A 57,671-nucleotide genomic window follows, 5' to 3' on the forward strand; every position below is an offset into this window, starting at 1 on the left:
TCCGCACCGCCACCGTATTTAGAGAACCCCCTGAGAGAAATCTCAGGGGGTTTTTGTTATTTACAATAAATTTCTTTGATTGTTAATTGTTCTCAATTTCCTTTTCTGATAAACCTCGTGGGTAGATGCCGCCCCATTCTGGCCCTCCAGCCAATTCACGCCCAGCTTTGTTGCCGGAGAGAGTGTGAGGTACTGCACCAGCTAGGGAGATTTCGATACCGAAAGAAGCGAGAGAAATTTCTTCAATTACTTCTAACTTTTTGTTTTCAATTTGTTCAATGCGATTCATTTTATTTCCCCTGGGATTAATCGGTTTATAAAAACTTCTCACTAATATTGGATAGGATAGTCTTGATTTTCTCTTCCACTCTAGTTCTGACATAACTACTTTTGTCATCTTTTACTAAATCGATGAGATCACTAATATCGTCCTTGTTATAGGAGCGTTCAGCAGCGTCTAACGCAGCCTCAAAGGCAATAGCGCGTATTTCATCTTTACTGTGATTACAGGCTACTTGTAAAACGAGCTGGTGACTTTTTTCGTTGCCTAATTTCAGTAATCCGTGGAATAGTGATTCTTGGGCATGGTAGCGTTCGTTCCTCCCTTTTTTTATATGTGCAATAATTTGTTGGTTTTCTGCCTGTTCTTCTTCATTATCTAAAATTAGTTTATGCTGGCGCACTTCTGTTTCTGGTTGTACTATCAAATTTAACGATACGCAAAAATCTTTTGGCGGGTGTTGGATATGTACGTCTTTATTTCGTCTATAAAACATGACCTTGCCCGGAGATAACATTTGATCACCGGAAAAATTCAATGTTACTGTCTCACCCGCTGTGCCATTTATATCATCGTAGTTGTAGTCATATAGGCGAGTTTTATAACCGCTACCAAAGAAATTAACAGTCCAGAAATCAAAATCGTGATCATGTGCTTCTCCATAAGGGAGCGGTACAAGATCGAATTGATTTCTCAACGGCAGCCAAGCGACCATCCTGATAGAAATTCGTTTACCTTTGTAAATAAAGAAAGTAGGTGCTTGTATATCATTTTCTTTCTGAAACTGTGTTGGATCACTAAGATCTGAACAAATAAAAGAGATGATTTCCTCTTTGTTGGCGGCATAAGAATATAACCATTCAGATACTTGATTAATTTCTTCTTCTATATAAAGCCCTTTATCTATGTGAGAGATGACATCTGAACTTTTTAACAATGTAAGAAATTCTTTGAGATCCAACACACTTTTGACTGTTGGGGTACTATCTATCGTCATGTTCAGTTTCTCCTGAAATAGATGTGATCCCAGCAATGATATTTTGCACGTAGGTGCTTGTCTCATCGCATATTATTTCGTATTTGGTGGAACTGGGGCTATTTCCCTTCAGCAAGAAGAGCAAACCAGAGCGCGAATTTGATCTGTCTTATTCTCATTGATTCATGTGAGATTTTCGGCGACTGTTTTTGATTTTGATCTCCGTTAAACCTACCTAACAATTTTTTGCTATTGTCATTTCTAAACTATGTATAGCAGCTTGTCGGAGCATTGGATCTTGGTCATTCTCCGCCAGTATTTTAAGAATTTTTAGACAATTGGAGGGGGCTATTTTAGAAAGGCTCTGCACAGCTTCCCAGCGTACAAAATTTGCATAATCAGATATTGCTAAATTTTCAATGCATTGAATAGCTTGAGATGCCTTCATTTCTCCCAATAACCTGACATACAATTGAAGTCTGGATACTTGTAAATCTATACAGATACTTTCTATTGGCTCTAATGTCTTTTTGTCATAAACCCATGTAATCCATTCTTTCGTCTCAGAATGTATAATTAATACAAAATTATTGGGAGAAGACTCAAAATCAAAATCTAAGATATATTTATAATATTCAAAGTAATAAACTTCATTTGGTTTAAAAATATAGTCATTAACTCTTTTTATTGGTTTTGGTTTTTGGAATATATTCTGTTGTAAATCAAATTGGTAGCAAGGGATTATTATTTCAGTATTTGTCGGATTAATGACAAAAATATCAGATTCATTTGTACAAAGTGTATTGCACCTCCCATTACCAATAAGTCTAATTAATAAATTAAAGTTAGTTTGTCGATGAAGATACATATGATCTTCAGATACTCCTTTATAATTTGAAGTAATTTCTCTTTTTTCCAGAATATCATTTAATATTTCTATAATATCTTCCTGTTTTAGTGATGATAGTATAGGTGCTATATTTAAAAAATCTGGATTATTTCCACTCATCACCTTATCGACAGCTTCTTGTAATTCCACGAATCCTTTAATTAAAGGCAACATTGATGTAGATTGGGAGTTATATGTACCAATATTATTTAGTTCGCTTTTATTGAAAATATTTTTTGGCATATTCAGCCTCTCATTTTATTTTCATTCTTGAGTTTCGATAAGTACCGAAATTTTTAAGGTAATGGAGCGAAAAATTCAGAAAACTGTTTTATAATAAATAAAATTAATTGATGCAGCAATTAAGGAAATATCTGATGGAGATAACGATATATTAGTTAGTTTTTATTATTTTACAGGTGTCAATGAAATTGTATTTTTATGTTATTATTTAGTCAAGCGAAATTATATTATTGAATGCATAATTGCATATTTATTAGATCTTAATATTGAATCTTTTATAAATTATAATAATAACGCATATCATTAATATATTATCTTACCGCTGCGTGGGTTTTTGTGCACAGGAGATTGAAATCAATAATGGGTATGTCATATTAGGTAGCATCGAATGGAGGGGGCGTATGGCGGAGGTAAGCTTGGCAATAAAAAGCTATGCGAGAAGGCTGTATGAACGAAAACTTGTAAATCCGAGGCGCGCGAAAAAAAACTATGCCATGCGATATGTCGCTGGGCAGCCTGTAGAACGAGTTTTTCCAACTTCGAAGCAATTACTTGAGGAAGCATCATTGCCAGATGGAGAACCACTTCTTGCCAGCAATAGTGAGCTTTCTGTCGCCATCTGGAATATTTACAAACAGCAGCGCCCATCATGGCAAAACGTTTTAGCCTCTTTAATTGAGGAGAGCGATCTTATCTTATTGCAAGAAGCGCAAACAACCCCTGATTTATTGAAATTCATTACAACCAGTGGCTTGGTCGCGGATCAGGTTCCTGCATTTTCCATACCTCAGCATCCATCAGGTGTGATGACATTGGCATCGTCTTCACCTATTTACTGTTGCCCACTTCGTGAGAAAGAACCGATACTCAGGCTATCTAAATCGTCATTAATCACGATTTATCCATTGCCAGATGAACGTCAGTTGATGGTGATAAATGTGCACGCCATTAACTTCAGCCTTGGTGTTGATGTTTATAGCCGACAATTAAATAACATTGGTATCCATATAGGCTTGCATCATGGTCCTGTGATTTTTGCCGGGGATTTTAATGCATGGAGTCGCCAGAGATTAAAAGTATTAGAACGTTTTGCGCATCGTATGCAACTAAAAGAAGTGTATTTTAATGACGATCATAGAACGATTGTTTTTGGCAAACCGCTGGATTTTGTTTTTTACCGTGAACTAAGCGTTTTAAGTGCAACTGTTTTAACGACAGGGGCCTCTGACCACAACCCGTTGATTGTGAACTTCTCTTTATAACGGATGGGGGAGGATGAATTGTTGACTTTTAGAGACGGAAACAAAAAGGCGCCGGTATTCTCTGACCCGACGCCTTTTTGTGCATTATTGATTAGAGGGGCGTGTTGTCGATAATTTCTTCTTCACACCGAAAAAATAGGCCAAAGTGAGAGCGATCACCCAGCCTATTCCAACATATAGAGCATCTCTTGTTTGCTCAAAACAGCCTAGTAACACAATGACACTGGCCATGAAGACGATCGTAATGGCTGGAGCGATTGGCCACATTGGAATTGGAAATTTCAGTGTCTTAATTTCTTCCGGACTCATTTGGCGGCGCATGGCAACATGGGAAATCAAGATCATCAGCCATACCCAGACGGTTGCAAATGTGGCGACAGAGGCGATCAGAATAAAAATTTCTGTAGGAATCAGGTAATTCAGAACTACACCAAGTAAAAGAACTGCTGTCATGACGAGGACAGTCATCCACGGTACACCATTGCGGGTCAGTTTTTTGAATGACTCGGGAGCTTGCCTTTCCTGAGCCAGACCATACATCATTCTTCCAGCACCAAAAATATCGCTGTTGATCGCGGAAATGGCGGCGGTAATGACTACGACATTCAGAATATTTGCGGCTGAATTAATTCCCAGATTGGAAAAAATCTGTACAAATGGGCTTCCATCCTGACCAATCTGATTCCATGGATAGATACTCATTAGGATACACAGGGTCAGGACATAGAAAATCAAGATACGAAATGGGACGGCATTAATTGCTTTAGGGATAGTTTTTTCTGGATCTTTCGCTTCGCTGGCGGTGATACCAATCACTTCTATACCACCAAAAGCGAACATAACAATAGCGAGTGAGGCTATCACTCCACTGATGCCATTTGGCATAAAACCGCCATGTTCCCATAAATTGGACAGGCCGGTAGCATGCTCAGTTGCTTGCCCGAAACCGTAAAACATAATGGCAAGCCCGCCGACAATCATGGCAATGATAGCGGTGACTTTGATGATTGAAAGCCAGAACTCCATTTCACCGAATATCTTTACATGGCAAAGGTTTAGGGAACCAATAAAGCATACAATACCCAGAACCCAAATCCACTGATCGACATGTGGGAACCAAAGTTTCATATACATGCCGAATGCCGTAATATCAGCCAAGCAAACAAACAGCATTTCAAGAACATAGATCCAACCGGTCAGGAAACCGGCCAAAGGCCCCAGATAGTGGCTGGCATATTGTGAAAAAGAACCGGAAACGGGATGGTGAACGGCCATTTCGCCAAGTGCTCTCATCACGATAAATACGGCAGCACCGCCGATTAAATAGGCCAGCAATACAGCGGGGCCAGCTTGCTGAATCGCTGCTGCTGATCCATAAAACAGCCCCGTGCCTATTGCAGAGCCTAAAGCCATAAAGCGGATGTGCCGCACGCTTAGGCCCTGTTTAAGCTGATTTTCATTATTTTGCATTCGTTATTCCCATCTATCCTTTCATGCCAGAGAGTATTTTAGGCATACGATGCTCTGTCTGACGTGAGATGCCAGCAAAAGCAACCTCGTACCATATCATAAAGAAGGATGTTCGCGGGATAGATATCTGTAATAATAACGGTAGTTTCGTAAAACCAGAGTTTTTTTATGATTTACCCAATAAATGAAATCTTCCAAACTTTACAGGGAGAGGGAGTGTTTACCGGAGTTCCTTCGGTTTTCATTCGCTTGCAGGGATGTCCGGTAGGGTGTAGTTGGTGTGATACCAAACATACGTGGGACAAAGAGGCTGATAAACAGCAGCCGATGGAAAACATCTTACTGAAATCGCAAGACAGCGATATATGGGGAGTCGCCACAGCGAGGCAACTGCTTAACATATTTATCCGTCAAGGCTACAGCGCGCGTCATATTGTGATTACAGGCGGCGAACCGTGCTTATATGATTTGCGTCCTTTGACCGAAACACTGGAAAGTGAAGGTTATCAATGTCAGATAGAGACGAGTGGCACACATGCAATTCAGTGCTCTGACAAAACATGGGTGACGGTTTCGCCGAAGGTGAAAATGCGTGGTGGATATCAGGTTTTACCTGAGGCCATGAAACGGGCAGATGAAATCAAACATCCTGTTGGACGGGAGCGCGATATTGAAGCATTGGATGAATTGCTGACGATGCTTGATGGAAGTCCTGTCCCGGTTATTGCCTTACAGCCTATCAGTCAGAAAGAAGAAGCTACCCGCCTGTGCATCGAAACTTGCATTGCCCGTAACTGGCGTTTTTCGATGCAGACTCATAAATACTTAAATATCGCCTAAAGTTCATTCAGCACCAGAGCCTGGTGCTGAATCCTTATTCGCCACGATAGATGCAACCTGCGCTACAGGTCTCTTTGACTATAACGGCACTGAGTTGGGACAATGTTGGTTTTAACTGTTCCCAGATCCACTTGGCCAAGACTTCGCTGGTTGGATTTTCAAGCCCAGGAATTTCATTGAGATAGTAGTGATCGAGCCGCTCCCAGATTGGTTTAAAGGCAGCTTTTACATCGGCAAAGTCCATGATCCAGCCGCTGAGGGGATCGACTTCTCCGGTGATTTCCAGACGTACCATAAATGAATGCCCATGCAGACGCCCACATTTATGTCCTTCAGGAACATGTGGCAGGTGATGCGCTGCTTCAAATTGAAAATCTTTAAAGATAGTTGTACTCATGATGCTTTTCCCTGATTTCAAAAGGCCGGCTATTCTACCTGAACTTTGCAAGCTTAACGTGATTTTTCTGGAGGTATAAAGCGCAACGCTTAACGACTTTATCGATATATTAAATCTGTAAATAAAGTTAGGCGTTTTGGTTATGAGATATTTCGATCCTTTCTTTAAATACTCATCCTATTCTGGGATAACCTGACAATTCATCCATGCTTACTGATTACTGCATCATTAATTTTTACAGTATGGATACTGGCTATGGCAAAGGGCACTGGACAATGACCGCAAAACCACCTTCAACCGCATTACTACCTGTTTCTTTAGAACAATTATCACGCCTGCAATCAGCAATCAGTGATTTTTCTCCACATCAATTAGCTTGGTTATCTGGCTATTTTTGGGGAATGGTGAATCACCAGCCACAAACCGAAATAAAAACATCTGCCGTTCCCGCACAGGAAACAGTGACCTTGCTTTCTGCATCGCAAACAGGCAATGCTCGTCGTTTAGCTGAACAGCTTAGAGATTCATTACTAGCTGCAAATCTCAATGTGAACTTGATTAACACGGGTGATTATAAGTTTAAGCAAATTTCCCAGGAACGGGTATTGATTATTATTGCTTCAACACAAGGTGAAGGTGAACCCGCCGAAGAAGCGGTAGCACTCTATAAATACCTCTATTCCAAAAAAGCGCCATCAATGAAAGAGACAGTTTATGCTGTATTTGGTCTGGGGGACACTTCGTATGAAAATTTCTGTCAGGTAGGAAAAGATTTTGACAGCCGCCTGAATGAACTTGGCGCCCAGTGCTTACTGGATCGTGTTGATGCTGATGTGGAATATCAGGAACAAGCCGATGAATGGCGCCAGAAAATTACGGATATTTTGAAACAACGTCTGTCAGTACAGACAAAATCCTCTGTTTCCGCTCATTCCGTTTCAACACATTTCATTCCAACCACGCCAGTGGATTCAGTGAATGAGATATATACCAAGGAAACGCCTCTGACTGCATCTCTGTTGACCAATCAGAAAATTACGGGATGTGGCTCTGACAAAGATGTTCGCCATATTGAAATTGATCTAGGGGATTCTGGGCTGCGTTATCAGCCGGGGGATGCCCTTGGCGTTTGGTTTGAAAACGATCCTGCTTTAGTGGATGAATTAATTGCACTGCTTTGGTTGGAAGGTTCAGAACAGGTCAATGTGCATGGTAAATCGCGTCCACTGCGTGAGGCACTGATCAGTCATGTAGAGCTGACCCAAAATACTGGGGTGATTGTTGAGAAATATGCAGCATTGGCGAAAGATGAAAAACTGTGGGTGTTAGTAGCGGATAAACAGGCATTGCAGCAATACGCTCAGGCAACGCCCATTGTGGACATGATTCGAGAAGTTGCTTCCCATCCAGAAGCCCAACAATTTATTGATTTGTTGCGTCCATTGGCTCCTAGGCTCTATTCCATCTCCTCCTCACAGTCTGAAGTTGAAAGCGAGGTTCACATTACCGTGGGGGTGGTTCGTTACGACATTGAAGGGCGAGCCCGTACTGGCGGAGCATCAGGTTATTTGGCTGATCGATTGAAGGAAGACGACAACATCCGAGTTTTCATCGAACAGAATAACAATTTTCGCTTACCCGCTAATCCCAGTACTCCAGTCATTATGATTGGGCCGGGGACTGGCATTGCCCCGTTCAGGGCGTTTCTACAACAGCGTGATAGTCAGGGAGCTGAAGGTAAAAACTGGCTGTTTTTTGGTAATCCACATTTTGTCGAAGACTTTCTTTATCAGGTTGAATTCCAGCGTTATGTGAAAGATGGTTTGTTGACCCACATTGATCTGGCATGGTCAAGGGATCAGCAACATAAAGTGTATGTACAAGACAAACTGCATGAGAAGGGAGAGAAAATCTGGCGCTGGATTCAGGATGGCGCGCATCTGTATGTTTGTGGCGATGCAAATCGTATGGCAAAAGACGTAGAGCAAGCCCTGTTGGACATCATTTCACAATATGGTGGCATGGATGCTGAACAGGCTGATGAATTCTTGAGTGAATTGCGCCTTGAGCGCCGTTATCAGAGAGATGTTTACTAACATGAGCAATGTGAGCAATGAAAAACAAGATCCTTTGATCGTTGAAGGTAAACTTGCAGATAGTGAACGCATGAAGTTAGACAGCAATTATCTGCGAGGAACGATCAGTGAAGATTTAAAAAATGGGCTGACAGGTGGATTTGAGGGGGATAATTTTCTCCTCATCCGCTTTCACGGTATGTATCAGCAAGATGATCGTGATATTCGGGCTGAACGAGCAGAACAAAAACTCGAACCGCGCCATGCCATGATGCTGCGTTGTCGCTTGCCGGGTGGCATAATTACCCCGAGCCAGTGGTTGGGTATTGATCGGTTTGCAACAGAAGATACATTGTACGGCAGTATTCGGCTGACCAACCGGCAGACGTTCCAATTTCATGGCATTTTAAAAAATAACCTCAAACCTGCGCATCAACTGCTGGCAAAAATGGGGCTAGATTCACTGGCTACAGCCAATGACGTCAATCGTAATGTACTGTGTACATCCAATCCGGTGCAATCTGCCTTACACCAACAGGCTTATGAATGGGCGAAAAAGATATCGGAACATCTGCTGCCTCGCACCAACGCATATGCTGAAATCTGGTTGGATAAAGAAAAAATCGCCACAACCGATGAAGAGCCTATTCTTGGCACAACTTATCTGCCGCGTAAATTCAAAACATCGGTAGTGATCCCACCGCAAAATGACGTGGATTTGCATGCCAATGACCTGAATTTTATCGCTATAGCAGAAAATGACCAATTAATCGGCTTTAACGTGTTGGTCGGTGGTGGATTAGCCATGACCCACGGCGACAAAAAAACCTTTCCACGACTGGCGAGTGAATTTGGCTTTATTGCCTTGGAACACACGCTGACAATTGCGGAGGCGGTGGTAACAACCCAACGTGATTGGGGTAACCGGACCGATCGCAAAAACGCGAAAACCAAATATACCCTCGAACGAGTGGGCGTCGAAACCTTCAAACAGGAAGTTGAAAAGCGCGCAGGTGTGAAATTTGAAGCAGTCCGTCCGTATGAATTTACTGGTCGTGGCGATCAAATTGGCTGGTTAAAAGGCATTGATGATCAATGGCATCTAACTCTATTTATTGAAAATGGTCGTTTGCTGGATTATCCCGATAAACCGTTAAAAACGGGGATTGCTGAAATCGCGAAAATCCACAAAGGCGATTTTCGCCTGACTGCTAATCAAAACCTGATTGTGGCGGGGATATCTGAAAGCAAAAAAGCGCGGATTGAGGAAATAGCCCGTGTTCATGGCTTAATTGATGATAATGTGACGACCTTGCGCCATCATTCTATGGCCTGCGTTTCGTTTCCTACCTGTCCATTGGCAATGGCTGAAGCAGAGCGTTTCCTGCCGACCTTTGTCGACTATGTTGATGCATTAATGGAAAAGCATGGTGTGGGTGATAAAGAGATTATATTGCGTGTCACTGGCTGCCCCAATGGGTGTGGCAGGGCTATGCTGGCAGAAATTGGGCTAGTGGGTAAAGCGAATGATCGTTATAACCTGCACCTTGGTGGAAACCGCATTGGCAGCCGTATTCCCCGCATGTACAGGGAAAACATCACATCAGCAGAGATCCTTGAGATACTGGATAAATTAATTGGCCGTTGGTCATTAGAGCGCTATGCCGATGAATGTTTTGGCGACTTCTTGATCCGCATCGAAATCATCAAGCCTGTATTGAATTCAGCCATCGATTTTTACGACTGGCAGGAGGCCGTATGAGCCGACTGAATTTATTGGAGCTAGCGGTATTGGCACCAGAGCAGCAAACCACAGCACTAGCTGAAATCAATCAACAACTGGAGTTGTTGGATGCCCGAGAGCGCGTTAATTGGGCATTGGAACACTTATCTGGCGAATTTGTACTTTCCTCTAGCTTTGGCATTCAGGCGGCGGTTTGCTTGCATCTTGTGACACGGGAGTATCCTGATATTCCCGTGCTCCTTACCGATACGGGATACTTATTTCCTGAAACTTATCAATTTATCGATAAACTGACCGAAAAATTCAATCTGAACTTGAAGATTTTTCGTGCAGAGCACTCCTCAGTTTGGCAAGAAGCGCGTTATGGCAAATTATGGGAGCAGGGAATAGAGGGAATTGAGCGTTATAATCAGATCAATAAAGTTGAGCCGATGGGCCGTGCATTGAAAGTGCTTCAAGCACAAAGTTGGTTTGCGGGATTGCGCCGGCAACAATCAGAAAGCCGCTCTAACTTGCCTGTTCTGGCAATTCAACGGGGTGTTTTCAAAATCTTGCCAATTATTGATTGGGATAATCGGCGCGTACATCAATATCTGACACAGCATGGCCTTGAATATCATCCGCTGTGGGAACAAGGCTACCTTTCTGTAGGGGATACCCATACCACTCAAAAATGGGAACTGGGCATGAGTGAAGAACAAACTCGCTTTTTTGGCTTGAAACGTGAGTGTGGTTTGCACGAAAGTTAAATTAATATTGTGTCTTATAATGAGGTTATTAAACGGCGGCTCTTGCAAAAGAGGAAGAGGTGCTGCCTCTGTTCATATTGAATATTTTGCTTGGTCTATTTTGTAACTTACTAAAAAGTTAGCTTATGCGATTCAGGAACAAATAATTACTTTTTGTCATTTCATAACCTGATCACAGCCTCATATATTTATTGTCTAGTAATCATAATAATTAAGAGCAATTGGCTCTAACACTGGATGATCTGTCATCGTGGACTATTTACCCTTATTTGTTGAGCTAAAATCCCGATCTGTACTGCTGGTGGGAGGCGGAGAAATCGCCTCCCGCAAGGCGACCTTATTGCTGCGTACTGGTGCAGCGTTAACGATTGTTTCGCCTGAATTGCATGTTGAACTGCAACAACGTCATCAAAAAGGGGAGTTTGAGTGGTTACAGGGAACGTTTAAAACAGAATATCTTGATGGCGTATTTTTGGTGATCGCAGCAACTGACGATCACAACCTAAATCAGCATATTTTTGCGGAAGCCAATAACCGCGCTATTTTAGTCAATGTGGTCGATAATCAACCACTTTGTTCTGCGGTTTTTCCATCAATCATTGATCGCTCTCCGATTATGGTAGCGATCTCCTCTGCCGGAAAATCTCCAGTATTGGCAAAATTATTGCGAGAAAAGCTGGAATCCCTGTTGCCATTTCATCTCGGTTCAATGGCAGAAATTGCGGGCCGCTGGCGTGAACGTGTGAAACAGCGCTTTGCCTCCATGCGCCAACGTCGCCACTTTTGGGAAAAGGCATTTAATGGGCGTTTTGCCACACTGATTGCCAATGGGCAATTACAGCAAGCAGAAGAGCAACTCGAACAGCAATTGACTCAGACCGATTCTCATCCCCAAGGGGAATTGGTACTGGTAGGCGCAGGGCCAGGTGATCCGGGGTTACTAACGTTGAAAGGTTTGCAGGTGATCCAGCAGGCTGATGTTGTGCTCTATGACCATCTGGTCAGTGCAGAGCTCCTGGAATTAGTCCGCCGTGATGCAGACAAAATCTGCGTAGGTAAAAGAGCGGGAAATCACTCCGTTGCACAAGAAGAAACCAATGCGCTCATCATCAAACTGGCTAAGCAGGGGAAGAAAGTGGTTCGCCTGAAAGGTGGTGACCCGTTCATTTTTGGTCGTGGTGGTGAAGAATTACAAATTGCGGCAGCAGCAGGTATTCCCTTTCAAGTTGTGCCCGGTATTACGGCTGCGGTGGGAGCTTCGGCTTATGCGGGTATCCCATTGACTCACAGAGAACATTCACAAAGCGTCACCTTTATTACAGGACATTGCCGTGAAAATGGTAATGAATTGGATTGGCCTGCGCTAGCGCGGGGCAACCAAACACTGGCAATTTACATGGGTATCATGAAAGCTGCCTTGATCAGCCAGAAACTGATTTCACATGGGAGGGATGCCAATACTCCCGTTGCCGTGATTGGTTGTGGCACTCGTCCAGAACAGCAAGTGCTGACCGGAACCCTGTCCGAATTGGAACGGTTGGCACAGGAAGCTCCAGCGCCTGCCTTGCTCGTAGTGGGAGAGGTGGCTCAACTCCACCACCAGATAGCATGGTTTGGGCAGCAGTCAGTCGATCAAGAACAAGCGATTGATCAAAAACAGACTGTTGCTCAAGTAAATCACCCTGCTGTTATTGATTTCGTATAAGGAGCGGTCAATGGACGAAAAAATACTGACACACTTACAGCAACTTGAAGCTGAAAGCATCCATATCATTCGGGAAGTGGCGGCTGAATTTGCCAATCCTGTGATGCTATATTCGATTGGTAAAGATTCCTCGGTGATGCTGCACCTCGCCCGCAAGGCATTTTATCCGGGAAAATTACCTTTTCCTTTATTGCACGTGGATACAGGCTGGAAGTTTCGGGATATGTATGACTTCCGTGATCGTACTGCGGAAAAATATGGTTTTGAATTACTGGTTTATCGCAATCCACAAGGAGAAGAGCTGGAAATTAACCCCTTTATTCATGGCAGTGCAAAACATACTGACATCATGAAAACGGAAGGGTTGAAACAGGCTCTGGATAAATATGGCTTTGATGCGGCATTTGGTGGCGCGCGGCGTGATGAAGAAAAATCGCGGGCTAAAGAACGCATCTACTCATTCCGTGATCGCTCCCACCGTTGGGATCCTAAAAACCAGCGCCCAGAGCTTTGGCACAACTATAACGGCCAGATTAACAAAGGGGAAAGCATTCGAGTCTTTCCGTTATCCAACTGGACTGAACTGGATATCTGGCAATACATCTATCTGGAACAGATAGACATCGTTCCCCTTTATTTCGCTAAACCTCGACCTGTTGTTCAGCGTGAGGGGGCGTTGATTATGGTTGATGATAATCGCATCGGCCTGAAAGCCGGAGAAGTGATTAGCCAGCGAAAAGTTCGCTTTAGAACACTGGGTTGCTGGCCACTGACAGGCGCTGTGGAATCGGAGGCAGAAACGCTGCCGGAAATCATAGAAGAAATGTTGATATCGACCACCAGTGAACGGCAAGGACGGTTGATCGACAGTGATCAGTCCGGTTCTATGGAGCTGAAAAAGCGTCAGGGTTATTTTTAAGGAGTCCAGATATGCCAGCACTTGCACACAATGAAACCATCGCCAGCCAGATCAAACAGCAAGGCGGCGTTGAGGCCTATCTGCGGGCACAGCAGGAAAAGGGACTACTACGTTTTCTAACTTGCGGCAGCGTAGATGATGGCAAAAGCACACTAATTGGCCGTTTACTGCATGACACCCGCCAGATTTATGAGGATCAACTTGCGATATTACAAAGCGACAGCAAGCGGATAGGGACTCAAGGCGAAAAACTGGATCTGGCGTTATTGGTCGATGGATTAGCCGCTGAACGGGAACAAGGCATCACCATTGACGTGGCATACCGTTATTTTTCTACGGAAAAGCGCAAATTTATCATTGCAGATACACCGGGACATGAACAATATACCCGCAATATGGCTACAGGTGCTTCAACCTGCGATCTCTCCATTTTGTTGATTGATGCGCGAAAAGGTGTTCAAGAACAAACGCGTCGGCACAGTTTTATCAGTACATTACTGGGTATTCGCCATCTGGTGGTGGCTGTGAATAAAATGGATTTGCTCGAATATCGACAAGATATATTTGAACAGATCAAACAGGATTACTTGGATTTCGCAGCGCAATTACCTGCTGACTTGAGCATCTATTTCGTTCCAATCTCGGCATTGGAGGGGGATAACATCGTCACCCGTAGCGAAAAAATGGCATGGTATACGGGGGAAACCTTACTGGATCTCCTTGAAACCGTGGACGTACAAACAAAATCGACGGAACAGCCCTTACGTTTTCCGGTGCAGTATGTGAATCGTCCTGATCTTGATTTTCGCGGATACAGCGGCACATTGTCGTCGGGGATTTTACGGCAAGGCCAGCAAATTAAAGTCATGCCATCAGGTGCTGTTTCTACAGTGGAAAAAATAGTCACTTTTAACGGTGATCTGCTATTTGCTGTGCCAGGAGAAGCCATCACTATTGTATTAAAAGATGAAATTGATATTAGTCGTGGCGATTTACTGATTGCTTTTGAAGATCAAATGGTTGTAGCTCGCCATGCTCTGGTAGATGTCGTATGGATGTCAGAACAGCCGCTGATTCAGGGGCAAAGTTTGGATATCAAAGTGGCGGGCAAAAAAAGCCGTGGCAAAGTTGATAATGTCCAATATCAGGTGGATATTACCCACTTGACGCAAAAAGTTGCGGTTGAACTGCCGCTGAATGCGATTGGGCTGGTGGAGTTCTCATTTGATGAACCGTTACTGCTCGACAGCTACGCGCAAAATGCGGATACCGGTGGCATTATCCTGATTGATCGTCTGACCAACGTCACTGTAGGAGTGGGGTTAGTCCGTGAAATTCAAACTGATGCTTACGAGGAGCCCAAGGAATACAGTGAGTTTGAACTGGAATTCAACCGATTAGTCCGCCGCCATTTCCCTCATTGGGGAGCACGTGACCTACTGGGGGGAAAATAAGTGTCTCAAGATAAGGTATCTGCTTCTCCGAATATCGTCTGGCATTCACATGCATTGGATAGGAAACAGCGGGAAATTATGAATGGACATCCTGCATTAGTGATTTGGTTCACGGGATTATCGGGTTCAGGAAAATCCACTCTTGCGGGAGCTCTGGAACAGGCGTTGTTTTCGCAAGGCATCAAAACTTACTTACTGGATGGCGATAATTTGCGTCACGGTCTGTGCAATGATTTGGGATTTTCTGAAACCGATCGGCGGGAGAATATCCGGCGAGTAGGAGAAGTCTCAAAATTGATGGTTGATGCAGGGCTAGTGGTACTGACGGCATTTATTTCCCCCAATAAAACAGAACGGCAAAAAATACGAGAGTTAATGGAAGAGGGGCAATTCATTGAAGTGCATGTCGATACGCCACTGAAGGTATGTGAAGCCCGCGATCCCAAAGGATTATATAAAAAAGCGAGAGCGGGAGAATTACTTAATTTCACAGGAATTGATGCTGCCTATGAAGCACCAGAACAGCCCGATGTTTATTTGGATGGATTACAACCCGTGGAATCTTCGATTGAAAAATTGCTTTTTATACTGAAAAACTACGGTATCCTGCCTGCTTATACCCAATAGATTTCAAGTTACAGGGTTTCATTACCATTTCAAATAAACCGCCATAAACACATTATTATTGAGAGTAGAATAATGTGTTTCTACACTCATTTAATTCAGTGTGTTTCCATTACTTCTTATAGTTATGTTTTGCGGGCAGTTTTGTGAGTAGTTTTGTGATAGTGAGTGGCGTCATACTTTCAGTTGTGGGATGATTAGCGGGTTTTCAGGGGGGGAGATGGGCAAACTAACGCTACTATTACTGGTTCTACTTGGCTGGTTACAGTATTCGCTGTGGCTCGGCAAAAATGGCATTCACGATTATGTGCGGGTTAAGGCTGAGGTCGATAAGCAAGGGATCGATAACCTCAAACTTAAAGCACGTAATGACCAGCTATTTGCTGAAATCAAAGATCTGAAAGGAGGTCAGGAGGCGATTGAAGAACGTGCTCGTGATGAATTGGGCATGATTAGGCCGGGGGAATCCTTTTACCGTATGGTGCCAGATACCTCGAAAAAAAATGCGCAACAATCTTTAAATCAGAACGATCCTTAAATCAGAATAAACCTTGAACCAAAACAATCCTTGAATTAGAACCGTAACTATAATAATCGAAATGAATAATTCAATGCTTCACTCTCCTGCTGATAGTTCTCTTTTTGATAATGCTCTTACCGAAATAGTCGCATTAATCCCTGCTGCGGGTATCGGTAGTCGGATGAAATCTGAGTGCCCAAAACAGTATCTCAACGTTGCCGGAAAAACCATCCTTGAACATACCTTGGCATCATTGCTTGAACATCCCTGTATACAGCGCGTCATTGTTGCTTTGAATCCTGCTGATACACAATTTGAGCAACTGGCTATCGCGTTAGATCCAAGAGTAACCACAGTTATTGGTGGCGAGGAAAGAGCTGATTCTGTGCTGGCTGGGCTGGATTATTTGGCTAGCTTGCCGACAGACAGGGCCATCTGGGTCTTGGTGCATGACGCAGCCCGCCCTTTCCTTCATAGGGATGACCTTGATAGCCTGCTACGGCTTATTGATCAAAGTGCAGCGTTTCCTGACGTGTGCGGTGGGCTTCTAGCATCTCCCGTCAGGGATACTATGAAACGTATGGTATCGCTGTCAGTGGAAGAGTCATCCACGATTAACCATACCGTCATTGCCCATACCGTTGATCGCAACGGACTTTGGCATGCCCTGACCCCACAGTTATTCCCTTTGCAGCTACTGCGTGATTGCCTGATCAAATCACTTGCAGAACGAGCTTGCATCACCGACGAATCTTCGGCACTGGAATATTGTGGCTATCGCCCCGTTCTGGTCAATGGGCGGGCGGACAATATTAAAGTCACCCAACCTGAAGATCTGGCATTGGCTGAGTTTTACCTATCCCGAAAATCTAAGGAATCTATCGTATGAGAATTGGACACGGTTTTGATGTGCATAAATTTGGCGGAGAAGGGCCATTGGTCATTGGAGGTGTCCGCATTCCTTATGAGCAAGGATTAATAGCCCATTCAGATGGTGATGTTGCTTTGCATGCCGCCACTGATGCTCTGTTGGGCGCGGCGGCACTGGGTGATATTGGTAAATTGTTTCCTGATACCGATCCTGCTTTTAAAGGTGCGGACAGTCGTGAACTGCTGAAAGAAGCCTATCGTCGTATCCGTGCAAAGGGCTATCGGATTGGTAATCTGGATATCACCATCATTGCACAGGCACCGAAAATGCTGCCCCATATCCCCCAGATGCGGGTCAATCTTGCCGAAGATCTTAAATGCCATATGGATGATATTAACGTTAAAGCGACAACCACAGAAAAACTGGGATTTGTTGGCCGTAAAGAAGGTATTGCCTGCGAAGCTGTGGCTTTACTGATAAAGGAATAAGCATGATATTGAGTGAATTACACTGGCTTTATGGCCGACCGGAAGCGACTGGCGTTGTTAAAACCTCACCAGAAGACTTTATTGTTCGTGAAGATTTGGGGTTTTCTCCTGATGGAGAAGGTGAGCACTTAATGGTGCATATTCGCAAGACGGGATGTAACACCCAATTTGTGGCGGATCATCTTGCTCGTTTTGCCAAAATACCGGCTCGTTCCGTCAGTTATGCGGGATTAAAAGATCGCAACGCGGTCACGGAGCAATGGTTCTGCCTGCACCTGCCGGGGAAACAAGATCCGGATTTAACGGCATTTCAGCTTGAAGGCTGTGAAGTGCTGGCGACGGCCCGCCAGAAACGAAAACTACGGATTGGGGCATTGAAAGGTAATGATTTCACTCTGGTATTAAGAAAAATCTCTGACCGACAATCCGTGGAAAAACGCTTGCAGCAGATATCACAGACTGGCGTTCCGAATTACTTTGGTGAACAGCGTTTTGGGCGTGATGGACAAAATCTGGTGCAGGCACAGCGTTGGGCGGCGAATGAAATCCAAGTCAAAGAGCGCAACCGCCGCAGTTTTTACCTCTCTGCCTGCCGTAGCGCCATGTTTAATGCCATAGCTAGCATACGTATCGCACGGAGTGAGCATCAGCAAGTACAAAATGGTGATGCGTTACAGTTAACGGGGCGTGGTAGCTGGTTTGTTGCTGATGAGACTGAACTGGCGGTGTTGCAACAGCGGGTGATGGATGGGGAATTACAGATAACCGCTTCCTTGCCGGGTGATAAGGCATTGGGAACATTGCATCAAGCCTTGGATTTTGAACAGCAATGTTTGCTGGAATATGAATCACTTTGGGCATTAGTCAAACGCGAGCGCGTAGAGAGCGCCCGTCGGGCCATGTTGGTGAAACCGCTTAACCTGCGTTGGGAATGGCTGGATGAACAAACCGTCACCCTCTATTTCTCTCTGCCATCGGGTAGCTTTGCAACCAGCGTCGCCAGAGAACTTATCAATCAGGATCAAAATAACGCTGCGGATATAGCGGAATAGTTGCTTTAGTTAATCCTATAGCACTACCATAATGGTCGTAATGCCAAGGTACAAAAGAGATAGGCGAATCATGATGTCTGAAAGCATGACTTCATATCAATATATCTCTTTGTAAGATGGTCTTTTTCTGGGGGGGCTAGCGGGGTAAAACATGAACTGTATGGATTCATCAGAAAGTACTATTGAAAGAAGTACTGCTGAAAAAGAAACGTCCGTTCTTCATATTTTGTGTGGAAAAATTGCTTCGGGAAAGTCGACTCTTTCTGCAAAACTTGCTCTACAGCCAATGACGATTGTCATTAGTGAGGATCAGTGGCTATCACGTCTTTATGCCAGTGAAATAAAAACAGTGTCAGATTATGTTCACTGTGCATCGAAACTCAGAAATGCTGTGGAGCCACATTTGATAGCGTTGTTGAAAGCGGGAATTTCCGTAGTTCTCGATTTTCCTGCTAACACAATTTCCAATCGAAAATGGATGAAAGGAATCATTGATGCTACGAAAGCAGATAATCGTCTCCATTTTCTTGAGGTGCCTGATGAGGTCTGTTTAGCACGCTTACGTTTGCGTAATCAGTCTGGAACACACGATTTTTCTACAACAGAAGAACAATTTGAATTAATCACCCGCTATTTTGTCACTCCTCAGGAAGAAGAGGGGTTTAATATTGTGTTACACAATTTATAGAGAAACTGAAAGTACAGAGAAACTGAAAGCTAAAATAGATCTTATTGATAAAAACTCATGGCGAGCCGCTTCTGCGGGAAAATGGCTTCTACGCGATATCTTGATGGTCGTTTTTTTCATTTATCCAGCCTGAACGCAAAGCACTCTACAAAACTGGTAGCGTCATGCTAAGATCAAACAATTTTCTAACAGCTTTAATATTGTCCAATCGTAGACACACCAGACAAGTGGGCAACATACAGGGTAAGCTACAGTATTAATTTATGCTTTTTTTAATAAAATCAACGAGATACTTCAATGCTGCGGATATTGCTGAGTAACGATGATGGTGTTACCGCACCGGGTATTCAAACCTTAGCGGCTACATTGCGGAAACACTATCATGTTCAGGTGGTTGCACCTGATCGTAACCGTAGCGGCGCGTCGAATTCTTTAACGTTGGATCGCCCTTTGCGTATTAATACACTGGACAATGGTGATATTGCCGTTCAGGAAGGCACACCGACGGATTGTGTCTATTTAGGCGTGAATAACTTGGTTCACCCCCGTCCTGACATTGTGGTTTCAGGGATCAACTGTGGCCCCAATCTTGGTGATGATGTGATTTATTCCGGCACGGTTGCGGCGGCGATGGAAGGGCGCCATCTGGGATTACCCGCATTGGCGGTATCGCTCAATGGTGATAAACATTATGAAACAGCCGCAGAAGTGACAGCACGCCTATTAACCTTACTGCAAAAATTCCCATTGAGAGCGGGTAATATTCTGAATATTAATGTGCCTGATATTCCTATTGAGCAAATCAAAGGGTTTCGGGTGACACGATGCGGTAGTCGCTGTGCTGCTGAAGAAGTTTATGCTCTGGAAGATCCCAAAGGTAATATGCTCTATTGGATAGGCCCTCCGGGTGCGAAAAGTGATGCCGGGCCTGAAACGGATTTTGCTGCGGTAGAGGAAGGGTTTGTTTCCATAACTCCCTTGCAGGTGGATTTGACGGCTTACAAAGCACAGGAACTGATAAACGATTGGTTGGCAAAAGTCGGGGATATTGGGGAATGTTAAGCCGGTCAATGAAAAACTTGCTGGTTCAATTGCGTCAGCAAGGCATACACAATGAGCACCTGTTGGAAATTATCGCTAGAGTACCTCGGGAATGTTTTGTTGATGAAGCCCTTGCACATAAAGCATATGAAAACACGGCACTGCCCATTGGACATGGGCAAACCATATCCCAACCTTATATTGTTGCTCGCATGACAGAGTTGCTGAATTTAACCCCGGAAGCCAATGTATTGGAAATTGGAACGGGATCTGGTTATCAGACCGCGATACTTGCCCATTTGGCCAGACACGTTTTTTCCGTGGAGCGTATTAAGGGGTTACAGTGGCAGGCTAAACGCAGATTGAAGCAGCTCGACTTACACAATATCTCAACTCGTCACGGCGATGGTTGGGGAGGATGGCCGTCAAAAGGGCCATTTGATGCCATAATTGTCACAGCAGCACCGCCAGAAATTCCACAGGCTTTACTCCATCAGCTTGCCGATGGTGGCGTTATGGTTTTGCCTGTTGGTGAGCATTCTCAGTCTCTGAAGGTAGTACATCGTTATGGGAATGACTTTCATGGCGACGTTATCGAATCTGTCCGTTTTGTACCCCTAATTCAAGGTGAGTTAGCATAATCAGCTGATTTATTTGGGTCGTAATTTTTAAATTAGCTGTCATTTTTTCTGAAATTAAGCAAAATATTTTGCTTTAAATCTTTTGTAATTCTAAATTTCTTTATAAATCATCATTCTTTGCACTTATATTTGCCTTTATGGGGGAATAAGGTATGAATTTAGGAAACCCAATGAAAAAAATAAAGTGGATAGTCACCAGTACTGTTATGGGAATTGTGCTGGTAGGTTGTAGCAATACGCCGGATCGTCCTGCACCAATAGTGAATATTGATAATAAGGAGAAAAACGGAGGAATATTCTCCAGACCGTCATCAATTTCGACTTCAATGCCATCTTCTCCTTCAACAATTTCAACGAATCGCACATCAGATAATCATGCTGTGGAAAATCGTCAGCTAGTGAATCATGCTGCTAATAGTGGCTCGCAACAAGGACGAATTGTCTATAACCGCAACTACGAAAGCATCGCCAAAGGAAGCTACAACGGAAGCACCTACACAGTTAAACGAGGTGATACTTTGTTCTACATCGCTTGGATTACAGGTAATGATTTTCGTGAGCTAACTCTCAAAAACAATATTTCAGAACCTTATAGCTTAAATATTGGCCAAGTGCTGGAAATAGGTAATGTAAACTCCAAGAATGGTGTATTACTAGCATCAAATAGCACCCAATCTAAAATTAAGCAGGTTGATTTTCAAAAAATTAATGCGTATCCTGCAAATATTGATAGACCAAGCTCAGGAAAAATGTTGCCAAGGGCAACTATTTCTGTTAGCGACGATGCCGCTTCAAAAGTATCTACAGCAACTGATACAGGTGTAAATAACACTATTAATAGTGTTGGTAACAGTATTAGTACTATTAATAGTTGGAGATGGCCTGCAGAAGGTAAAATTCTTGAAGGCTTCTCTGATTCTCAGGGGGGAAATAAAGGCATTGATATTGCGGGTAGTCGTGGCCAGCCCGTATTTGCAACAACCAGTGGGAAAGTGGTTTATGCCGGAAATGCGTTACGCGGATATGGAAATCTAATAATTATAAAGCATAACGATGACTACCTGAGCGCCTATGCTCACAACGACACTATGTTGGTGCATGAGCAGCAGGATGTCCAAGTGGGGCAAAAAATTGCCACCATAGGTAGTACCGGAACAAGTTCCGTAAGATTGCATTTTGAAATTCGCTATAAGGGAAAATCCGTAAACCCGCTGCGTTATCTTCCGCAGCGATAAACCGGGGCAGGATCTGAAATTCCTGCCTGCATTATCATGGGTAGGAGCAGCTGATGAGCCAAAGTACGCTTAAAGTTAACAAGTTGTATGATGATGCGGATTTAGACGAAAAAAGCATGGAAGCTGATGACTTTGATGAAGCGTTGCTGAAAGACGAGGATGATGTAACCAGTGTTGATGAAGATTTGGATTTGTTGCAAGGGGTAAACCAACGGGTTCTTGATGCAACACAGCTTTATCTCGGAGAGATTGGTTTCTCACCCCTGCTGACAGCAGAGGAAGAGGTCTTTTTCGCCAGACGGGCACTTCGGGGAGATATTGCCGCGCGCCAACGCATGATTGAAAGTAACTTGCGATTGGTTGTCAAAATATCCCGCCGATATAGCAATCGAGGATTAGCACTGCTGGATCTGATTGAAGAAGGTAACCTTGGGCTTATTCGTGCGGTGGAAAAATTTGACCCTGAAAGAGGTTTTCGTTTTTCTACTTATGCGACATGGTGGATCCGTCAAACAATTGAACGCGCCATTATGAACCAAACTCGCACAATTCGTCTGCCTATTCACATAGTCAAGGAACTGAATGTCTATTTACGTACTGCGAGAGAGCTGGCACACAAATTGGATCATGAACCCAGTATCGAAGAAATTGCGGAGAAACTGGATAAACCCGTTGAAGACGTGAGCCGTATGATGCGGCTTAACGAACGCATTACTTCTGTCGATACGCCAATTAGTGGTGATTCAGATAAAGCGCTATTAGATATTTTATCTGATGAAAACGACTCAGGGCCAGAAACAACCATTCAAGATGATGATATGAAACAGAGTATCGTGAAATGGCTGTTTGAACTGAACGCAAAACAGCGTGAGGTTTTGGCCCGTCGTTTCGGTTTACTTGGATACGAAGCAGAAACATTAGAGGATGTTGGGCGAGAAATAGGATTAACCAGGGAGAGAGTTCGTCAAATTCAAGTTGAGGGATTGCGTCGTCTCAGAGATATATTGCATACCCAAGGCCTGAATATCGAATCATTATTCCGTACTTAATTATTGATACCCGATAGATTTCAAATTGCAGCATGATGGAAAATAAACGAATTTTCAGAAGCAGAGATAACTGTGTGACTGGGAAGAGTGGAAGTAACACCAAAAGCAGCAATCGAAAGATAAACGGTATATTAGGTGGTAATTCAAAGGTGGGCTAAATAGGCCCACCTTTTATTTTTCTTTCTCTTATTCATTTATTCATTTATTCACTTATTTATATTTCTATTATCACTTGATCTTCCATTTATCTATTTTCGATAATCGGAATACCTCTGTGAAATTTAAAATCATGATCAGAAATTTGAATAAGTTTCGCTTCAATATAGGCACCAATAATCAGATTATCGACCAACGTATAAGGTTCATGGCTGGTAATATGTTGAAACAGGGATTTAGCATAGCGGCTAGCGCTGATACTGTCATGGCTTATCCCCCTTGCATCCATGATTTCCAATACCTGATAAAAGTGGTGTAACAACAGATGATCGCGCAGTAAAACCGGCAGCTTTTCAAGCTGCCGGGCTTTTTCTACTCACTGATCGGGAATTTCGTACTGTAAAAATTGATAAATGGGTGCTAACAGGCTGGTATCAAACTTCATTGTTAGCTCGTTTATTGCTGCACCATTCATTGTTCGACCATATCCTTCAGACGATAAATCCATTCCAGTGCTTGACGCGGTGTTAACGTATCTGGATTCAGATTTTCCAGCGCTTCAACTGCTGGAGAAGTGTCTTCTGTTAGCAGGGGCAATTGCGGTGTATCGACGTGACTTGCTGTCGCATTATTGGAGAGCGATTCCAGCTCTTTTAGTTTCTGCCGCGCGCGTTTAATCACATCACGGGGAACACCAGCCAAAGAGGCGACTGCCAGCCCATAACTTTTGCTTGCCGCCCCTTCCTGTACACTGTGCATGAAAGCAATAGTGTCGCCATGCTCAACGGCATCCAGATGAATATTGACGACACCTTCCAGTTTTTCAGGTAGCGTTGTCAGCTCGAAATAGTGAGTCGCAAACAACGTCATCGCCTTGATGCGGTTAGCCAGACTTTCGGCGCAGGCCCAAGCCAGGGACAAGCCATCATAAGTCGATGTACCGCGGCCTATTTCATCCATCAAGACTAAGCTGTATTCGGTGGCGTTATGCAGAATATTGGCTGTTTCGGTCATTTCCACCATAAACGTGGAACGCCCTGATGCCAGATCATCGGAAGCCCCTACACGGGTGAAGATGCGATCTACAGGGCCAATGATCGCTTTTTCGGCAGGAACAAAGCTCCCAATATAGGCCAGCAGTGTAATCAAGGCAGCCTGACGCATATAGGTACTTTTACCTCCCATATTCGGCCCCGTGATGATCAGCAAACGGCGTTGTGATGAGAGCGTTAATGGGTTAGAAATAAACGGCTCACTCAATACTTGCTCCACCACCGGATGGCGACCGCCAGTGATTTGAATGCCGACTTTATCTGTCAGTATCGGACAGGTGTAATTCAGCGTTTCAGCACGTTCAGCAAGATTCGCCAGAACATCTAGCTCTGCCAGCGCTTCGGCACTGATTTGCAATTCAGCCAGATGGGGCAGCAATGCATCGAACAATTCTTCATACAAAGCCTTCTCGATGGCGAGCGCTTTGCCTTTGGAAGTCAGAACCTTATCTTCATATTCCTTTAATTCAGGAATGATATAGCGTTCCGCGTTTTTCAGCGTCTGACGGCGAACATAATGGATCGGCACTAAATGGCTTTGCCCACGGCTGACCTGAATATAGTAACCATGCACTGCATTGAAACCCACTTTCAGGGTATCAAGGCCGAGCTTCTCACGTTCACGGATCTCCAGCCGATCCAGATAATCACTGGCACCATCAGCCAATGCCCGCCACTCATCCAGTTCAGCATTATAGCCAGTGGCAATCACGCCACCGTCACGTACCAAAACAGGAGGCGTTTCGACAATCGCATGTTCCAACAGTGCCTGCAATTCATCAAAATGACCGACGCGCTGCTGTAGCGCCTGAATATAAGGAAAGTCGGAAGATGCCATGATCTGATGAATATCTGGCAATTGCTGGAAAGCGTGGCGCATTTTGGCCAGATCACGGGGACGGGCAGAACGAAGAGCAAGACGGGCAAGCACACGCTCTAAATCACCGACCTGACGTAAAAACGGCTGTAATTCATAGCCGATCTCCTGTAATGCGGAAATGGCTTGCTGACGATTTTCCAGCACGTCCTTATTGCGGATGGGTGTATGCAGCCAGCGTTTTAGCATACGGCTACCCATCGGTGTCACACACTGATCGAGTACCGAAGCTAATGTATTTTCAGTGCCGCCGGACAGATTTTGCGTCAATTCGAGATTGCGGCGGGTTGCGGCATCCATAATGACCGTTTCCTGCTGACGCTCCATCGTAATGTTGCGGATATGAGGCAGGGCGGTGCGTTGGGTGTCTTTGACATATTGCAGCAAACAGCCTGCTGCACGCAGGGCGAGTGTCGCTTTTTCCACGCCGAAGCCAATCAGATCGCGGGTGCTAAATTGCAAATTCAGTTGCTGTCTTGCTGTATCCAGCTCAAATTCCCACATCGGGCGACGACGCAGGCCATGACAGCGCTCAATCAGTGCCATATGCCCAAACGTTTCAGGATAGAGCAATTCCGCGGGGCGGGTACGTTGCAATTCTGCGGCAATGGTATCTTCATCGGCCATTTCGGAAACACGGAAGCGACCGGAAGTAATATCCAGCGTAGCGTAACCAAAACCTTGATTATCATGCCAGATAGCCGCCAGAAGATTATCCTGCCGCTCTTGTAGCAAGGCTTCATCAGTCACCGTGCCGGGTGTCACAATACGCACAACTTTGCGTTCAACAGGGCCTTTACTGCTTGCCGGATCACCAATTTGTTCACAGAGCGCTGCGGATTCACCGAGCTGTACCAGTTTTGCCAAATAGTTTTCAATCGCGTGATAAGGAACGCCCGCCATAGGAATGGGCTGACCTGCCGATTGTCCGCGTTTGGTTAGAGAAATATCCAGTAACTTCGCAGCCTTTTTGGCATCGTCATAGAACAACTCATAAAAATCCCCCATCCGATAAAGCAGCAGAATATCCGGGTGCTGTGCTTTCAGGCGCAGATACTGCTGCATCATGGGAGTATGGCTATCTAGATCCTTTGCTGGCGATTCTTTCATATTGACTTGATTCAATTTTATTATTCCTGTTGACTCAGTTGGGCCATCGACGCTCAGTCAACCCATCTAAATGACAAAACCTAAATATAATCAGCTAAGGATGGAACGTTAATGAACCTCATCCCGGGCGAAAACGCTATCTTATCACTGATAATCTGTGTGATTCATCTGTGGATTCGATTAGGAAGATTTGGGGGTTAGGTTAGCAGGATTACTCGCAGGAATGTATCAGATTTTTTCACTCTTCAGCAGGATTGCGAATCGGCTCGATTTAACCCATTCATATGAAGTTATGCTTTTAAACTCAATTTATTGGTATTTGATATTGGCTATCATCAGCGCTCACCTAAAAATAACTAAATTTCAGCAAAATACAACGAATGAATACATCTTTATTTTCCAATATAATCGCTTGCGTTTGGGTCTATCCCTATTATCAGTAAGTATATCGAGCCTTTGGCGATGGGTTTAATGCTCGGCGCAGGGCGTACATTTAGAACGAATCTGCTCGTGAAGTTTTAAATCAAACTAGTTTGAGATGTTGATTGCCAGACCTTCCCGAAGGCGTGAGGAAGAGATAGTCCAGCGAACTGCCGCACTGGCTGCACATCGGCTGTTAATGACAGGGCTAGTTGGTCTGCCGGGGCAATTACGTCAGGGAGATGTAGGAATTTATCGAGAAAACCAGCTAATCCATATGGCTCCACCAGCTAATCAAGTTTCTCGATTAGTGGATGACTTGCTGACATGGTTGAAACAAACGGATATTCATCCATTGATTGCCAGCTCAATCTTCCATTATGAATTTGTATTTATTCATCCATTTGCTGACGGCAATGGTCGCATGGGGCGTTTGTGGCAAATATTGATTTTGAGTAAATGGCGCCCTGAACTGGCGTGGTTGCCAGTAGAAACAGTAATTCACCATCAACAACAGGCGTATTATCAAGTCTTCAGAGAATGTGATCGTACTGGCGACTGCACGCTATTTATCGACTTTATGCTGGAAAAACTATCCGAAGCGCTTAGAGAATGTCTTGATACTCAAAAACAGAACTCTGTCGCGATGTCGGTACAAATGTCGGTAGAAAATTTACGTCGACTCAGTGCCACTTCGCAAAAAATCTTATCTGTTATTGTTGCTCGTCCTGTAATCACCATAACTCAATTGGCTGATGAATTGAGCGTAAGCCGTCGCACAATAGAGCGTAATATCAAAATGTTACATGATGCAGAGCGTTTGATACGCATTGGTGCCAAGAAAGGGGGGCTATTGGCGGATTGGATAGCCTCTCATTAGAATAGCGATAAATAACGATCTCTTGACCAACGATAATATGAAGCCAGCAAATTATTCACTTCTTCCACATTGAATTTTTCAGGGGAAAAAGTGTTGTCGGGGGAAATTTCAGATTCGCCATTAACCCATTTAAACATTTGCTGATAATCTTCATGTGTTGGATCCTTTAGGATCTGAAGCAGATCCATATAGCCATATATGCCACCGCAATCTTCTGGTGGACAGGCTCGTTGACCTTCAAGACAGAAAATAGGCATAGGGAGTTCTTCGGGAGAATAGTTACTGTTTTCAAGTATGACTTCATGTTCCCAACTGTCACCAAAATCATAAAGGTAATTGAATTTACCGCCTTTTCTTTTGATTAACGAATCGAGCTTAACTTTGCCTTCTTCTTGACCGTCTTCGGGCTCTTCTGGCATTTCAGTGAATCGTTTGGCACTAAAGGCAAATACATGTAAGTGGCTGTCATCCCAACCCATTACGACTTGTATCACATCGTGCAGTCGATCCAATGAAATATTGGATGGAACCACAAAACGACGCCATATGCTTGGATTAGTCTCTATAAGTGTAATTTTCAACAGATAGAACTTTTCCATTTATCACCCTTCTGAGTTGATGAATTGACCGGATAATCAGAATAATATTTATGTATTTCGTTTACGTATTTTCAATCACAGTATGGTGTGATCCTGGTTATAATACGAACTATTTTTATGTGCATAAAACTATTCCGTTACCATCCACTTGATTTTACATATATTTTTTCTTTCCATTTAGATATTTGTGACAAACTTTTAGGCGCGACATAAACGATTTCTTTACCATCTTTATGTGTTTGCAATAAACCTAATTTTTCTAGTCGCTTGAGATCATTACGCGCTGTATTGTCTGAAACGCCCATTCTGCTGCGAATTTCTGCAACAGTGAAAATATTTCCCGGTCTGGCAAAAGCAATATTCAGCAATGCGCGCTGTCTGGCATTCAATTCCGAAATAATGTTTGATTCGTAAAGGAATGATTCCATTTCAGCCTGAGTTTTTATAATAATTTTTATGTAACTAAGGTATTCTTCAACAGCTCGCCCAACAATCTGGCACTGATAATCAACAAAATAAGTGAGATCAAATTGATCAGTTTCTGTATAGCAATATGCTTTTGCATAAGCCGTTGAGGAGTTTTTCAGTAGTTTACTGATGGAGATATATTTAAATGCAGTATAACCACAGCGTAGCATGTACCAGTAAAATAGCGCCCTTGCTGTCCTGCCATTTCCATCATTAAAAGGGTGAATAAAACCCATCATAAAATGCAGCACAATGGCCTTTATTAATGGGTGCAAATAATCAACGCCAGACTGACGTTCATGAAGTGTATTTGCCCAAAGACAGAGTTCGTCGATTCTCTGTTCTATTTCTTTGTAGGAAGGTGGTGTATGTATAATTTCACCATCGACTCCTGAGACAACAACGTCATTGGATGTGCGAAACTGTGCAGGTTTATATTTATCGTCGTTAATTCCCTCAACGGCAACAGCATGAAGTTCTTTGATAAAAGCGGGGGTGAGTTCATTGTTGCAGTGCTCTGTAACATAAGCCATCATCCGATGATTACCCATAATCATCCGCTCACTTTCGTCTCTGGGAGGACGTTGGATCTTGAGCATTTCTAAAGCAACTTGGCTGGTTGTAGCGGCACCTTCCAATTGGCTTGATGAAATTGATTCCTCAGCAATTAATTCATCGAATAAATACTGCGAGGCATTGAGTGGCTCCAACAGTTCAGCTTGTCCGGCTGATGAAGTCAATCGGTCTATCGTAGAACAAGTTTGTTTAATTATTGATGTGGTGAAAAGTTTGGCCGGTTGATCTGTGTTATCACCTGTCAGCGACAGTTGTTGGATATTTTTATTGCGCAAAAAACGGACTATTGACCAGTAAGCAATGGGTTCTGTTCCGGCAGGTAATCGATGACGTAACTTATCCCAAGGAAGATAGCGACCTTCATCGTCAATGGCTTTTGTGATGGAGATATTGGCAAAAAAGGTAGATGGTGCCATTTCTGCGATATTTATGAGAGTGGGGGGACGCTTAATTTTCATCTTTCACCGCAAAATTAGAGAAATTTGAGGTAAATGTTGGCTTGAGTTGTTCACTAATGCAAGTGCATTATTAAAAAGGAACCTACATAGCTTGAATTAAGAGAAAAACACATGACAAGAAGCAACGGAATACTGATAAAAGATGCAGACGAAATAAAGAAAATGGAAATAGCGGGGCGCTTGACGGGGCAGGTACTTGAAGCGGTTCGTTCGATTATTGTGCCGGGTATAACGACCCTTGAAATTGATGCATTTTGCCATGATTACATTATCAATACCCTTGATGCAATACCGGGTAGTCTGGGGCAATATGGCTTTCCCTATACGGTCAATACTTCAGTGAATCACGTTGTTTGTCATGGCTGGCCTTCTGAAAAGAAACTGAAAAATGGGGATATTGTTAACGTCGATGTGACCGTCAAAAAAGAGGAATATTATGGCGATAGCAGTATTACATTTTGTGTCGGTGACGTGCCATCCCATGCCAAACGTTTGGTTGATGTGACTCAGGAATGCTTATATAAGGCGATTAAGCTTGTTAAGCCGGGGATTACGTTGGGAGATATCGGTTATACGATACAGCAGCATGCTGAAGCGAATAATTACACCGTGGTGCGCGAATATTGTGGGCATGGCATTGGTCGCACTATGCACGAGGAGCCACAAGTCCTGCATTATGGTAAGGCGGGTGAAGGTATAACATTGGAAGAGGGCATGACTTTCACGATTGAGCCTATGATTAACCAAGGTAAAAAGGACGTTAAGCTACATAAAGATGGCTGGACAGTAACGACCAAAGATCGTCGTCTATCGGCTCAGTTTGAGCATACGATCTTGGTTACCCGTGATGGTTTTAAAGTGTTGACTCTGCGGAATGAAGAACGCGAGGCTTTTGAACGTTATCTGTCAATGACTCAATAACCCGTATTCTATTGCATGATAGTTAACCCAATGCTGTGTTACACAGTGTTGGGGTAAATAGTATTGGGTTAACTAGTATTGGGTTACCTTTTGTCGTTAAGATAAAATTGCCTTTGTGAAATCAGTTGGGTTATTGATTAGTGACTTCGGAGAAACTTACGATCATCCTCACATTCGGTTAAAATCTATCTATGCTGGAAATTGGGTCAATATTCATTGTTTGGATTTTATTCAAAATACGGTTCTATAACATTATAGGGTGACTATGTCTTTTATTTATAAAAATAAGAATTTCCCTTGTTTTATCGCTCTTTTTTTTCTTATTTTTCTGACGCATAAATGCTTAGGTTATCAATTAAAGCTGATATATGTCTTCAGTGCCTTTGCATTATTTTTATTTGTAGCTGCTGTCAGTAAACGAATATATATCTTGTTGATTGCCTTCTTTTCCCTTGTGGGAATGGCTTACACCCCAATCGGCCTCAATTATGGTTATCCAGATGTCAACGCAGTGGGATCATTAATCTATACAAATCAAAATGAAACACTGGAATATATCAGTGGGCTTCCGGTTTTAACTTACTTAACCGCCATAGCCATTTTTGTTCTGATGATGTTTGCATTTAAATTAAATGTCACCGTATCAAGTAAAGGCAAAAAATGGTTATTCGCCTTATTCTTCATTTCTACTTTCTGGTCGCCAGCCAAAGGGTATATTAAATCGGGTTTTGAAGATAGCTCAGAACTTTTGAATACCAGTTTGCCTGAAGTCCGCTTCTTCAATGATGCTTATCAGAGCTACATGAAAGTGATGTCCGAAAATAGCCGGTTCGCCAAGATTATCAAATATCAGGATGACTGGCAGCCAGTTATCAAAGAAGAACAATACGACACATACATTATGGTAATTGGTGAAAGTGTCCGAAAAGATTTTCTGAATGCTTATGGTTTCCCGGATAAAAATACCCCTTGGTTGGACAAAGCAAATGCAACAGTATTAACCAACTATATTTCTGCGGCACCATCAACACAGCTATCGCTGACGAACTCTCTGGCTATCCATGAGGCAAATGAAATTCAATTGAATAACAGCATCGTTTCATTAGCGAAAAAGGCAGGATTTGAAACTTATTGGCTTTCTAATCAAGGTATGAAAGGAGGGTTTGATTCTCCAGTGGCACTGATCGGACAGCAAGCCAAGCATCATACTTTTTTGAAGGAAGGTGGCTCAGATGATCGCAGTTATATGCCAGATGAAAATTTATTGCCTTATATTCGCAAGGCGTTGGTGAAGGAGAAACAGAAGAAATTGGTTGTTATTCACTTAATGGGATCGCATCCACAGCCTTGTGCCAGAACCAATGAGCAGTACAGCGCCTATTTTCATTCCAAAAATATCTCATGTTATGCCCAGAGTATCCATAATACGGATAGCCTGCTGGCTGAAATTGCAAATATGGCCAATCAAAACCAATTGCATTGGACGATGCTCTATTTTGCGGATCATGGATTGTCATTTGTGAATAAAAACATGGATAACGAAAATCTGACCCATAACGACAGTCATAAACAGAACTATCAAGTTCCCTTTATCATCACCGGTTACGATTATTCTACCAAAAACATTTCCATCGGAAGCACTTCCATCGAAAGCACTTCTACCCAAAATGCGGCTCAAAATCAGGCTGGCAAAAATAAAATCAATGCTCAACGCAGCGGTTTGCACCTTTTATCCATGTTATCTACATGGTTGGGAGTTGAGGAGCCCCGCTTGGTATCTGAATGTGATTGGTTTTCCAACCAAGAATGCCAGAACCAACATACTGTGATTTCATTTAGTGGCGAATATAAGGATTTTAATCACTTGGGGGAAGATGCCATTAATTTCGGTTTGTGAACAGTGAATTATCTCACAAAATTTAACTCATGCTCGCTATGTGAGAACCACTGATTGGGGGATTCTGACCGCTTAATGTGGTATTCAACCGCTGGCTCAGATCCTTCCAATATTACAAGGGGAAGTTTTATATCATAGTGCAGTGTGGCGAGGAGTATATACCGTTCATGGGTATTGCTTCCTTCCGGCTATCAGAGAGTCGGTTTATGGAAAAGGAAGCCAAAAATTAAATAGTGACTTGCTGTTCGTCTTACCTTGAAAGGAAGTTTTATGAACAATAATAAATTGTTAAAACATATCCCCTGGATGATATTGGGGATAATTGGCGCCTTTTGCCTTGGGGTTGTTGCGCTGCGTCGGGGAGAACACGTTAGTGCCTTATGGATCATTGTCGCTTCCGTAGCGGTTTATCTGGTTGCTTATCGGTATTACAGCCTTTATATCGCGGCCAAGGTGATGAAGCTGGATGCCACGCGGGCAACGCCTGCGGTCGTCAATAATGATGGATTGAACTATGTTCCTACCAACAAAAATGTTTTGTTTGGTCATCACTTTGCGGCTATTGCCGGAGCGGGGCCATTGGTAGGGCCAGTATTGGCAGCACAAGTGGGGTATTTGCCGGGAACATTGTGGTTATTGGCTGGGGTAGTACTCGCCGGGGCGGTACAGGACTTTATGGTGCTGTTTATCTCCTCCCGCCGCAATGGGGCATCACTGGGTGAGATCGTCAAAGAAGAAATGGGACGAGTGCCGGGTACAATAGCTCTGTTTGGCTGTTTCTTAATCATGATTATCATCCTGGCAGTACTGGCCTTGATTGTCGTGAAAGCACTGGCAGAAAGTCCGTGGGGCGTATTTACGGTTTGCTCGACTGTGCCAATTGCGCTTTTCATGGGGATTTACATGCGATATATCCGTCCGGGGCGTGTTGGTGAAGTCTCTGTGATGGGTGTTCTCATGCTGATTGCTGCCATTTGGTTTGGTGGTATTGTTGCGGCAGACCCTTACTGGGGGCCGGCGCTGACTTTCAAAGATACCACCATCACTTATGCGCTGATTGGTTATGCGTTTGTTTCTGCACTGTTGCCAGTTTGGCTGATTTTGGCGCCGCGTGACTATCTGGCGACTTTCCTGAAAATTGGGGTGATTGTTGGTCTTGCGATTGGGATCGTTATCCTGAATCCTGAGCTGAAAATGCCAGCCGTAACACAATACATTGATGGTACAGGGCCAGTTTGGAAAGGAACACTGTTCCCATTCCTGTTCATTACTATCGCCTGTGGTGCGGTATCTGGTTTCCATGCGCTGATCGCTTCGGGGACTACGCCTAAATTGCTGGCAAATGAAAAAGATGCACGCTTCATTGGTTATGGTGCGATGTTGATGGAATCATTTGTGGCGATCATGGCCTTGGTTGCTGCATCCATCATTGAGCCGGGCCTGTACTTTGCCATGAATACACCTCCCGCAGCGTTGGGCATTACCATGCCTGATTTGCATAACTTGGGCACGGCAGATGCACCAATAATCATGGACTCCTTGAAGGAAGTGACAACTCACGCGGCAGCGACCGTAAGCTCTTGGGGCTTTGTCATTTCGCCAGATCAAATTTTGCAAACGGCAAAAGACATTGGTGAGCCATCCATCCTGAACCGTGCAGGAGGAGCGCCAACCTTGGCGGTTGGTATTGCACACGTATTCCACCAGATCATGCCTGCGGCGAATATGGGTTTCTGGTATCACTTCGGTATTCTGTTTGAAGCACTGTTTATTCTGACGGCGCTGGATGCAGGTACACGTTCTGGCCGTTTCATGTTACAAGATCTCTTGGGCAACTTTGTTCCATTCCTGAAAAAGACTGATTCCCTGATTGCCGGTATTGTCGGTACAGCGGGTTGTGTGGGGTTATGGGGTTATCTGTTGTATCAAGGCGTGGTGGATCCATTGGGCGGTGTTAAGAGCTTGTGGCCGTTGTTTGGTATCTCTAACCAGATGCTGGCAGCCGTTGCGCTGGTACTGGGTACTGTCGTGCTGATCAAGATGAAACGTACCAAATATATTTGGGTAACGGTTATTCCTGCGGTTTGGTTGCTGATTTGTACGACATGGGCGCTGGGGCTGAAATTATTCAGCGATGACCCACGTCTTGAAGGTTTCTTCTTCCTCGCGAAAGAGTATAAGCAGCGGATTGCTGAAGGTGGTGCAGAATTGACTGCCCAGCAAATCAGTAACATGAATCACATTGTTGTGAACAACTATACCAATGCGGGTTTAAGTATTTTGTTCCTCGTGGTGGTGTATAGCATCATTATCTATGGCATCAAAACTGCGACAAAAGCGAGCAAAAATCCAGAGCGTACCGATAACGAAACGCCTTATGTACCGGTTCCAGAAGGTGGGGTAAAAGTTTCCTCTACGCACTGATGAGAGACTTAGGTTGATACAAGTCATTCTGCATCAGTAATAGCTATCCCCACATAATCGGTTTTGTATTATGTGGGGTATTTTTTTGGAGAATAATTATGTTTGGCAATCTTGGCCGGGCGGGCAAATATTTGGGGCAGGCTGCCCGCATGTTGGTGGGCGTTCCTGACTATGACACATATGTACAGCACATGAAGGAAAATCATCCGGATAAACCTTACATGACCTATGAGGAGTTTTTCCGTGAACGCCAGAATGCCCGCTATGGTGGCGATGGCAAAGGCGGCATGCGCTGTTGTTAGTAAAAAGCATAATGTTGTGAATGGAAAGAAAAAACGACGAGTCAGTGGACATTATTTAGCAGTAATTAGCCAGCGGGAAACGAAAATGCAACCAATATCAGTCACGATCCTGACAGGTTTTTTGGGATCAGGCAAAACGACGCTGCTGCGTCATATCCTCAATGCCAATCATGGTTATAAAATCGCCGTTATCGAAAACGAATTGGGTGAAGTCCCGATTGATAATGAGTTGATTGGCGATCGTGCCACTCAGATTAAGACATTAAGCAACGGATGTATCTGTTGTAGCCGTTCGAGTGAACTGGAAGCAACTCTGCTGGATTTATTGGACAGCATGGATAAAGGACAGATCTATTTTGACCGCTTGATTATTGAGTGTACTGGCATGGCTGATCCCGGCCCGATTACGCAGACTTTTTTTTCCCATGACGTCCTGTGCCAGCGTTTTTTGCTGGATGGTATTATTACGCTGGTGGATGCAGCCCATGCAGATCAACAGTTGGATCGCTTCTCCATTGCACAGGCGCAGGTGGGGTATGCGGATAGGATTCTCCTGACGAAAACCGATATTGCTCCAACTTATGATGCCTTAATTGAACGTTTGCAGCGAATCAATGCCAGGGCCCCTGTCCATAAAGTCATTCAAGGCGAAGCAGATTTAAGCGCGCTGTTCGATATTGAAGGTTTTATGTTGAATGACAAACTGGCGGTTTCGGCACCCGTGTTCCGGTTTGCGCCAAAGCAACAAAACGCCATCCAGTCGATTGTCGTTAACTTTTCGCATTCGGTTGAACTTTCGGGAATTTCTAACTTAATGGAAGAGTTGTTACTGAGTTTCGCGGACAATCTGCTGCGTTACAAAGGCATTCTTGCCATTAAAGATGAGCCGCGCCGATTACTGTTTCAGGGAGTACAGCGTCTATATAGTGCAGATTGGGACAGAGAATGGCGTGATGATGAGGCACGTGAAAGTGTACTGGTTTTTATTGGTATGGATCTGCCAGAACAGAAAATCCGCGAAAAATTTGCAGAATTGTTTATCGAATAATTGTCTATCAAATAAAGGATTATGGTATTTAAATCGGTTGTTTTTTATTCCTTATTGAGCAGTGAAATAGTCTGGATAAATTCGCTGCTCGTGTTTAAATGGAAACTTATTTTATATATTTTACCTTTTAGGCCTAATTTTATATAAAAATTGAATCAATATATTAACAAATAAAAAACAATAAAAATATAACCTATTCATAAACTGAATTTATCATATGTATATAATAATAACTTATTTAGGTTATGGCAGAATTGTTTTTTATCCATCGGCAATCTCCACAAATCAGTCAGTGGAGATTGTTGCAATAAAGGATCATGTTAGTGAAAACAGCAAAGAAAAATAAAACGTTTATTTAGATGGAGTTTCCCAAATGCTGGAAAAACGTTTCACATTACTGGCGGTGTAAATCACGGTGTGTGAAATGTTACGATGCCCAAGGTAATCCTGAATCAGACGTGTATCACGGCCAAGATCGGCTAATGCATAGCCGCAGGCATGCCTTAACATATGGGGATGTGGAGAAACACTGACTGATGCTTGCTTCCCATAACGTTTCAATAACCCATAAACTTGCTGCCGTGAAACTGCCCCAGATTTTTGGGAGAGAAATACCCACGGTGAATCGGCTTCCCGCCATTTCTGGCGAATATTGAGCCATTTCTTCAATGCTTCAATTTCCTCAGGAATCAAAGGATGTGTGGTTGAAAGCCCGCCTTTTAACCGCCTGATATGAATAATTGCTGAATTTAGATCGAGATCAGATAAACATAAATTACACAACTCACTTACCCTAAACCCGTGAATAAAACACATCAATAGCATGCAGTAATCCCGTTCTGCGTGACGTCCTTGTTTTGTTTCTGCCAAAATTGCGTCTATTTCGTATCGGGTTAAAAATTTACGTTGCTTCATGAAATTATCATTCCTATGACATCAAATAGATTAATTGTGAATAGCAAGGTATTTAAGCCAATCGAATACAACAAGCCATCAGTGTTTTTTGGACATGATTGGCAAAATACCAGATTAATTTAATTGGAATACTGCAAATAAAAAAAATTTGCTGCTTCTGTTCGTCTTATTTTTAATAAAAATATTAATTGAAATCGTATAAATACGTGTTATGTAATCCTGATGTACAGAATGGGACAATTATAAATAGAATTCCATACAAAAAAGCGACTCTATTGGATTTTACAACTAATCATTTATCTTGATTTTGTTTTTAGTTTTTTATTCTTATAAAGTTCTCTTTGAGTGTATTGATTTTGTATTTTTACTGCATTTAGCGGAAAAAGTAAATGATTTATCTAAGTTGTTTATATAATGCATCATTTTTGATTAAAATTTACACTTCTGATGCGATACTTGGTGTAATATTTCGTATTGTTTTTTAATATTGAATTTTTATTCTGTTTTATTGATGAAAATTGATAATCAAAGAGAGGATTTTGGGTAATTAAGGGAAGACATTTAGAGTTAAGGTAAAGTGGAGTGTAGATATCAAGTGAAATTGATATCATAAGTTATTATTTCTTATGTGTATTATTGTGTTTAAGATTTAAGAAGGTAATTATTTTTTATTCGGTTTATAAAATTTAATTAAATAGATATTCTCTATGATTAATTAAATATAGTTTCATCATTGTAATGATTATTTACTGAATGAAGTATCAGGAAATATAACTTGATTGAGGCCAAAAAACCTGCAAAAAGAAAGTTTTTTGACCTTATCAAATTATTCAGGCAAAACTTGCCTTGTGAGCCATAATTTCGATGATTTGTATATCAGTTTGTTGCATCGTGTGACGGGCAAGTGAACATAGATTTGCGATGGGCTGGCCTATGTCATTGGAAATAATGCCGTCACTGCCATGACAACGACAGGCATGGTCGCCGCAATCCCTTGATTACCTGAACCTGAGTTACTATGACCAGCAAACAGCCCCTCCCATACGGGCATCATTCAACCGTGCGTGTTGTTTCTGACTCATATAAGCAAACCTTAATGACAAAACTGATCGTAATCGGCCATCTCACACATTAACTTTTTCACACGTTAACCTTTTCACATATGGACTTTCCCCTATCAGGAAAAGGCCAGAAAAGGGGAAACACATAATAAGATCCCGGTAAAGATGATCAAGATAAGCGATGCCCCTTTGTGGTGGTGCAGGCTGGGGATTTTGTAGACCAGATAAGAGGGGATTAGGCAGCCAACGATGCCAAATATTGGGCTACAGATGGAAGTGAAGCTCAATACAGGTGCATTCAGGATAATGGCGCTCCATGCCAACAAAATGGCAAAAACCATGATGCCTTTTTGAACCCATTTTTCGTTGATCTTTTCGACAGGCATTAGGCGACTAAGTACATTCATGGCAATTCCCTGACTAGCTTCGCGGAATCCGAGATAAACACCAAAGAAAGCGGTCATCACTGCAAAGATATTGAGCATGACACTGACGACAATGACCCAGCCACCGGGAAAGAACTGCGCAGCAATTGCCAGTGCAGAAATATTTTGTTCATAGGCTTTGGCGGCTTCATTGTGTCCCATTGCTAGTGTAAAAGAGATGGCATAGAAAAATACCGTACAAAACAAGACACCAAAGGCTATATTCATGGCTCTCAATGCCTTGTGGCGGGCAACTTCACGGTTTTGCTCACGGCTGCGGTAAGAAATCACCATCGGACTTAGTGTTTGGATAAATAGGATAGAGGTGAGCGTAAAAGGTAACGTGATGATAGATTTTTTGATTAACAGACCGAGGGGAGGCAATGCCCCGATATTGTACAGATGCCACATACCAATCATGGAAATCCCCAATGCCGCGACAACAAACAATTTTGTCATCACCATCAGGCTGGATACCTTAAACAGCAATTGCTCACCACGGGAGGAGATGGCGACCAGAATACAGATTAACACCAGCCCATAAAGTGGATTTTTTGACATTAATTCATCGGTGACGCCAAACGTTTGCAGGTAAGAAGCACTATCATTAGTTATGGCAGTGGAATAAACAAACATCCAGATCACCAGCATAATAAAGTAGAGTGTCCCCAATAAAATGCCCCAATTTTTACCGAGATATCCACTGATTACACTAGGATAGTCTTTGCATTCTGGTGATTCTGCGAGAGTGTTGATGAAGAGCCGCTGAAAAAGATACATGGCGGGATAGCCAATAATGGAAGAGAGTAGAAAAACCCACAATCCCATCAATCCGACCTGAACAGGCAGGAAAACAATTCCCGCTCCGATTGCCATGCCAATACTCATGATGACCCAACCCGTATCAGCTTGATCGAATTTTATCGCCTTTTTCCATTCAGCTTCCGCCATATTGGCGCGTTTAGCCGCCAAAGATAAGTGGGGCGTGACATCATGGTTTTTTGTTGCTGTTTTCATAATAGATCTCGTTTACATCTTTGGTGTTGTAATAGGTATTGAACAGATACAGGGAAAAACGCATCATGTAAGCACTTAGTAACTACTCTTTTAGTAAGAGAATTATCGTGTGCTGATCGTAAATGATTTCAAGGAGAAAAAATTTCCCTAAACATTCCATCTGATACGACTTTTGAGAGAACAACGTCTTCATAAAGAAGAAATCGCTATTTATTGTTTTCAATGAGAAATCGCAAAGGGAAACTGTGCAAAAAAGAAAGTTGAAGTAATTGTATCATGCTGATAAATAACATTATTTTTTCTTAATGCGTAGGTATTATGAGTGTTTGTGATATTAACAATTGAAACAACTAGAGAGAAAAGTTGTGTGCTTTATCACGCTTGTATCTGTTCAAAACACCTTGTCAGTATTAAATCCTTTTTATTGTTAATATTATGATGTAGTTCAGCATGTTAATCTAGAATTTTTTATGAGTGGAAAATTGCGCAATGCATAGGTTTCATCTCACGTATAGATTGGAAATGGGGCACATGCTATCAATAAGCTCCCTATTTCTATGGTTTTTGTTGTTGGCAGAGGTTTTTAATGCCTTAGAGTAGGTATCTGTATTTTTAAGATAATGGGATTGAAAGTTTATTTATCTATGAGATGCCTATTTTTATCGATTATTTTTAATGTAATATGTTTTTTTAATGCTAAAAACCGATAAAGCAATACGATCCATAAAGTAGAATTATTAACGATTAATTGCTGTATCGTTATGAATCTGTAATGGATATAGATTGTGACTTGTGTAATATTTCCTTGCCAGATTGGGAATTATCTTATAATCCAGTAGTGATTATAAAAGATCATTTTGGTTAATGTGGCTAATGAAATGTGTTTTTATTTTTTATTGTCATAGACTCTATCTTTAGTGAAATTTATTCATCCATCCGATAATCCCTCAATGAATAACTGGAATTAATAGCGAATAATTAATCCGTTTCTGAACCTTTATCTCTCTGATCTTATGGGAGATGAAGGCAAATAATTCATTCACTAATTGAATGAATGCAGGTGGTCATTTTTCAATTAAATAGACTTTTACTATAACAATATTTATTATTCTGTAGTCTTATGTTATCGGTATCCGCCTGTATGCCCTTTATCTTTCAAGTTACTGCTTTGCTGGCAGCAACTTGAAATCTATTGGGTAGATAAGAAATCGGATAGGTTTATTTGATCATTCATTCAGGAAAACATAATAATGAAAAGCAAATTTACGTTAGCCTCGCTTTGCCTGGCTTCCCTCGTGTTGGCTGGGTGTGCGACAGAATCTTCGTCAACACTTCCAGTACAAAAAGTCTCTTCTTATAACACCACCTATGCCGGAATTCTCAGTCCAATCGCCGTGGGTAAATTCGAAAACCGTTCAAGCTACCAGAATGGCATTTTCTCTGACGGCATTGACCGTTTAGGAAACCAATCAAAAACGATCCTCGTGACTCACTTACAACAAACTGGTCGTTTTAACGTATTGGAACGTACTAATCTGGCTGAATTGAAAGCAGAAGCGGGTTTACAGGGCAAGGCCCAGAAACTAAAAGGGGCTAATTACGTTATTACGGGTTCCGTGACCGAATTTGGTCGCAAAGAAGTGGGCGATCATCAATTATGGGGCATTTTAGGACGCGGTAAATCACAGGTTGCTTATGCAAAAGTGATGTTGAACGTCGTGAATGTTGAAACTTCCGAAGTCGTTTTCTCATCCGCAGGTGCAGGGGAATATAAACTGTCTAGCCGTGAGATCATTGGGTTTGGTGGTACTTCCAGCTATGACTCTACCCTGAATGGTAAGGTATTGGATCTGGCGATCCGTGAAGCGATCAATGATCTGGTAGCTGGCATTGAAAATGGTGCATGGAAACCAACGAACTAATTATATAGGGAAGCACGTTGCATGTTTTTGATGAAAAAGACGGGGATGTTGTTGGGGGTATTATTATTGGTGGGATGTGCAAAAGCACCTAAAACCATGTATGTATGGAATGATTATCAACCAACCCTTTATCAGTATTACCAGCAGGATAAAACGGGGCCACAGGAACAGCTTCAGGCATTGCAAAAAGTTATCGAACAAGCCAAGGCCAAAGATAAATCTGTTCCACCTGGATTACATGCGCAAATGGGATTGCTTTACAGCAAAACCGGCAATATTGAGGACGCTTTCCAGCAGTTTGAAATAGAGAAAAGACTATTTCCTGAGTCAGCACTTTATATGGATTTTCTGTTAAGCAAGAATAAGGGAGCGAAATAATGAACCGCTTTTTGGGGGTGATCAGTGCCTTATTATTGCTGGTACTGACAGGATGTGTCAAACATAAACCGTATGACTATTCGGCGCTAAGGGAAAGTAAACCTAAATCTATTTTGGTTCTACCCGCCGTGAATAAATCAGTGGAAGTACAGGCTTCTGGCAGTTTGCTGTCTCAGGTGGCCTATCCGCTGGCGGAATCCGGTTATTATGTCTATCCCGTAGCGGTAGTTGAAGAGACATTCCGCCAAAATGGGATGACTGAAGCGCAGGATATCCACAATATCAGCTACAAAAAATTGTATGACATTTTTGGTGCAGATTCCGCTCTCTATCTGAACATCACGCAGTACGGTACGCAATACCAAATCATAAACAGTGAGACTCGCGTCAGTGCAACAGCTCGTCTGGTGGATTTGCGCACGGGTAAACAACTCTGGAATGGTATGGCGACGGCGTCTTCCACAGAAAATAACAATCATTCCAGCGGTGGTTTGGTGGGCATGCTGGTATCGGCTGCCATCTCCCAGATCGCGAATACCGTTATGGACAGAGGCCATGACATTGCCGGCATTACGAGTAATCGTCTGTTAAGTGCAGGTGGATATGGCCGCTTGCTGTATGGGCCGCGTTCGGAGTTCTACGGTAAAGAAAAGTTATAATTTTTGATTGAAGTACAAATGCCGCAGACAGACTTGCGGCATTTTTTTACGTTTATTTTTACTTTTAAATTAGACATCCAATCGCTTGGTTTGCCACCTTTTGGACTTCCAGCGCCAAGCGTTAATGAGTCCGCGAATCCATTCATCGCAGAAGAACCCAATCCAGATCCCCAAAATTCCCATGCCCATGGTAATTCCCAGAAAATAACCGACAGGAATGGAAATACCCCACATGAAAATCAGCGCAGTGTAGAGAGGGAAGCGGGCATCACCGGAAGCACGCAAGGCATTGACCATCACAATATTGAAGGTACGACCCGGTTCCAAAAAGACGGAAAGTAGGAACAGTGGTAGCAGCAGTTCGATGATCTTCCTATCTTCTGTCATGATATCGAGGAGAGGTTCTCTGAAAATCCAGAAGGGCAAGACGACACCTACCGTGACGATAACACCGATCCGCAGGCTTTTGAGTCCTCGGACATAGGCATCCTCGAAGCGTTTTGCTCCAACAAGATGGCCGACCATAATCTCATTACCAATACTGGTGGAGATACCGAACAGCATAATGAACAGGGACAATTGGAAATACAGCGTTTGCGCAGCCAGAGAAGTTTCACCCATCAGGCCGATAAACGCCTGTGCAGTCATATATTGCAGAATCCACACCAGATTTTCACCGGCGGCCGGCAAGCCGATATGCAGAATCTTGTTCAGCATATTCTTTGACCAGTATACGAGCAATTTAGGCTCAAGCTTGATCTTCAAGCCACAGAACAGCAATCCGCAGAGTAAAATAACCGCAACAGTACGGCCAAACACCGTAGACCACGCCACGCCTTCCAGCCCATATTGAGGTAATCCGAAGAAGCCATACAAAACAACCATATTGCCGACAATCGTGAGCAAATTAGCAATCAGCGTGACATACATGGCAGATTTCGACTTGCCATAAACCCGCAGACAGGCAGCCAGAATAATCGAAATGGCTTCGGGTATCAGACAAATGCCGAGAACATGCAAATAAGCGAACCCATCTTCCATCAGATTTTCGGGCAGGTTCATGATATACAGGATCTTATAACCGAAGAAAACCGTGATCAGTGCACAACTGAAACCCAGCACAAAATTAAAGGCAATAGAGATATGAATCGCCTGACTGGCTTTATCGCGTTTTCCAGATCCCAGATATTGTGCAATGACAACACTGCAACCCACGCTAATAAAATTGAAAATAGTAATAAAGAGATCAAAAACATGATTACCCACCCCCATCGCGGCGAGATAAGCAGAAGAAATATGGCTAACCATGTACGTATTGATTAATAACGTCGCCATATGCAGAAAGATATCAATGAAAATCGGCCAGCTTAATGTGAAAAGCGAGCGATCAACAACATCAGACTGATGCATTGTAAAAACCTATTTATTGAAGTGAAATGAAATGAATGGTCTTTTTGCGTATGACATACCCAGAAAGTGTAGGCGATTCTACAGGGTTTGTTGATGAGTTGATAGGCAGAATGGGGGATTTATCCCTCTGGTTTACTGAAAGATTTTGTTGGATAAAAAACTCCTGCGGCTATCACCGCAGGAGTCTGGGGTTGTGGAATTGTTCTCCAAAAGGAGTCGAACAAACATGGTAAGTTTGGTTATTTTATAGTTAGTTTGTTAACTTCAATCTAACCTTGTGTTTCACCTTCCAAAATAAACATCCCAATCGGGTGAATTTCCAGATAATAATCCTCACCCTCTTTCGGTTGCAGTTGTGTGGCATTAACTTGCAATAATAGTGTTTGCCCATTCCAGTCAACCGTCACTTCATATTGCGCCCCCATATACGCGACATGATTGACTTTGCAACGTTGGCTTTCATTTCCTTGCTGACTTAGAGTAATGGCTTCAGGGCGAACACCGACGGTAATGGATTCTTGCGCTATTGTTCTCATCGACCCCGCCCGTAGGCTGAGAGAGGCTTCATCCAGCGATTTATCAATCTGCCCAAGCCCCGCAATACCAGCCAGAATTCCGACAGGAATGAAAGCCAAAAGATAAGCGATTCCCGGTACCGTACCGGGAACGGCAAAATAATGTCCTTGCTGTCCATAATTTGTGGTTTTACTGATTTATGTAAAAATTAATAAATCAATCTTTTGTTATTGTTTTATTTAAGATGGAAATGTCATGAATGACTTCTCAATATTGGCCTTTATTACTTTACTGGCTTAGAGAGATGATTATTTTATCAAGGGGTCTTACTGTATTTACTGATATCAGACATCAATATTGGCATCAGTAATAATCCCATCACAGCAGCTGCAAGCGTCAGTAAGGCAAACATACCCGTCCAATCGTAGTTGTCGATTATCTGACTTAAAGGCCAACCAGCGATTGCCGCACCAAAATAGGCATACAACCCTAGATATCCAGTTACTGTCCCCGCCGCTTTTTTATGGCAATATTCGGTTGCTGCAAGGCCTATCAGCATTTGTGGACCAAATACAAAAAAACCAATACTGAAAATACAGATAGACAATAACACATAATTGTTGAAGGGAATTAACCAGAGAGCGGTAACAGAAAAGAAAAGGCCGAGCGAAAATAGTAAGATTATTGGTGCACGTTGGCTGCGAAATAGCAAATCTGAACCCCATCCAGAACAGAGGGCACCTAACAATCCTCCTAATTCAAACAGTGAAAGAGTGACATTAGAATTAAGTAAGTTGGCACCGTGTTTTTCTGATAACCAAAGATTTCCCCAATCATGTATTGCTACCCTAATAAAGTACACTAGGATATAGGAGCAGCCAAGAAGCCAAATAGTGCGATTGAATAAAATTGTTTCTTGTAGAATCTTCATCATTGGCATCGGTGGAGATAGTTGCTCTTGCCTTAGTTCCATTGGATCTTGTCGCCAGTTTCCAATGCTCGGTAAATTATGCTCCTGCGGTATTCCCAGTAGCCGCTGGCATAACCAGATTCCCAGTATAATGCTAATTAGACCTGGTAGCAGTAGTGCAGCTCGCCAGCTATAGGTTGTTGTGAGGAATACAGATAGTAGTGTCAGAAGAATTCCACTTATATTTATAGATATATTCCAGCATCCCCACCAAAATCCTCGTTCATTGCGGGAATACCAGTGGGTTAGTAGTCGTGCACAAGGAGGCCAGCCCCATCCTTGAAAGAAGCCATTGAGTGTCCAGACAATCAACAAGGCCGTTAGTGATGAACCGAATGTGAAAATGATATTAAGTATACCAGTTATTAATAATCCAGCCCCCATAAACCAACGATAACCCGTATGGTCATGGAAAATCCCCGATACAAATTTTGAACAGCCATAAGCAAGATAAAATAGGCTAGCTATCCAGCCAATATCATCTTTATCTAGCATTAACTCTACTTGCATTTCAGGCATGGCAACATTCAAACTCTTACGTGTTAGTTGAAACGCAGCATAACCAACAATCATTGATATCAACAGGTGGCTTCGCCAATAGCGATAATTCTGAGAAATCTGTTCATTGCTATTGGATTGCATAATAAGTCTCCATAAAAGTGAATAAATGATAATAAAAGTCTTAGGCTATAGTTTTAGTACGTTAGAAATAATTTTTGATGATTTAATACACTCATCTGAATTTATGGGTAAATTAACAATAACGTGAGTTCCTTGTTGAGTACTTAAGCTCCAATTACCACCGAGTACACGAACTCGTTCTTCAATGCCCGTCAAACCAAACCCTGTGTTTTTCTTATCATCTATGATGCCAATTCCATTATCACTGACTTGGAGTTGAATTAGGTTTTCTTTTTGTTTTAATGTGATAGTAATGGTACTAGCGTTAGCATGTTTACTGATATTATTCAGTAGCTCTTGAACAAGTCGATAAAGAGTTAAAGTGATAGTGCTATTCTTCGGCTCTTGTGGAAGTCGATAATCAAACTGGCAAATAATGTTTTGTTCCTCGAAAGCGAATTCATTTACCAGATGGCGAATGGCCTGTTCAAATGACATTTCATCTAAGGCCGGTGGGCGTAGCTCGCGCAGTAGTTGACGAGTAGATTGATGAATTTGTTGAGATAGATATTTGATCTGTTCTGCTGATTTTATTACCAGTGGTGAGTTTGCTGTACGTTTTACCAAGGTAGACTGGATTTGAATCGCAGTGATATTTTGCCCAATTTCATCATGTAATTCTCTGGCAATATTTTTGCGGATATCCTCTTCAATATGTACTAGATTTTGCATCAAGGTATAGCGTGCAACTAATTCTTTTTCCAATCGTGCACGATAGTGATTCAGATTACTTGCTAGCTGTTGCTGGCGACTAATAGCTATACCAAGTCCGATTCCTAATAAAGCTTGGGTAGTCAAAAATATTTCCAGTTCTTGAAGTTCACTAAATGAGCCACTGGATTGACGAGCAAAGGTCACTATTAAACTTCCCAACAATGCAGAAAAAACACCTCCTTGCCAGCCATAACGATAAGCCATAAAAACATTGGGAATAAAGACCAAAATTGACAAAAGTCCTTCAATTTTAGGTGACAAAAAGAAGTGTCCACTGATCCCCAATAGGCTGAATAGAAAACACCACATCAAAAAAGATGATTGCAGTTGTGGGTAGAGTGAATCGTCTGTAATGCGATTGTTTTTCAAACTTTGTTTGTATAGATAGATATAAACTAGATAAACAAATGGGGATAGAAGAACACCTCCAGTGATTGAGGAGAGAAAAAAAAGATTCGTTTTAGATGATAGTGAAAAACTTAGGCAAAGAGTTTGTAACAGGCTGTTGATAATAACTCCAACTAGCAGGATAGAAAGTTGCTGCCAATAAAGAGAATAGCGTTTCCATATTTGTTGACTCATTAAGACCGTGATCAAACTGATTACAGGGGAAAGTAGTATAGTTGAATTCGTAATAAGTTGTTCGTTATATAACCATGCCAATATACTGGTTTCACTGATAATAAGGAATGGTAAGTAACGCCGCCATAACAGAATCATAAGCACTAGTCTTAATCCTTGTGGCAGCAAAAGTACTGCTTGTTGCCCATCCTCGTGTAAATAAAAACTGATAATCCAAAGTGAAATCCAGGTAATTGAGTAGAAAATAAATATAAATAGAGATTGTAAACCGAAACGTGCTTTCCAATTCATCTATTAACCTGTAATGATTTGATGTTGTAATGCATAATGGACAAGCTCAATAGTGGAATCGCACTGCAGTTTACTAAGAATATTAGCACGATGAACATGTACTGTTTTAGGACTCAGTTCAAGTTGTTCAGCGATTTTTTTTACGCTAAATCCATTGACTAATAGTTTGAAAATTTCCCGTTCTCGTGATGTTAGTATTTGTAATGCTTTAATTTCTTGAGGTTTTTGGCGTAGTGCCTTCATCGCATCGGCACAGAGGTAAATTTCGCCTTTATGGACAGTGCGTACCGCTTGGATCAATTCCTCTGGCCCACAGCACTTCGTTAGATAGCCGCGTGCGCCTGAATCAAGTGCACTTTGTACTAGCGCGGCAGTGTCATAAATACTGAGCATGATAGTACGAAAATCAGGACATTTCGGACGTAGCCGGGCTAGGAGCTGTAGTCCGTTTTCGTCGGGCATGGCAATATCCATGATAACTATATCTATTCTTCTTTTCAGTAGATCTGACCATGCTTCTTTGCTGCTACTGTATTGACCTACGATCATGATATCGTCTTCAAGTGTCAATAATTGAGCAAAACCTGAGCGGACAACAACATGGTCATCAATGAGAACAATTTTTATCTTCATTTTTATTGCATGTTAATTATTATAAATTTATTTATATATCATAATGTTCATAAAATAAAATTCATGCAAATAAATAAACCAAATTTGTTATCTCACTAACAAATTTCATTGTGAATTAACTAAATTATATTATTTTTAATTATTTTTTATCATTATTTTCAGTTGTTATTATCATATGTTTTACATCATAATCATTAATTTTGTTTCTATTGTTTATTTAGTGAGTGTCGATGGATTTTATTATGTTTGATGGTGTTTTTTCATAAAGCAGAACTGATGAATTTAAAAACATAAATTAGGCTGACTTTCAGAATTTTTAATGATTATATGTTACATATTTTTTATATGTTACCTTATAATATTTGGTAAGGTAAAATTTCAATGTTCTATGTAATCCCTTCATAGGAGGAGTTATGCTAAAACGAAATCATTCTTTCAATAGTTACATGCCTACAACGTCATCCAATACATTATCCCGCCGAAGATCATTCAGTGCTTTTCCCCCTGAGGAAATAGTAAGTACCGAGGTGGCTTACAAAAATCCGGGATTGATTAATGGATATATACCCATTGTCAAAGAGGTCAATAAAAAACAAGCTATACAGGGAGTTGAGCAGATTCTGCACTCGTTTCAATCAGAAGGATGGTTTTGTCGAACACTTAAGAGGGTAAGATACGGAGAAACAGCCGATCAGGGGAAAAAGCGCCAAGAAGAAATAGATGCACAAAAATTATGGAAAATACGATACCGTGCTGCAAGAAATATAGCATTGGGTATAGAGAAAATATTAGAAGAATCATCACGTATTCGTAATAATCCTGAGGGGTATGCCTATTTTGTTTGTTATATAGGAAGTATGCCCATTGGTATATTGCTATTAACCTGCTTTTTTTATGATAAAAATGATATTTTTCAAGAGAATGAACCACTTTATCCAGAGGTATCTTTATTGGTTACTCATCCGGGAATTCGGAATTGTTCAACTTTATTGGTAGAACAAGCAGTTAATAAATCTTATGAGATAGGGAGTTTAGGAAACTTAAGGCTTTCAGTAAAAAATGGCAGTGAAATACTTTCTAATGCTGTTTATGCTCGAATGGGATTTATCAAATTAATCGATGATGACATGATGTTGAAACCGGCTGAAAGTAATTTATGGCTCTTCTCACCTAGTTATGGTGGTTATCGATATAAAGGGTATTGTTGAATATAATTTTCAAATATCAAATGTGGTTAATCATTATTTCCTGAAATACTTTTTTAAAAGGACGACAACCCTTATGAATCAGATATAATGCAACAATAAGATAAAAAGTGAGTTTAATTAGTTCAGTTAATAGTTTCTCAAAGGAGGTCACATCTTTTGGAAAGAATAGGAATAAAAACGGGGACATCGCACTATTTGAAGGTATTGCCATACCCGGCGTTATAAAGAGTATCCAGATACTCAATTGATTGATATTATTTAACGATTTTTCAGAGCTAAAGCCGTAAGCTAGTGCGAACCCGATACCCAATAATCCCATTATTATAATTAATAACAGCATATGTTTCATCCTATACAGATTTGCATTAACGTAGATAAATAACAGAATCGAAAAAACAGTGATGGGCAGCATCCTCATGATAAAAAACAGGCTTCTGAATAGGACTAATTTATGCGCTTTTGCGTTCATATAGGGATAAATCCCTGCATAAATCTCAATATTCCAAGACAGTAAACCAGAAATAAATGACTGATAAGCAAATAAATAGGAATATTGATTCATAAATACATTAATAAAGCTACCATTTTCATCAGTAATAGTAAGGAATTATCTAACATTTAGTGAAAATGAGAGCGAATTAAGAATGTTTAGGCTTCCATTGTGGTAACAGAGGTTGGTAACATCAATCATCATTAATCCATAGATTAAAATGTAATCGTTTGAAAATGCTATTTTTTACAAAAAATGAAATTTATAATTTTATTTGTCTATCTGGTTTAATACTTCATTAAAATATAAAGGTTATATAATTGAATGGATTTTTAAAATACTTATTATTACTCTTAATTCTTCTACCATTAAATAATGGTAATTTAAAGGGATTTTATTATATAGAGAATAGGATACACTCATCATTAGATACGATTTATTCTTTTTTAATCTTTGTCAAAAAAATATTATATAAAAAATAAATAAGGCCTTACAGATGAAAGCACTTATTGTAATCGACATGTTGAATGATTTTGTAACAGGTGTTCTCGCTAATGAAGCGAATGCAATGAAAATTATTCCGGTGATCCAGAGGACGATCAATTATGTTAGGAAGCGTCATGATTGGTTAGTGGTGTATGCCAATGATGCGCATCGTGAAAATGATCGAGAAATTGATATTTGGGGAAAACATGCCTTGGTGGGGACATGGGGCGCTAATGTCATCGATGCATTGGCACCCATTGGCCCAGAACGTGAGATTGTTTCTCCCAAGCATTTTTATAGCGCTTTCGATGAGACAGATCTGGACGATGTTTTAAAACAATATGATGTCACAGAAGTTGTTCTGGCGGGGCAGCATACCCATTGCTGTATCCGGCATACTGCCTATAGTGCATTTACTCGAGGTTATGATATCAAGGTATTGTCCGATGCCGTTTGTGCTTTTCCTGGGGTTGATCAAAACGCAGCTCTTGATTATCTGAAAACATTTTATTCTGCTGAAATAATAACAAGTACGGCGTTAGGTGTGCCGTTAGGCTAATGTCAGCTATGCTGGATGAAAGGAAAATCAATGACTGGCAGATGGATATTCTGCCAGTGAAATAGGTTAGATAGGGTACTAAATTATTCTGCTGTGGTATTGAATAAATATTCATTTAGATCAAACTCTTTTAACATCATTTTGGGATGGAAGAGATTTTCCTGAAAAATATTCACATCAATCATATGGTACTGAGATTGGATCTTTTCCGCCACATCATTCTGAATGGAATTAATTTGTTATGGCTATTGATAGCAGAATTCACGCAGCATTCCATTATCGCCCTTTGTGGTTTGTACTCCACCATCAAGCGTCATGATGCGACCTAACTCTGTATTTTCGAAAGTGTTCAGATCTCGATATTTGGTTTTGTCGTGATAAAGCACATTTTCAACTGCGAAATATTAACCAAAATTGGAATGCAATGTTTCATACTAAATTTCTTTTTGTGACATGTTCCGATATTCCTCCATTGTGATGTTCACAGGCATTTGTCGCGCATTATAGCCAACTATAAACTGAGTTGAACCGCGAAATTTACCGATAGAGAAATCTAAAAGGAACTATTTTACATAGGCCAGTAGGCTTAGGGAGCGTCGGGCCAGAGAACGGCATTTAACCTCATGAGGCAGCTTGATTCCCTTCAAATCGTTGTATCCTAACTGATTCAGTTCTTCCATTAACTGACCATCATAGTTACTGAGATCCCATTTGTTACGTTGGGCAAAATAGATAATTGTGCGCCTGATCTCACGATCTGGGATTTGACTATAGCCACAGTCATATTTCAGGTAGATGTAGACTGCTGTCAGATCAGCGAGATCTTCAGCTTCATTTTCAGATAGGGCTTTTGCGGGTTGTGCGAAACCAAACAGAACCAGAATGTACGTGAGTAAGGCAATTTTTTGCATGATTTCTATTATACTGATTTTCTACCGTTTTGCCTAAATTAACATATTAATATCTTTGTTAGTCAAACTTTATTTTCTTAACTTTGTGAAAATTACCATTTTTTCTACCAGTAAAAAATTTAACTGCGTATTCACGAATAGGGTTTGTTCTGATGGCATAGAATGTTATTTTATGCGCTTGGTGAGCTTATGGTATTGAGCGGTGTGTAAATAATCACATCCATTTTTGATTTAATTTGTGATTATTTAAAACTAAATCAACTGGTTATATTGATGAAGAAACATATTGTAGAAGCATAAAACTTTGTGTTTTTCTGCTATCAGACGCTTTCAATTTCATCCTTTTTTATCCTTATATATCAAAAAGATAGACTCATTTTGTGTTTTAGTGTTAATGTCTGTTTTTTGATTGTTACAGTGAACGGTGTATCACTCGGTGTATCACTCAGACAGAGACACTATGGTGAGGTAACGAATGGCAGGGATCAACAAACTCAGTGACAAAAAACTAAAAGCATTGCTGGGTGTTAAAAGGGATTCTCCGGCTATGATTGCCGATGGTGAAGGATTGAGCATTAAGGCTTTCAAAAGTGGACAGTTAAGCTGGGTGTTTGTATATCGCCGAGGTGGGCGTGGTAGTCGCTTAGAGCGTCTCACTTTAGGTCGTTACCCTGATATGTCACTAAAAGTAGCAAGAGAAAAACGTGAACAGTGCAGAAGGTGGCTAGCTGAAGGTTTCGATCCAAGGATGGAGTTAGAACTGAGCATAGAAGAAACATTAAAGCCTGTGACTGTTAAAGATGCTTTGGAATATTGGTTAGTGCACTATGCGCGCACAAAAAGAACAGATGAAGAACTCGCAAGAGCGCAGCTAAGAAAACATATTTACTCCCGATTGGGTCATTATCCTCTTGCACGATGTGAAACCCGCCACTGGGTAGCTTGTTTTGACGAAATAAATAAAACGCAACCTATGACAGCCGGACGGATGTTTCAGATTTCAAAACAAGCACTCAGATTTTGTAAGGTGCGTCGTTATGCCATCAGTGATGCTTTAGCTATTCTCACTATTCAGGATGTAGGGCAGCCGGCAGGACAACGCGACCGCGTTCTGTCTGATTCTGAATTAGCGGATGTTTGGCGCTGTACTTATAGCAATGATCAACAGCCTTATTATTCAAGGCTATTAAAAATATTGGTTTTGTTTGGTGCCCGCACGATTGAAGCGAGGCTTTCTTGCTGGTCTAAATGGGATTTTGCATCATGGATATGGACGGTGCCTAAAGAACACAGCAAAACCCGTGAAAAAATAGTGCGCTCAATTCCTGAAGGAATTCGCCCTTGGTTGATTGAGTTAAAAAAAGAAACAAGTAAATCAGGATTATTGCTAGGCGAAGATCGAACTCGTGCGTCAGTATCATTAAAAGGGCGCAGGCTGTACAAAGATTTTAATCACTCAAAACCTTGGACATTGCACGATTTGCGCCGAACATTCTCGACAGGGCTAAATAACATCGGCATAGCACCTCACATTGTTGAGTTACTACTGGGACACACCTTGCCGGGAGTAATGGCTATCTACAATAAAAGCCAATACCTACCAGAGAAGTTAGACGCCTTAAATAAATGGTACGATCGATTGGATGTATTGGCGGGTAATTATGAGAATGTGGTTATATTAAAGGCAAAATAATAAAGGTATCTTATGGCTGAGATAAAAATACCATTTAAATATTGTAGGATTGAACGAGCGGCTAATTTTCTGAACTGTGAAGTATCAGATCTGATTAACGCTGGTGTGAATGGGAAGTTATCATTATGTCTAAAATTGAATAATGTGCAAGGGATGTTATTGGCATCATCTCCATATGAAAAAATGAATAAGTGGGTTGATTTGTTATCTTTTGGAGGAACAATTGCCAATAATCTTGTAAAAAACTTAACACCTTACTCTTTTTATAAATTTGATAATATTTATATTCAAGATAATGGCGAGGCTGCTGTTTATCCATACTTTAATGGTGATGAGAGTAATAATGGTGTAATAGAAAATCATTCTTGTGCAATCGGGAGAGCTTATGGCTTATGGAGAATAAACAGATCCTTAGAAGATATTGAGAATAATGGCATTGCTTATATTGATGGAACAGAGTTTACACCTTGCTCACCGACAAAATATATGCCAAATATGCAATTTGTCATGGATGAAAATCTCTCTACTAAGGTTTACGCATTAGAAGATAATGGTGATTTTGATGGGATTATAGATCGTGATAATTTTGAAAAAATTGCTATAACCCATGCAGATTTATGGATTACAGATATTGATATAAAACGTATTATTGAAAAGGAATATGATTTAAATTCCCTCGATATCGTACAACATTATGATGTTCTTATTGATAAAAAAGACAATGATAAAATTAAAGAACCACATCATACAGCAGAAAGGCATGCTAAGAATAGAGAACAAGTATTAATGGCTGCAATGCGGTTTAGAGAAGATTGTCCAACTGTATTTGATCAAGAGTGCCGAAAAGCAGATGGTTCAATAAATTTTGCTGCATGGGCGAGAGAAATTATCAGCCGACCTTTTTTATTTCCCAATCATGAATTGACAATCAAGACTGAAGATAAAATTGCAACAATTTTGAGTAATGCACATAAATCCCCTAATGACAGGAAGTAACCCGTTGTAACTCATACAAAGGGTTGTGTAACCATACAACCCCCTTTCTATATTAACTCATCCCGCTATAAGCCTTACAACGGGATGAATGTATTTGATTGAAACTCTAGAATACTTCTGACAATACAAGAAAGGAGGATCTGGATGTCAAATCAATATCACACACCTACACCAGAAGAACGCCGTACTATCTTGATGGAATATGGGGAACAATACGATCGCCTTGTTCGGGAAAAAGAACGCCAACATATTACATCTATCTCTCGAACGACTGCATGGTGTTTGGAAAAAGAAGGGCGTTTTCCCGCCCGTAAACCTTTGGGACGTAATTCCTGTGCCTGGCTTCTGAGTGATTTGTTGTATTGGGTTCGTAACCTGCCAGCAGTAGATAATGTTAATAATCCATATAGCAGGAAATCGGCTTAGCATGGTTAATCTGCAAATGCACGCAAATGATCTTGTTTTGTAGATAAGTTCTCGGTGAATTCAGTTTTGCGTGTATTTGCGTGAAATGTTTTGCAGACTGATAACGTTGTCGCGACGGCTTACTATTAAATTTAAATAAACAGGAAAAAGAATAATGAAATCAAACATGGTTAATAACCGTGGTGGGCACTCTTACGCCAAAAATCAGGAAATTAAACAATTCTCAGAAATGCTTCCCGTATCGATTAATAATATTGGTGGTAAAGAAATACAGGCAATTAGCGCGAAAAAACTATATGAATATCTGAAAGTCAGACGAGATTTTACAACGTGGCTCAAAGACAGAATTAAGAAATATGGTTTTGTAGAAGGTACTGATTATATTGTTCTCGACGGTTTGATCACACCAAAACAAGGAAGTGTAAATAATACACAGTTTTCCCCAAAACAGGGGAAAACCTCTAAAGGTGGTCGCCCCGGCTCAGATTATATTATCAGCCTGAATATGGCTAAAGAGTTGTCGATGGTTGAGCGTAATGAACAGGGCAAAGCGGCACGACTCTATTTTATTGAGTGTGAACAAGCCTTACAGCGTATCGCTCCCAAAGTAACACAACAGCTAAGGCACAAATTGCAGGCACGCATCAAAGCAGCTAATTACCACAAACCAATGTGTGCTGCATTGGAGCTGGCAAGAGCCGAGTTAGGGAAAAAGACAGATAACCGGCATTACAGCACAGAAAGTAATATGTTGAATCGTATGGTTTTAGGGGGAGTGACTGCTAAACAATGGGCTAAGGCAAATAATATTGTTGGTCAACCTCGTGACTGTATGAGCCAGTTGCAACTTGAGCATCTTTCTTATCTGGAACAATCAAATATCACGTTGATTGAGTTAGGCTTTGGTTATCACGAACGGAAAGCCAAATTAACCGAGTTCTCTCAACGTTGGCTGGCTAAACGTATGGACGCTAAATAACGGTCTGAATAGTGCGAATTGCCGAGGGCAATTCGCCTCCTGATATAAAACAGGCAGTGTGAAGAAGACTATCTTCTGTGATGACTCATATCTTATTTATATTATGAATCAAATAATTCAACCTTTTGGCTCAATACCTAACTTACGCAATCTTTCCCGGCAGGCATCTTTAACCCAGGCACTGAAATTACCACTACCTGCAATGGATTCGATTTGTACAAGTAGCTCATCTTCAAAACGAATATTTTTTTTTGTGCTGCCTGATCTCTCGAATGGTTTTTTAGTCTTGTTGTCTTGCATTGGTGTGTACCAGTGTGTTAGGGTGAATAGTGTCGGTACGTACCAATATAAAGTAATTAAGTACGCATATCTACAAAAAGCAACGCCCCGAAGTGCGGCAAACACTATCGAGGCGTCTAACCAACAACCGTTAATTCAGGTAACGATGATGGCTGACATACAGCATACCCAAACTCGCCTTAAATTTACATGCCTTGATGTATTTGTTGTCCCCGAAACTCGCTTTCAGGAGGTGCATTATGCGTAAGCAGCCTGTTTCTCTGGCTCAAGCTATGCACCAATCTGGTCTGGCTACCTCTTTATTTTACGTCATTCTCGAAAAAGCCAAAGATGAGTGTTCAATCGACTTAAATAACCTGATTGCGCTGGCATGTGATATCAATCAGGAAATTTATCATGCGCTTCAGGCGACGGTTTATAAGGAATGAATCATGAGTCACACATCTTTATATGGATCTAACATCCGTCAAAAACCGCTCGATCTTATCCAGACTGTAAAAGAATCCGCGATGTGCCATTGGGAAAGTCTGCTGCCCGCTTGTGGCGTTGACGTTCCGGCAAAGGGTAAACATGGCGCTTGTCCTATCTGTGGAGGTACTGACCGTTTCCACTTTATTGATGATCACCATAACGGCAACTGGTATTGCCGCCAATGTGACGAGCCAAAATATGGCGATGGGCTGGATTTAGTCGCAAGAACCAAAGGGATCTCCATCACTGAGGCGGCAAAAGTTATTGCTGACGTGCTGGCGTTGCCTTTGCCAGAACTCAAGCCAGCCAAAGAAACCATTTACAAAACACAGCCGATTGCTGAAAAAGTGGCAGCATTGATGGCTAAATCTGTCACAGGACATTCCCAATATCTGACCACAAAGGGACTGCAATGCCCCAATCAGCGATTGCTTGAAGACGGTTCTTTGCTACTGATTTTGCAAAGTACCGAAGGCGGAGTTACCGGAGCGCAGCTTATCAGGCCGGATGGCGAGAAAAAATTGCTATTCGGCAGCCAAAAGAAGGGGTCGTTTATTCCTCTGTCAGCACTGGAAGAA

Annotated in this window: 52 protein-coding genes and 5 pseudogenes (1 of these 57 running past the window's edge); 35 read left to right on the forward strand and 22 right to left on the reverse strand. The window is 41.8% G+C overall.

Features of this window, described 5'->3' with window-relative positions:
- Positions 1-82: 82 nt before the first annotated feature.
- The 3 genes from H8A87_RS11705 to H8A87_RS11715 all read right to left on the reverse strand — a co-directional run bounded on the left by H8A87_RS11705 (position 83) and on the right by H8A87_RS11715 (position 2,388).
- Complete coding sequence (locus H8A87_RS11705) at positions 83-289, reverse strand: hypothetical protein (protein ID WP_198690247.1); 207 nt, start codon at positions 287-289, stop codon at positions 83-85.
- A gap of 25 nt (positions 290-314) precedes the next feature.
- On the reverse strand, positions 315-1,277 hold the full coding sequence (locus H8A87_RS11710; RefSeq protein WP_198690143.1) for a hypothetical protein: 963 nt from the start codon (positions 1,275-1,277) through the stop codon (positions 315-317).
- A 214-nt stretch (positions 1,278-1,491) separates the two neighbouring features.
- The gene (locus H8A87_RS11715; protein ID WP_198690144.1) at positions 1,492-2,388 is read right to left on the reverse strand and encodes a HEAT repeat domain-containing protein; all 897 of its coding nucleotides are present in this window, start codon (positions 2,386-2,388) and stop codon (positions 1,492-1,494) included.
- Between the two features lie 494 nt (positions 2,389-2,882).
- On the opposite strand from H8A87_RS11715, the gene H8A87_RS11720 reads away from it, so the two are divergent.
- Positions 2,883-3,650, forward strand: a complete 768-nt coding sequence (locus H8A87_RS11720; RefSeq protein WP_232370209.1) for an endonuclease/exonuclease/phosphatase family protein — start codon at positions 2,883-2,885, stop codon at positions 3,648-3,650.
- A gap of 84 nt (positions 3,651-3,734) precedes the next feature.
- On the opposite strand, the gene H8A87_RS11725 is transcribed toward H8A87_RS11720, so the two are convergent.
- On the reverse strand, positions 3,735-5,120 hold the full coding sequence (locus tag H8A87_RS11725; RefSeq protein ID WP_198690146.1) for an amino acid permease: 1,386 nt from the start codon (positions 5,118-5,120) through the stop codon (positions 3,735-3,737).
- A 168-nt stretch (positions 5,121-5,288) separates the two neighbouring features.
- Between H8A87_RS11725 and queE the strand changes: the two genes are divergently transcribed.
- Complete coding sequence (gene queE / locus H8A87_RS11730; RefSeq protein ID WP_198690147.1) at positions 5,289-5,960, forward strand: 7-carboxy-7-deazaguanine synthase QueE; 672 nt, start codon at positions 5,289-5,291, stop codon at positions 5,958-5,960.
- Positions 5,961-5,994: 34 nt separating this feature from the next.
- Here queE and queD read toward each other — a convergent pair whose 3' ends face one another.
- Positions 5,995-6,357, reverse strand: a complete 363-nt coding sequence (queD, locus tag H8A87_RS11735) for a 6-carboxytetrahydropterin synthase QueD (protein ID WP_198690148.1) — start codon at positions 6,355-6,357, stop codon at positions 5,995-5,997.
- Between the two features lie 275 nt (positions 6,358-6,632).
- Between queD and cysJ the strand changes: the two genes are divergently transcribed.
- The 16 genes from cysJ to rpoS all read left to right on the forward strand — a co-directional run bounded on the left by cysJ (position 6,633) and on the right by rpoS (position 23,212).
- A complete protein-coding gene (cysJ, locus tag H8A87_RS11740) occupies positions 6,633-8,453 on the forward strand; it encodes an NADPH-dependent assimilatory sulfite reductase flavoprotein subunit (protein ID WP_198690149.1) in 1,821 nt (606 codons plus the stop codon).
- 1 nt (position 8,454) lies between these two features.
- Positions 8,455-10,194, forward strand: coding sequence for an assimilatory sulfite reductase (NADPH) hemoprotein subunit (gene cysI / locus H8A87_RS11745; RefSeq protein WP_198690150.1), 1,740 nt, complete (start codon positions 8,455-8,457; stop codon positions 10,192-10,194).
- Positions 10,191-10,925 carry a phosphoadenylyl-sulfate reductase gene (locus H8A87_RS11750; protein ID WP_198690151.1) on the forward strand — a complete coding sequence of 245 codons (735 nt, stop codon included), beginning with the start codon at positions 10,191-10,193 and terminating at the stop codon, positions 10,923-10,925. The genes cysI and H8A87_RS11750 overlap by 4 nt, the downstream gene beginning before the upstream one ends.
- Positions 10,926-11,175: 250 nt before the next feature.
- Entirely contained in the window at positions 11,176-12,630 is a 1,455-nt protein-coding gene (gene cysG, locus H8A87_RS11755) for a siroheme synthase CysG (protein ID WP_198690152.1), read from the forward strand.
- Positions 12,631-12,640: 10 nt separating this feature from the next.
- A complete protein-coding gene (cysD, locus tag H8A87_RS11760; RefSeq protein ID WP_198690153.1) occupies positions 12,641-13,549 on the forward strand; it encodes a sulfate adenylyltransferase subunit CysD in 909 nt (302 codons plus the stop codon).
- 11 nt (positions 13,550-13,560) lie between these two features.
- Positions 13,561-15,003: a sulfate adenylyltransferase subunit CysN gene (gene cysN, locus H8A87_RS11765; RefSeq protein WP_198690154.1), complete on the forward strand. Its 1,443-nt coding sequence runs from the start codon at positions 13,561-13,563 to the stop codon at positions 15,001-15,003.
- Positions 15,004-15,630 (forward strand): adenylyl-sulfate kinase, encoded by a 627-nt coding sequence (gene cysC, locus H8A87_RS11770; RefSeq protein ID WP_198690155.1) that lies wholly within the window; start codon positions 15,004-15,006, stop codon positions 15,628-15,630.
- A gap of 217 nt (positions 15,631-15,847) precedes the next feature.
- Positions 15,848-16,165: a cell division protein FtsB gene (ftsB, locus tag H8A87_RS11775; RefSeq protein WP_198690156.1), complete on the forward strand. Its 318-nt coding sequence runs from the start codon at positions 15,848-15,850 to the stop codon at positions 16,163-16,165.
- 61 nt (positions 16,166-16,226) lie between these two features.
- Positions 16,227-17,036, forward strand: coding sequence for a 2-C-methyl-D-erythritol 4-phosphate cytidylyltransferase (gene ispD / locus H8A87_RS11780; RefSeq protein WP_198690157.1), 810 nt, complete (start codon positions 16,227-16,229; stop codon positions 17,034-17,036).
- The gene (gene ispF / locus H8A87_RS11785) at positions 17,033-17,506 is read left to right on the forward strand and encodes a 2-C-methyl-D-erythritol 2,4-cyclodiphosphate synthase (protein ID WP_198690158.1); all 474 of its coding nucleotides are present in this window, start codon (positions 17,033-17,035) and stop codon (positions 17,504-17,506) included. Before ispD ends, ispF begins: the two co-directional genes overlap by 4 nt.
- Positions 17,507-17,508: 2 nt before the next feature.
- Positions 17,509-18,558 carry a tRNA pseudouridine(13) synthase TruD gene (gene truD, locus H8A87_RS11790; protein WP_198690159.1) on the forward strand — a complete coding sequence of 350 codons (1,050 nt, stop codon included), beginning with the start codon at positions 17,509-17,511 and terminating at the stop codon, positions 18,556-18,558.
- A gap of 160 nt (positions 18,559-18,718) precedes the next feature.
- Positions 18,719-19,246 (forward strand): AAA family ATPase, encoded by a 528-nt coding sequence (locus H8A87_RS11795; RefSeq protein ID WP_198690160.1) that lies wholly within the window; start codon positions 18,719-18,721, stop codon positions 19,244-19,246.
- Positions 19,247-19,543: 297 nt separating this feature from the next.
- A complete protein-coding gene (gene surE / locus H8A87_RS11800) occupies positions 19,544-20,308 on the forward strand; it encodes a 5'/3'-nucleotidase SurE (RefSeq protein ID WP_198690161.1) in 765 nt (254 codons plus the stop codon).
- Positions 20,302-20,928: a protein-L-isoaspartate(D-aspartate) O-methyltransferase gene (locus H8A87_RS11805; RefSeq protein ID WP_198690162.1), complete on the forward strand. Its 627-nt coding sequence runs from the start codon at positions 20,302-20,304 to the stop codon at positions 20,926-20,928. The genes surE and H8A87_RS11805 overlap by 7 nt, the downstream gene beginning before the upstream one ends.
- 152 nt (positions 20,929-21,080) lie before the next feature.
- On the forward strand, positions 21,081-22,163 hold the full coding sequence (gene nlpD, locus H8A87_RS11810) for a murein hydrolase activator NlpD (protein WP_198690163.1): 1,083 nt from the start codon (positions 21,081-21,083) through the stop codon (positions 22,161-22,163).
- A 53-nt stretch (positions 22,164-22,216) separates the two neighbouring features.
- Positions 22,217-23,212 (forward strand): RNA polymerase sigma factor RpoS, encoded by a 996-nt coding sequence (rpoS, locus tag H8A87_RS11815; protein WP_198690164.1) that lies wholly within the window; start codon positions 22,217-22,219, stop codon positions 23,210-23,212.
- A 310-nt stretch (positions 23,213-23,522) separates the two neighbouring features.
- Here the strand turns inward: rpoS and miaE are convergent.
- Positions 23,523-23,876 (reverse strand): annotated as a pseudogene (gene miaE / locus H8A87_RS20490) (tRNA isopentenyl-2-thiomethyl-A-37 hydroxylase MiaE); the annotation flags it as partial.
- A complete protein-coding gene (mutS, locus tag H8A87_RS11825) occupies positions 23,840-26,407 on the reverse strand; it encodes a DNA mismatch repair protein MutS (protein WP_198690237.1) in 2,568 nt (855 codons plus the stop codon). The gene mutS and the pseudogene miaE, both read right to left, overlap by 37 nt.
- 538 nt (positions 26,408-26,945) lie before the next feature.
- On the opposite strand from mutS, the gene H8A87_RS11830 reads away from it, so the two are divergent.
- Positions 26,946-27,707 (forward strand): Fic family protein, encoded by a 762-nt coding sequence (locus H8A87_RS11830; RefSeq protein WP_198690165.1) that lies wholly within the window; start codon positions 26,946-26,948, stop codon positions 27,705-27,707.
- Here H8A87_RS11830 and H8A87_RS11835 read toward each other — a convergent pair.
- Positions 27,704-28,306, reverse strand: a complete 603-nt coding sequence (locus tag H8A87_RS11835) for a plasmid pRiA4b ORF-3 family protein (RefSeq protein ID WP_198690166.1) — start codon at positions 28,304-28,306, stop codon at positions 27,704-27,706. The two genes, H8A87_RS11830 and H8A87_RS11835, sit on opposite strands and share 4 nt — an antisense overlap.
- Before the next feature lie 137 nt (positions 28,307-28,443).
- Positions 28,444-29,808, reverse strand: a complete 1,365-nt coding sequence (locus tag H8A87_RS11840) for a Fic family protein (RefSeq protein ID WP_198690167.1) — start codon at positions 29,806-29,808, stop codon at positions 28,444-28,446.
- A gap of 111 nt (positions 29,809-29,919) precedes the next feature.
- Here H8A87_RS11840 and map point away from each other — a divergent pair, with 111 nt between their 5' ends.
- The 5 genes from map to yjiA all read left to right on the forward strand — a co-directional run bounded on the left by map (position 29,920) and on the right by yjiA (position 36,400).
- Positions 29,920-30,729 (forward strand): type I methionyl aminopeptidase, encoded by an 810-nt coding sequence (gene map, locus H8A87_RS11845; RefSeq protein WP_198690168.1) that lies wholly within the window; start codon positions 29,920-29,922, stop codon positions 30,727-30,729.
- Between the two features lie 430 nt (positions 30,730-31,159).
- On the forward strand, positions 31,160-32,626 hold the full coding sequence (locus tag H8A87_RS11850) for a phosphoethanolamine transferase (RefSeq protein WP_232370202.1): 1,467 nt from the start codon (positions 31,160-31,162) through the stop codon (positions 32,624-32,626).
- 270 nt (positions 32,627-32,896) lie between these two features.
- Positions 32,897-35,050, forward strand: coding sequence for a carbon starvation CstA family protein (locus H8A87_RS11855; protein ID WP_198690170.1), 2,154 nt, complete (start codon positions 32,897-32,899; stop codon positions 35,048-35,050).
- Positions 35,051-35,148: 98 nt separating this feature from the next.
- Complete coding sequence (locus H8A87_RS11860) at positions 35,149-35,352, forward strand: YbdD/YjiX family protein (protein WP_047962587.1); 204 nt, start codon at positions 35,149-35,151, stop codon at positions 35,350-35,352.
- A gap of 85 nt (positions 35,353-35,437) precedes the next feature.
- Positions 35,438-36,400 (forward strand): GTPase, encoded by a 963-nt coding sequence (yjiA, locus tag H8A87_RS11865; protein ID WP_198690238.1) that lies wholly within the window; start codon positions 35,438-35,440, stop codon positions 36,398-36,400.
- Between the two features lie 351 nt (positions 36,401-36,751).
- Here the strand turns inward: yjiA and H8A87_RS11870 are convergent.
- The 3 genes and pseudogenes from H8A87_RS11870 to H8A87_RS11875 form a co-directional block, all read right to left on the reverse strand.
- Positions 36,752-37,318: pseudogene (locus H8A87_RS11870) on the reverse strand (tyrosine-type DNA invertase); the annotation flags it as partial.
- Between the two features lie 955 nt (positions 37,319-38,273).
- A pseudogene (locus H8A87_RS20195) lies at positions 38,274-38,370 on the reverse strand (serine dehydratase subunit alpha family protein); the annotation flags it as partial.
- Between the two features lie 122 nt (positions 38,371-38,492).
- On the reverse strand, positions 38,493-39,818 hold the full coding sequence (locus tag H8A87_RS11875; protein ID WP_198690172.1) for an SLC5/6 family protein: 1,326 nt from the start codon (positions 39,816-39,818) through the stop codon (positions 38,493-38,495).
- Between the two features lie 1,250 nt (positions 39,819-41,068).
- On the opposite strand from H8A87_RS11875, the gene H8A87_RS11880 reads away from it, so the two are divergent.
- From H8A87_RS11880 to H8A87_RS11890, 3 genes are read left to right on the forward strand one after another with little or no spacing between them, the layout of a single operon-like run.
- Positions 41,069-41,740 (forward strand): CsgG/HfaB family protein, encoded by a 672-nt coding sequence (locus H8A87_RS11880; RefSeq protein ID WP_198690173.1) that lies wholly within the window; start codon positions 41,069-41,071, stop codon positions 41,738-41,740.
- Positions 41,741-41,761: 21 nt separating this feature from the next.
- Positions 41,762-42,118: a DUF4810 domain-containing protein gene (locus H8A87_RS11885; protein ID WP_198690174.1), complete on the forward strand. Its 357-nt coding sequence runs from the start codon at positions 41,762-41,764 to the stop codon at positions 42,116-42,118.
- A complete protein-coding gene (locus H8A87_RS11890; RefSeq protein WP_198690175.1) occupies positions 42,118-42,777 on the forward strand; it encodes a DUF799 domain-containing protein in 660 nt (219 codons plus the stop codon). Before H8A87_RS11885 ends, H8A87_RS11890 begins: the two co-directional genes overlap by 1 nt.
- Positions 42,778-42,846: 69 nt before the next feature.
- On the opposite strand, the gene H8A87_RS11895 is transcribed toward H8A87_RS11890, so the two are convergent.
- The 5 genes and pseudogenes from H8A87_RS11895 to H8A87_RS11915 form a co-directional block, all read right to left on the reverse strand.
- Positions 42,847-44,187 (reverse strand): MATE family efflux transporter, encoded by a 1,341-nt coding sequence (locus H8A87_RS11895; RefSeq protein ID WP_198690176.1) that lies wholly within the window; start codon positions 44,185-44,187, stop codon positions 42,847-42,849.
- A 269-nt stretch (positions 44,188-44,456) separates the two neighbouring features.
- A pseudogene (locus H8A87_RS11900) lies at positions 44,457-44,705 on the reverse strand (TOBE domain-containing protein); the annotation flags it as partial.
- Positions 44,706-45,019: 314 nt separating this feature from the next.
- A complete protein-coding gene (gene uhpC / locus H8A87_RS11905; RefSeq protein ID WP_198690177.1) occupies positions 45,020-46,315 on the reverse strand; it encodes an MFS transporter family glucose-6-phosphate receptor UhpC in 1,296 nt (431 codons plus the stop codon).
- A 45-nt stretch (positions 46,316-46,360) separates the two neighbouring features.
- The gene (locus H8A87_RS11910; protein ID WP_198690178.1) at positions 46,361-47,941 is read right to left on the reverse strand and encodes an MASE1 domain-containing sensor histidine kinase; all 1,581 of its coding nucleotides are present in this window, start codon (positions 47,939-47,941) and stop codon (positions 46,361-46,363) included.
- Positions 47,942-47,944: 3 nt separating this feature from the next.
- Entirely contained in the window at positions 47,945-48,574 is a 630-nt protein-coding gene (locus H8A87_RS11915) for a response regulator transcription factor (RefSeq protein ID WP_198690179.1), read from the reverse strand.
- A 413-nt stretch (positions 48,575-48,987) separates the two neighbouring features.
- On the opposite strand from H8A87_RS11915, the gene H8A87_RS11920 reads away from it, so the two are divergent.
- Positions 48,988-49,782 (forward strand): hypothetical protein, encoded by a 795-nt coding sequence (locus H8A87_RS11920; RefSeq protein WP_198690180.1) that lies wholly within the window; start codon positions 48,988-48,990, stop codon positions 49,780-49,782.
- 16 nt (positions 49,783-49,798) lie between these two features.
- Here H8A87_RS11920 and H8A87_RS11925 read toward each other — a convergent pair whose 3' ends face one another.
- On the reverse strand, positions 49,799-50,122 hold the full coding sequence (locus H8A87_RS11925) for a hypothetical protein (RefSeq protein WP_198690181.1): 324 nt from the start codon (positions 50,120-50,122) through the stop codon (positions 49,799-49,801).
- Positions 50,123-50,768: 646 nt separating this feature from the next.
- Between H8A87_RS11925 and H8A87_RS11930 the strand changes: the two genes are divergently transcribed.
- Positions 50,769-51,317, forward strand: a complete 549-nt coding sequence (locus H8A87_RS11930; RefSeq protein WP_198690182.1) for a cysteine hydrolase family protein — start codon at positions 50,769-50,771, stop codon at positions 51,315-51,317.
- A gap of 86 nt (positions 51,318-51,403) precedes the next feature.
- Here the strand turns inward: H8A87_RS11930 and H8A87_RS19885 are convergent.
- The 3 genes and pseudogenes from H8A87_RS19885 to H8A87_RS11945 all read right to left on the reverse strand — a co-directional run.
- A pseudogene (locus tag H8A87_RS19885) lies at positions 51,404-51,556 on the reverse strand (adenosylmethionine decarboxylase); the annotation flags it as partial.
- Between the two features lie 6 nt (positions 51,557-51,562).
- Positions 51,563-51,703, reverse strand: coding sequence for a hypothetical protein (locus H8A87_RS11940; protein ID WP_408646914.1), 141 nt, complete (start codon positions 51,701-51,703; stop codon positions 51,563-51,565).
- 177 nt (positions 51,704-51,880) lie between these two features.
- Positions 51,881-52,228 carry a YacC family pilotin-like protein gene (locus H8A87_RS11945; RefSeq protein WP_198690183.1) on the reverse strand — a complete coding sequence of 116 codons (348 nt, stop codon included), beginning with the start codon at positions 52,226-52,228 and terminating at the stop codon, positions 51,881-51,883.
- 475 nt (positions 52,229-52,703) lie between these two features.
- Here H8A87_RS11945 and H8A87_RS11950 point away from each other — a divergent pair, with 475 nt between their 5' ends.
- The 4 genes from H8A87_RS11950 to H8A87_RS11965 all read left to right on the forward strand — a co-directional run bounded on the left by H8A87_RS11950 (position 52,704) and on the right by H8A87_RS11965 (position 56,322).
- Positions 52,704-53,921, forward strand: a complete 1,218-nt coding sequence (locus H8A87_RS11950; RefSeq protein WP_198690184.1) for a tyrosine-type recombinase/integrase — start codon at positions 52,704-52,706, stop codon at positions 53,919-53,921.
- Between the two features lie 12 nt (positions 53,922-53,933).
- Entirely contained in the window at positions 53,934-54,917 is a 984-nt protein-coding gene (locus H8A87_RS11955) for a hypothetical protein (RefSeq protein WP_198690185.1), read from the forward strand.
- Positions 54,918-55,061: 144 nt separating this feature from the next.
- The gene (locus H8A87_RS11960; RefSeq protein WP_198690186.1) at positions 55,062-55,343 is read left to right on the forward strand and encodes a helix-turn-helix transcriptional regulator; all 282 of its coding nucleotides are present in this window, start codon (positions 55,062-55,064) and stop codon (positions 55,341-55,343) included.
- Positions 55,344-55,497: 154 nt separating this feature from the next.
- Positions 55,498-56,322, forward strand: coding sequence for an antA/AntB antirepressor family protein (locus tag H8A87_RS11965; RefSeq protein WP_198690187.1), 825 nt, complete (start codon positions 55,498-55,500; stop codon positions 56,320-56,322).
- Positions 56,323-56,439: 117 nt separating this feature from the next.
- Here the strand turns inward: H8A87_RS11965 and H8A87_RS11970 are convergent, their stop codons facing one another.
- A complete protein-coding gene (locus tag H8A87_RS11970; RefSeq protein ID WP_099136989.1) occupies positions 56,440-56,622 on the reverse strand; it encodes a YlcI/YnfO family protein in 183 nt (60 codons plus the stop codon).
- Between the two features lie 239 nt (positions 56,623-56,861).
- Here H8A87_RS11970 and H8A87_RS11975 point away from each other — a divergent pair, with 239 nt between their 5' ends.
- Both H8A87_RS11975 and H8A87_RS11980 read left to right on the forward strand, forming a co-directional pair.
- Positions 56,862-57,050: a hypothetical protein gene (locus H8A87_RS11975; RefSeq protein ID WP_198690188.1), complete on the forward strand. Its 189-nt coding sequence runs from the start codon at positions 56,862-56,864 to the stop codon at positions 57,048-57,050.
- Between the two features lie 3 nt (positions 57,051-57,053).
- Positions 57,054-57,671, forward strand: the 5' portion of a protein-coding gene (locus H8A87_RS11980; RefSeq protein WP_232370203.1) for a DUF5906 domain-containing protein. The gene runs 1,794 nt beyond the window's last position; only the first 618 of its 2,412 coding nucleotides appear in the window; the start codon lies at positions 57,054-57,056; its stop codon lies off the right edge, out of view.

Origin of the sequence: Xenorhabdus lircayensis (assembly GCF_016306625.1) — a bacterium.
In the GTDB taxonomy this organism is placed as follows: domain Bacteria; phylum Pseudomonadota; class Gammaproteobacteria; order Enterobacterales; family Enterobacteriaceae; genus Xenorhabdus; species Xenorhabdus lircayensis.

Bases quoted from the DNA above. Each gene is read 5' to 3' on its own strand.
- cysD (WP_198690153.1), top strand. From the start codon at position 12,641: ATGGACGAAAAAATACTGACACACTTACAGCAACTTGAAGCTGAAAGC.
- H8A87_RS11960 (WP_198690186.1), top strand. From the start codon at position 55,062: ATGTCAAATCAATATCACACACCTACACCAGAAGAACGCCGTACTATC.
- uhpC (WP_198690177.1), bottom strand. From the start codon at position 46,315: ATGCAATCCAATAGCAATGAACAGATTTCTCAGAATTATCGCTATTGG.
- H8A87_RS11965 (WP_198690187.1), top strand. From the start codon at position 55,498: ATGAAATCAAACATGGTTAATAACCGTGGTGGGCACTCTTACGCCAAA.
- cysJ (WP_198690149.1), top strand. From the start codon at position 6,633: ATGACCGCAAAACCACCTTCAACCGCATTACTACCTGTTTCTTTAGAA.
- ftsB (WP_198690156.1), top strand. From the start codon at position 15,848: ATGGGCAAACTAACGCTACTATTACTGGTTCTACTTGGCTGGTTACAG.
- nlpD (WP_198690163.1), top strand. From the start codon at position 21,081: ATGAATTTAGGAAACCCAATGAAAAAAATAAAGTGGATAGTCACCAGT.
- H8A87_RS11975 (WP_198690188.1), top strand. From the start codon at position 56,862: ATGCGTAAGCAGCCTGTTTCTCTGGCTCAAGCTATGCACCAATCTGGT.
- H8A87_RS11880 (WP_198690173.1), top strand. From the start codon at position 41,069: ATGAAAAGCAAATTTACGTTAGCCTCGCTTTGCCTGGCTTCCCTCGTG.
- H8A87_RS11920 (WP_198690180.1), top strand. From the start codon at position 48,988: ATGCTAAAACGAAATCATTCTTTCAATAGTTACATGCCTACAACGTCA.
- H8A87_RS11855 (WP_198690170.1), top strand. From the start codon at position 32,897: ATGAACAATAATAAATTGTTAAAACATATCCCCTGGATGATATTGGGG.
- rpoS (WP_198690164.1), top strand. From the start codon at position 22,217: ATGAGCCAAAGTACGCTTAAAGTTAACAAGTTGTATGATGATGCGGAT.
- map (WP_198690168.1), top strand. From the start codon at position 29,920: ATGACAAGAAGCAACGGAATACTGATAAAAGATGCAGACGAAATAAAG.
- queD (WP_198690148.1), bottom strand. From the start codon at position 6,357: ATGAGTACAACTATCTTTAAAGATTTTCAATTTGAAGCAGCGCATCAC.
- queE (WP_198690147.1), top strand. From the start codon at position 5,289: ATGATTTACCCAATAAATGAAATCTTCCAAACTTTACAGGGAGAGGGA.
- H8A87_RS11885 (WP_198690174.1), top strand. From the start codon at position 41,762: ATGTTTTTGATGAAAAAGACGGGGATGTTGTTGGGGGTATTATTATTG.
- cysN (WP_198690154.1), top strand. From the start codon at position 13,561: ATGCCAGCACTTGCACACAATGAAACCATCGCCAGCCAGATCAAACAG.
- ispF (WP_198690158.1), top strand. From the start codon at position 17,033: ATGAGAATTGGACACGGTTTTGATGTGCATAAATTTGGCGGAGAAGGG.
- H8A87_RS11860 (WP_047962587.1), top strand. From the start codon at position 35,149: ATGTTTGGCAATCTTGGCCGGGCGGGCAAATATTTGGGGCAGGCTGCC.
- surE (WP_198690161.1), top strand. From the start codon at position 19,544: ATGCTGCGGATATTGCTGAGTAACGATGATGGTGTTACCGCACCGGGT.
- H8A87_RS11895 (WP_198690176.1), bottom strand. From the start codon at position 44,187: ATGCATCAGTCTGATGTTGTTGATCGCTCGCTTTTCACATTAAGCTGG.
- mutS (WP_198690237.1), bottom strand. From the start codon at position 26,407: ATGAAAGAATCGCCAGCAAAGGATCTAGATAGCCATACTCCCATGATG.
- H8A87_RS11910 (WP_198690178.1), bottom strand. From the start codon at position 47,941: ATGAATTGGAAAGCACGTTTCGGTTTACAATCTCTATTTATATTTATT.
- H8A87_RS11805 (WP_198690162.1), top strand. From the start codon at position 20,302: ATGTTAAGCCGGTCAATGAAAAACTTGCTGGTTCAATTGCGTCAGCAA.
- H8A87_RS11830 (WP_198690165.1), top strand. From the start codon at position 26,946: ATGTTGATTGCCAGACCTTCCCGAAGGCGTGAGGAAGAGATAGTCCAG.
- H8A87_RS11890 (WP_198690175.1), top strand. From the start codon at position 42,118: ATGAACCGCTTTTTGGGGGTGATCAGTGCCTTATTATTGCTGGTACTG.
- cysI (WP_198690150.1), top strand. From the start codon at position 8,455: ATGAGCAATGTGAGCAATGAAAAACAAGATCCTTTGATCGTTGAAGGT.
- H8A87_RS11835 (WP_198690166.1), bottom strand. From the start codon at position 28,306: ATGGAAAAGTTCTATCTGTTGAAAATTACACTTATAGAGACTAATCCA.
- yjiA (WP_198690238.1), top strand. From the start codon at position 35,438: ATGCAACCAATATCAGTCACGATCCTGACAGGTTTTTTGGGATCAGGC.
- H8A87_RS11720 (WP_232370209.1), top strand. From the start codon at position 2,883: ATGCGATATGTCGCTGGGCAGCCTGTAGAACGAGTTTTTCCAACTTCG.
- H8A87_RS11710 (WP_198690143.1), bottom strand. From the start codon at position 1,277: ATGACGATAGATAGTACCCCAACAGTCAAAAGTGTGTTGGATCTCAAA.
- truD (WP_198690159.1), top strand. From the start codon at position 17,509: ATGATATTGAGTGAATTACACTGGCTTTATGGCCGACCGGAAGCGACT.
- H8A87_RS11950 (WP_198690184.1), top strand. From the start codon at position 52,704: ATGGCAGGGATCAACAAACTCAGTGACAAAAAACTAAAAGCATTGCTG.
- H8A87_RS11705 (WP_198690247.1), bottom strand. From the start codon at position 289: ATGAATCGCATTGAACAAATTGAAAACAAAAAGTTAGAAGTAATTGAA.
- H8A87_RS11970 (WP_099136989.1), bottom strand. From the start codon at position 56,622: ATGCAAGACAACAAGACTAAAAAACCATTCGAGAGATCAGGCAGCACA.
- H8A87_RS11840 (WP_198690167.1), bottom strand. From the start codon at position 29,808: ATGAAAATTAAGCGTCCCCCCACTCTCATAAATATCGCAGAAATGGCA.
- H8A87_RS11945 (WP_198690183.1), bottom strand. From the start codon at position 52,228: ATGCAAAAAATTGCCTTACTCACGTACATTCTGGTTCTGTTTGGTTTC.
- H8A87_RS11915 (WP_198690179.1), bottom strand. From the start codon at position 48,574: ATGAAGATAAAAATTGTTCTCATTGATGACCATGTTGTTGTCCGCTCA.
- H8A87_RS11955 (WP_198690185.1), top strand. From the start codon at position 53,934: ATGGCTGAGATAAAAATACCATTTAAATATTGTAGGATTGAACGAGCG.
- H8A87_RS11750 (WP_198690151.1), top strand. From the start codon at position 10,191: ATGAGCCGACTGAATTTATTGGAGCTAGCGGTATTGGCACCAGAGCAG.
- H8A87_RS11875 (WP_198690172.1), bottom strand. From the start codon at position 39,818: ATGAAAACAGCAACAAAAAACCATGATGTCACGCCCCACTTATCTTTG.
- ispD (WP_198690157.1), top strand. From the start codon at position 16,227: ATGAATAATTCAATGCTTCACTCTCCTGCTGATAGTTCTCTTTTTGAT.
- H8A87_RS11725 (WP_198690146.1), bottom strand. From the start codon at position 5,120: ATGCAAAATAATGAAAATCAGCTTAAACAGGGCCTAAGCGTGCGGCAC.
- H8A87_RS11795 (WP_198690160.1), top strand. From the start codon at position 18,719: ATGGATTCATCAGAAAGTACTATTGAAAGAAGTACTGCTGAAAAAGAA.
- H8A87_RS11930 (WP_198690182.1), top strand. From the start codon at position 50,769: ATGAAAGCACTTATTGTAATCGACATGTTGAATGATTTTGTAACAGGT.
- H8A87_RS11925 (WP_198690181.1), bottom strand. From the start codon at position 50,122: ATGCTGTTATTAATTATAATAATGGGATTATTGGGTATCGGGTTCGCA.
- H8A87_RS11715 (WP_198690144.1), bottom strand. From the start codon at position 2,388: ATGCCAAAAAATATTTTCAATAAAAGCGAACTAAATAATATTGGTACA.